The organism is Microbulbifer sp. ABE4_465, assembly GCF_056160765.1.
In genome coordinates this window covers 230,560-288,230 of record NZ_JBSWXV010000004.1, presented here as the reverse complement: position 1 = coordinate 288,230, position 57,671 = coordinate 230,560, and the positions used below count along the sequence as shown (strand labels likewise).

Below are 57,671 nucleotides of genomic sequence, written 5' to 3'. Positions count from 1 at the left end.
CACCAATCATGGTGTGGGCTTCGTCAATAAACAGAATAATCGGCGTGGCGGAGGCGCGCACTTCTTCGATCACGGACTTCAGGCGGTTCTCAAATTCGCCTTTGACACTGGCGCCGGCCTGTAGCAAACCCAAATCGAGGGTTCGCACCGCAACGTCGCGCAGCGGACCTGGCACGTCACCGGTGGCGATTCGCAATGCGAACCCCTCCACCACGGCGGTCTTGCCCACTCCCGCTTCGCCAGTCAGAATCGGATTGTTCTGTCGGCGCCGGGTGAGAATATCCACACACTGGCGGATTTCCTCATCGCGCCCCAGTACCGGATCTATCTCGCCGTTGCGCGCGCGCTCGGTCAGGTTAACGGTGTATTTGTCCAGAGCGGGCGCCTTGCTGGCTACCACCGCGGCTGTAGCAGAATCCCCGCTCTCAGCGGCACCGCTCAGGTGGTGAGACTCACCGGTACGGGAAAACATCGCCCGCGCAGTCTCGCGAATCGACTCGGGTGCAATACTTTTCAGCGCAGGGCAACTTTCCAGTATCTGACGACGGGAAGTCTCTTCCAACAGTAACGCCGCCAGCAAATGTCCCGAGCTCACCACACGGTGGCCGAAATCGATGGAGGCGAGCATCCAGCTGTTTTTTGCCGCCTCCACGATCGCCGGTGACAAGGCGGCCGGGCGGCTGCTTCCGGATTTGAAACCGGCGATGGCAGTGGCGAGTTGCTTGGCGAACTGCGAGGGATTGACGTCATGCTTTTCCAGCAGATGAAACAGATCCGTATCGGACTGATCCAGTAGTTTCAGCAGCCAGTGCTCAATTTCCACGTTGTACTGGTTTTGCGCTAGGCACAGGCCGGCGGCGCCTTCCAGAGATTCCCGCATATGCGGGGTCATGGTTTCCACAAGGCGTTTGAGATCGATATTGATCATACATTTTCCCTATTGGTAATCCGCCGTATCTGCCGAATCGAATTCTAGCAATATGAAGCGGTGGTTCCTTTAAATAGCGACTGAACTATATGACGAGGCGCAGTCAATGGAATGAACTTCGACTTTGAATCCGGGTTCAGATTCACTCGCGATGTTACGCGACCGGTAAGGCTTCTTCCGGCGACATCTGGTCAGCACTTAAACTGATATATACCGGTTCATCCGTTTCCAGCTCGGTAGACATATGGGTATTCCACCCGAGCAGAGGTTGGGTTGCGGCCTGATTTGATAACTGTACCGGTGCAACATCGTCGGTAAACAGGGTTGCCGAAATCTCGAAATCCATCTCGATACCGGCACTCAACTGGATAAACGATTTTAACGCTTCCAATTTTCCACCACCCGGAGCCATGGCCATGTGATCTTCATACGCCATGGGCTCGATCACCACGCGGAATTTATTCTGTGCCTGAAAACAGTGAGTACCCATTATCGTGTCTACGCCCAATCGGTTGTTTACACCAAGAGGTTGCTCTGGACCGGGGAGCCGGGTCAGCACGTCTTCTGGCAATGCGTCCCACTGCCCCTGAAACTGTTCAATGGATACATTCAGGCCAAAAAACTGGCGAATCATTTGCGCCAGCCCAGTGGCGGAGCACTGCTGTCTCCCCAGGTGACCGGCCAGCCCCAACAGGGCATCATCAGCTACCGGGAGGCGGTAGCGCATCTCCGAGGTGCCGAGCCCCGCGACCGAGGCTATTGCCTGAGTAAACAGATCCGGCTCGTTATCCCGGCGCAAGCGCGACTGCTCGTAGTTCACCGGTAGCTGATATTTTTGCCACGCCCTGTACAGCAGCGACACGTGGCGGTGATTAAAGATATCCAGAAAATCTTTCAACGCCGCGTTTTTTTCTTTCAGTTCCTGCTGTACCACTTCCGTCATGAAGTACGGCAGGACACCCTGGCTCCCCACAAGGCCGCCAAAGCCCACTTCCATTTCCCACTTTTCCACACGGCCTTCGCCTGTGGTTGTATTCCCCTTCTGCGGGCTCAACTTCAGTACGTCTGCACTGACAAACGACAGCGAGGTCTGTGACTTGAAGCGCAGAAACTCGCGAGATGGTGGCGTAGCAATTCCCAATCGTCTGCGCCCATAGGGCGAGTCGTCGCCCGGAGCGAGTACCGCGGACTCCAGCAGCCGTACCGCCTGAAAAAATTCAAACTGGTAGGGTGCGGTCCGCAGCTGTTCGATTACACCAGTGCTTTGTCGCCCGCGCGCGGTGGCCATCGCTTCAGCTCTCCGTCCCGACCGCTCAATTTTGCGATTAGCCGGGTAAATGAATTTATTGAACAGTAAAGACCGAGAAAACGTTCGATAACACTGGCAAACAGCAGTGCGCTGGTACCCTTGAGCATCATTGAATCCAGTTCGATGGTAACTTCCGTTCCGCGACACAGAACTACACTACCGTCGATCTGAATCGGTGCGGTGATCGGTCGGGTATCCAGTTTAAGCAATGCCTCGATCAGATTGCGGGTGCTGCCGGAATTTCGGAAGTCGTAAAGCCGCAGGATCTCTTTGAAGGCGTCATTACCACCTTCGCCGCTCAGGGAAAGATGGTTCAGATTCAGGTGAGATACCAATCGCCAGTATCCGCGCTCACGGCGCGGTGGTCGCAATGTCTCCGTGGGTGGCACAACGCAGCTGATACGCTGTGTCGGCGCGTCGCCGTCTACGATAGAAAGATACGGCTGGGCGTTGCCGGTGGGTAACTTCTTTGGCAGGTTGCGGTTACTGCAGGTCAGCTTCAGGTCGAGGGTCTGCCCACCGGCTTCCAACGGGCGAAACTCCAGATCTACCAGACTGACATCCAGCTCTGAAGCTTGCTCATTGCCGTGCTCGCCCTCAATCACATCCCGGCGCCGGGAGAACCAGAATGCACTTTGTGCATTGCCCGATTGACTGTGCTGTAAACCGTAAAACGGTCGGTAACGGGTGGTATTACCGGAAGAATCGGTGCCATTGACTTCGTCGATGGAGTACACCTCCAGTCCTTCGCTGCGGCGCACGTCCGGCACCACGTGATACAGATACTGGCGGTGATCGACCGGAATCGGATCAGCACTTTGGCTAAACAGGTTGATAACCGGCGTGCATCCGAGGGCAAACATATCCTGCGTCATCTGCTTTTCCAGCTCGTCGTGGGTTTCCGACAAATAGAAATACAGGTTCAGGGTGTCTCCGTAACGGGAGTCAATCGCATCGGCGAGTCCAGTGATATCTATGAACTGGAACTTTTCCGGGAAGGAAAAATATTCAGTCAACAGCCGGTATCCGACGAATGCGGTTTCCGGATAGGGTAAAAGCCCCTCATCGCTATTGAGCCCCACTTGCTGAATAGAGTTCGCTTCGAGCATAACCGGCGATGGGTCGCCCTCACCATTCGCCACCACCAGTTTGACGCACTTGGTCAACAGCAGGTCGTAGAGCTCACAAATATGGCTTGGCAAACCGCGCAGGTAAAAGCGAAGTATTTCAAGGGATAGCTCAGAGAAGGCCACTTCGCTGCTGAGGGTTTTCAGGGACAGCTTGAGTACGCCATTGGCCCCCTGGACATCGTTGCAGCCGGGCGCAATAAATGGACGCGCCATCAGGCTCGCTGATTCTACACGGAACGGTGAAATATCCACCGGATACCGACTGCTGAATCGGCAGGTCTGCCCGTGGAAGCTTTCTGACTCCAGCACCAGATCCTTTTCAAGATGCACAATAGCGTCCAGGTCCGGCTCAGGCTCAAACTGCACGATAGCACAGGAGGGAATCGGCCGCAGGTAATGTGGATATAAGGTTTCCAGGATCGCATCGGTGAGCTCGGGGAAGTCGTCGTTCAGCTTTTGCTGCACCCGCGCGTTCATATATGCGAAGCCGGAGAGCAATCGACCCACCAACGGATCATCTACGGTTTCGGCATCCAGCTGCAGACGCGATGCTGCTGCCGGATGTAAACGTGCAAATTCCCCCGCACTCTGCTGTACGAAGGCCAGTTCCCGCTCGTATAAATCAATCAGTTTTTCGCTCACTACAGAATCTCCGAGACATCTACGAGCTGGGTAACCGGGTTGAGTGTGGAATCAAACACGATTACCTCTGAGGCTGGGTTCACATGTAGTACCGCTTCCACTCGGAAGCGGATACTCGGATCTTCTACATCCACCTTGTCCTGAGTGGACACCTTGACCGAGCGAATACGAGGCTCGAAATCGAGAATAGTGCGTTCGATATCCCGGCAGAAGCGTTTGCGGCTATCTGCAGATGTCAGATTTATGGTGGATAGATCTGGCAATCCGAAATTGATATTGGAGCTCTCGAGGTGTTCGTGCTCTTCCGGCGCGGACATGCACCGGTAACGGGTATTGAACAGATATTCCAGATCCCGTCGCACCCCTTCGCGTAACTGTCGCAACACCTGATGCGGGCGATGAAGATCCACTTGTCCGGAAGACTCCAGCAGGCGATCCAGCAAGGGAGCAATCAGTCGCTTTTCCAGCGCCATCAGTTCACTGCTCCCACACCAATCTGCGACAGCGCGGTAGTCAGCTTCAATTCCGAGACCAGGTGGTCCACGGTATAGTGGCTCTTCAGGTGAATCACACTCTGGTAGCTACCGATCTTACCCGGCTCGTCCAGCACCCGTACTCGCGCTTCCCGAAGTGGATAGCGCGCAAGCATCTCCCAGGACAGGTCTTCGCGGCCGGTGGTGTAGCGATCCATCCACTGCTGCAACTGGCGCTCACAATCTGCGGCATTCATATAGGCACCGACTTTGTCGCGAATCATGACTTTGATGTAATGGGCGAAGCGCGATGCACAGAGAATCTGCTGCAACATACCACTTATACGCGCATTAGCTTGTGCAGCTTTAGAGCTGTACTGTTTGGTTTTCTGTAAAGATGGCACACTGTTGAATGCGCTATAAGGCGTGTCATAGCAGTGGCACAGACAGATAAAGCCGAGGTCACTCAGTTCGCGCTCGACAAAATCAGTCACCAGTATAGAGGTCGACATCTTCAGAAACTGTGGGCTGCTATCTACCCCGTACCCGAGTGCTGGCAACTGGGTAACCAGGCCACCGCCAAGATGATCACGCGCGACGCCACGAATATGTGAGAACCAGCCCACCTCATCGAATTCCCGCACCAACACGGCACCAATGGCAAAAACGCTGTTGCCCCACAGATAATTCTTACTGGTGGTTCCCGCAACTTCCTCGCGATAGCGCAGTCCGCGGTAGGCAGAAAAGCCTTCGGTGTGCGGCTCGCGCATCAATACCTGCGGCAGTGTGATACCGATAAATCGGCTGTCTTCCAGGTCCCGCAGGCTATTCCAACGGATGTACTGTTTCTCGCGAAAAATTTCACTGTAGTCCATGGGCTTGGCGAGGTCGTCGTAGCTGTCGACACCAAACAGTTGTGGCGTGGCACTGCAGATAAATGGTGCAAAGGCTGCCGCCGCAGTGTGCGCTATACCCTGCAGGGTAAATACGTCGTCAAAGGGGTGCCCCTCGAATGGACGATGCGATATGTAATAGTCACCGAGCAGCAGACCATAGGGCTCACCACCTGGCGTTCCAAACTCTTCGTTGTAAATCAGATGGAAGAAGCCTGACTGATCGAAGTCCGGTGCGCGCTCGATATCCCGGGACAGATCTTTCCAGCTCAAGTCGAGCAGCTTGATCTTGATATTGTCGGCGCTCGGTGTCTGCTGGATCAGCAGAGACAGGCCTCGCCAACTCGCTTCCAGACGCTGAAATTCTGGCGCGTGAATAATGTGATTAAGCTGTTCACTGATGAGTGTATCCAGCTCGCTGATCACGCCACTGATCCACTGACGCACACTGCTACTACGGGACGCGTCTCCGGTACCCCGCGCACTTACCCACAGCTCGAATGCAAACAGGTCATCGGGCTCGTCGAGAAATTCCTGTAGCCAGCTGGCCTCGGACACAGGTTCGCCGCCGCCATCCGCAGAAACACTGCCGGAATGTGTACTGTAAGAAACGGCAGACAAGACGAAAACTCCCCGGGATCCTTGGGACAGAATTTATAAAGAAGAAAACACCGAAGTAGCAAATTGGGGCCGGCGGGAAACGCCGGCCCCCATCATTAACCCGCAGACGGGATATTGGCGACCATACGCATGGATGTGGTGAGCTCTTCCATTTGCAGCCACGGCTTCAGATAGGCCACAGCGCTGTAACAACCGGGCTGACCGGGAATTTCCTTCACTTCAACACGGGCTTCCGCCAGCGGATACTTAGCCTTCATCTCGGCACTCGCATCCGGGTTGGAGTTGGTGTATTGGGAAATCCACTTGTTCAACCAGCGCTCGCAGTCACCGGCTTCCATAAAGGAGCCCACTTTGTCCCGCGCCATCACCTTCAGGTAGTGTGCGATGCGTGACGTGGCCATCAGGTATGGCAGACGAGCGGAAATGGAGGCATTGGCGGTGGCATCCGGATTGTCAAAAACCTTGGGCTTCTGCGCGCTCTGGGAACCAAAGAATACGGAATAATCGGTATTTTTGTAGTGGCACAGCGGCAGGAAACCCTGGGCGCTGAGCTCCGCTTCACGGCGGTCGGTGATGCCGATTTCCGTGGGGCACTTCTGGTCAAGATCGCCGTCGTCGCTTTTGAATACGTGGGTCGGCAGGCCCTGTACCTTACCGCCACCTTCCGCGCCGCGGATAGCGGTACACCAGGAGTTTTCGGCAAATGCCTGAGTCATGGTGGTACCCATCACGTAGGAGGCATTCATCCAGCAGTACTGGTCGTGATCGGCGGGCTTGGACACACCGGACTCGTCGACTTCAAACTCTTCGAAGTTGAAAGATTCCACTGGCTTGGTGTTGGCACCGTAGGGAGTGCGCGCCAGAGTACGCGGCATGACCAGGGTAACGAAGCGGGAATCGTCACTGTCGCGGAAGCTGCGCCACTTGATGTATTCGCCGGATTCGAAAATACCGCCCAGGTCGCGGGGCTTGGACAACTCGGTGAAATCATTGAAACCGAACATGCCGGCGCCGGCGGCGGAGATAAACGGACAGAAGCCCGCTGCCGCCACGTTGGACATTTTGCTCAGCAACTCGATATCTTCCGGGTGACTGGTGAATTCGAAGTCGCCGATCATGCAGCCGAACGGCTCACCACCGGCAGTGCCAAACTCTTCTTCGTAGATTTTCTTGAAGGTCTGACTCTGGTCGAACTCGACCGCCTTGTCCAGGTCGCGGAACAGTTCGCGCTTGGACAGGTTCATCATGCGGATTTTCAGGGTTGCACCAGTCTCTGAATTCATCACCAGGTGGTTGAGACCGCGCCAGGAGCCTTCCAGCTTCTGAAATTTCTCGTCGTGCAGGATTGCAGACAACTGACGGGACATAGCCTGATCAATCGCCTGTACCGCTTTGTTGATGGTCTGAGTCAGGTTGCGATCCCAGGTCAGGGTACCCTGCATGGCCTGCTTGGTGAGGTTGGCAATCAGGTCCTGCGCTTCGTCGGGCTGGGTCTGTTTGGTGGCGGTGATCGCCTGTTCCAGCAGACTGACCGACTGCTCTTCAACTTCCTGTTCTGCTACGTTTTCAACTTCGGTACTCATTACGCATCCTCTCCCTTATCTTCGCCCTTTTCTTCACCGAGGCCCAGTTGTTCGGAGATGGCACTGACGTTGTCGGTACTTTTGAGAATATCCTCGAGCACTTTTTCCAGCTCTTCGGAGCGGTCGGCCTTGCTCAGAAGGTCGCGCAGTTTGCTGCGTGCTTCGAGCAGTTGTTTCAGGGGCTCAACCTGATCGACGATCTGCTCAGGAGAGAAATCGTCCATATGATTGAAGTCCAGGTCCACCGCCATTTTGCTTCCATCACCGGACAGGGTGTTTTCCACCTGCAGGTTCAGTTTGGGATTTACCTTGGCCATTACATCGTTGAAATTGTCGCGATCAACCTGTACGAACTTGCGCTCTTTCAACGGGCGACGATTTTCGGTGTTGTCACCGGAATAATCACCCATAACGCCGGTCACGAAGGGAAGCTCTTTTTTGACTTCCGCGCCATTGGTTTCCACATCGTAGGTGATGTGTACACGCGGCTTGCGCACGCGCTTCAGTTTGTTGTGAATACTCTCTGACATCGGGGTCTCCTTTCCTCAATTCGGGAATCGTAGTGATGAGTGGGTTTACCAGCTTGGGGCACCGGTTTCAGCTGGTGCAGTTTCGGTTTGTTCGGACCAGTTGCCGTCGCCCTGCTCTGGAGCGGCCGATGCAGTGGCAGATTCCGTCGGAGCTGCCGCCGGCTGTTTCGGGCTCGCCACTGCGACCGGGGGTGCCACATAACGCTGGCTGTCACTACCATCGAGCATGACACCGGTCAGTTGGGAGTAGATTGCTCGGGACTGGTCATCGGGCAACAGCTCTGTCATCAGTTCGGCAACGGTCATACGACCCCAGCTGATCAGACGTTCCAGCCCGGGTGCCAGTGGCGTGTGGGGCTCATAGGTACGGAAATAGCGCGCCGCCTTTTCAAGAAGCACCAGTGCGTCCTCACGTGTGGTAATGGCACCGGTGGGCACTGCCATCTGCTGCACCATGGCTGCGACTTGCTGCATTCCCGGCTCGGATGTCTCCTCATCACTGTTGCTCTCTGCAACTTCCGGTACGGCCGCCAGCGACTCCAGCTGCTCCTTGTAGATAAAGCGCGTGGTGCGCAGGACTTCGTCCAGCAGGCCGCTGATGTTGGAAAAGGGTGGTGCGTCGTGGGCGCAGTGAGAACGGAGGGTTTCGTTAATTTTTTTGTACGTGGTCAGCGCTTCTTCCAGGGTCTCCACCAACCCCTGGGCCCACTGGGGGGCAGCACCTTTTGAGCACTGTTCAAATTCGCCAATGCCGTACCCGAGGGTTTCTACCCGTGCGGCCTTGGCATCCGGGTCGGCAATCTTGTCCGCGTCTCTCGCCTGCTGGTACTGAAAGAAGGAAAAACCACCGAAGTCTCCTTCCGGGGTAATGTCAGCGCTGCGAATCGGTAGCAGCAAAGTGCCGTCGGCCCCATCACCATTCAGTCCGGTGAGCGGCGCCACCTTGGTTTCCAGTCCATCTTCGTCCGGCTCGGGATAGAGGCCATCCCAGAAGTTATCCACTAACCCTTGCAGCAACACAATACCGTCGCGCAAGCCGGCAAAACCATGCAGACGAATCAATGCCTCCGTGTACCAGCTGGCAACTTCAAGGTCTTTACTTTTCTCCCGCAGAATTTTCTCCGCGGTAGCCGCGACGTCGCGCCAGGGAGCAAGCAGATCGCTATCACTGTCATCGAACATCGCCGAACGCTCAGCCGCGCGGGCGCTGTTGCGCGCATCCTTGATGGTGTAGTAATCGGAGGTGGGAGAACGATCTTCGCGAATATCCTCTCCCTGAGGATTGTCCCCGGCTATCGCCTGCAGCAGGGCATCAATCTCGATTACATTGGCGAATGCCATAAGAAATCCTTTTCTCTCAAGTCTTGTGAATGACGTTACTGGGCGCCAAATCGCTGTTTAAATACGGGCAAACGCGCACTTGCGGGTTATCAGGCCCGCATACGCCGCTTTCTGCGTGACATACGCCCCATAGGTTCAACCAGCCTGGATCGTGACTCTTCGGGTATAAAGCTGGAGAGTACGTTCACTAACTGCGCCCGCTTCTGATCAAATTCCCGCGCCTCACACCACAAAAACTGTGTAAACACCCGCCCACGACTATTGCAGCAGGCCACCAGGTAGCGCACCGGGACCCCGTCAATTTCCGCGGCGATTTCCCCGGCGAATCCACTGAAGTACCCCACTGCGAGCTCGCTTGCTGGACGAACAACCAAACCGCCATTGACCTGCCCGGCGCACTGATGAAGCTGCGCGCCGCAGTAACCTCTCATGTCGGATGCGCTTTGCGTCTGTTGCAGTGCTTGCCACAGCACGACACAAAACTCATTTTCATCCAGATTTCCGGCCTGGATCACTGCACTCTTGTTTAATCCCACCAGTGTCTGCCAGTGTGCCGGCACTTGCAGGGTGCAACTACTATCACTGGCGGACATGTTTTGCAGCAATGTTGAGGCACCTACTGCGATATCGCTCGCTTGTTTTGAACCCACACCTGTCATTGCGGCTACTTGCGTATCAGGCGCACGCGGTGACGGCTTCTGCCGTGGTAGGCGGATCTCTGTATGCCAGCCTGCCATTGCAAATGCCTTTACGAGACGCTCTGCGTCCGACTTTTGCTCAAATCGTTTCACCACGGATGGGCCGCTAGAAAGCAATCGTTTGATCTGCTTGAAGTCGAGCCCAAACTGACTGGATAGCTGCGCGATCCCCTGCCGCCGAGTAACGCCTTCACACAGGCTACCGATAAACACAACTTGATAGTTGCTCACTGACATTTCCATTCCCTGAAATTTTGGCCACATCGACCTGGCCTCATCATCCTGAAGAGCTCTCGCAGAGACGCCCACAGAGGCCATATTCACGCTACCAACCGCAATCATTACAGCGCTGCTATCAAACAGTAATCAGTACACCTGTACCGATTACGTCAAAACCAAACCATTATTTTATCGAAAATGAATGCGCAAAGAAGTGCAGGGATAAAGCAATTCCAGAGAAAACTGAATTTTTATTGGTACGCCTATACCAAGTACGTCAAAATCAATCTGCCATTAATTAATAAGCGAGAAAAAACCTTAAATTACACGGCATTTCATCCCACCATTTCCTCCGCAAATCTTCGCGATCATTCGATGAGTTTTTAACTGGTAGCGCTTTCACATCCGCGGAAGATGTACGTTCGTACCAGTTCGTCACCAATGATATTCGGGGGCACCCAGCATTGAGCAATAGGACGATGGGTCCGGCAGACCGGGACACAGCATGGTCGTCGAAGCCAACTGCTGCGAGCCAGCACACCACCATAGGCTATAGCTGCTGGCAGACTGCTTGAGCAATTTCTCCATGATTAACGGGTAGCTATCGTCAATACTATTTGTACCGTTTACTGTCATCAGTCCCTGCTCACCGATGCTTATACCCGGTATCGGAAAATCACCGTCCGTTGCGGATCCCATTTCCGGAAATCGGTCCTGCAACTGGTCCACCAGCAAAGCATTCTGCAGCGCCTCAATGGATAAATCCGACAGCGCCTGAAACCATTCATTGCCTTTCTTCATCAAGGCAAACAGGTTGCTCGAAGACGGTTGTGGTGCTGCAAGTGTAAGCGGGAAGTAACGGCCGACACTGTCGACACTTGGAACAAGTACACCTGCCCAACACTGGCCATCGACAACGCCAGGGGAGAACGCAAACCGCCAGATAGGGCTTGTCAGGTAGTAATCCAGCCAGGTTTCCCCCATTAGCTCCCTGGCACCGTGCACTGCGCGCTGCAGCCATTCGTCCCAGGGGGTGACAAAGCTGCCGGGTAAATCCCGCTGCACGAAATCCCCGTGAGCGGGCAACTTTCCGAATATACCTCTACTTGCCATGTGACTTTATCCGTCGTTACAAAACTTGCGGGCAGCGATAGGCTGCCAACAGGTTTTTGTCGAAGGGGTTATAGGCACTGGAGGAGCGCACCCGGAACTGAGCGGAGCGGCCCTCTTCGCTGAATGTCAGAAGGTATTCGTTACTGCTGCGCCCGCGGGTCATTTCCGAGTTACCCAGCAAGCGATACCAGGCCCAATCGCCTTCGAAATGCTGACGGTGCACTGTCTGATTCAGATCTTCGAAAATAATACGCGCGCGATTGGATTCACCACCACGCCAGTCGAGATTACTGCTGGTGCGCGGCCCATGCGAATATGGTACGCGCTGATCGCCTAGCTCAAGTGCAAACAGACGTACCCCGGAATCCAGCTTGGTGGGCTCAATGCGAAAGCCGTATCCGGCCTGCTCGCCTTGAGCAAACAGGGTTTTGCGGATGATCTCTGCGCGCTGTAACTGAGTGAGCGAGCTTGAAGAAATCCCGAGACTACGCCCCTCGAGTGCGCGCGCTTTCCAATTGCGTGTATCGATAAATGGCTTCAGGTATTGCTGCACGAACTGCTGCTCAACACCACCAGGCTTGAAGTATTCGTTAAACAGCAACACCGGCACTTCCTGCTCACTGCGACTTTGCAGAGGAAAACGATTGGCCAGACTTCTGTTGTACACACTGTAAACCTGCTCACGCCATACACGATCCACATGCCCCTTCGCCTTGGCCATCACCAGTGACCAGGTGCTGTCTGCCACCTCCTCCAGCCAGCCATCAAAAGGCGCCGGGGCATTGGCAGCCTTGATGCGTAACTGTTTAATGGCATCGCTGGCGCCGGAAAAGCGCGCCTTGGCCTTATTGAAGGCCGCCTCATCGGCATCGACCCCGCCATCAATTTCTGCGAGATATTCCTGCACCTGGGCAATCGCCGACAGGTATTCCTGCACCCGTGCCGGGCGCCCTTTCTCGCTGCGGGTCAACCGGTGCAATTCCTCAAAGCGCACATCCACTACCGTGGGTTGATACTTCTCAGCCAGTGCGCTGGCCGCACCACTGACCGCCGCACCGCCCAGCCTGCGGGTAGTACTGGAAACCGGCAGCGGCACACCATTGGCATCAACAGGCAATTCCGGGCGAAGCGTCAGGCGAGTGTTGTCGGCGGTGATTTCTGACACCGCGAGCAGCGGCGAATACACCGGGTCCGAAAGTTTGGACAGCACCTCAAATGCCTGGGAGGTGGAAGTGAATCCGGTAAGGGAAAAACCGGTAAGGAACTGTCGCCAGCGTTGCTCGTATTCGGAAAGGTAAATACGTTTCACCTCTTCGCCAAGCTTCTCGCGATCTTCCTCACTAAAATCTTCACCGTCGAGATCGTCACCGTAAATCCAGCGCTCCTCGGCCAACTTCTGCAACAGCGGGGCGTCAGCACCAAAATCAACCTCTTTGTAGCCGGCCTTGGTATACAGATACGGAATCTGGAAGCGGCTATCGGACGGGTCCACTCCAAACAGTTGCTGGGTATCGCCACCCACTTCACCGTAAAGATCAACACTGGTCTGCCCCAAGGGGCTGCGTTGCAATTGTCCATAAAGACGTTGCGGCACGGGAATACGCCGCAACTGCTGGCGTGCACTGGCGACGACCCGCTCATCGGGTGTACGCCCCTGGGGCAGCGGACGGGAGAATAGACGCTGTAAATGCGCGAGCAACTGCTCCTGTTTCGCCGCCTCGCCGCTCAGGCGTTGCGACCAGTCTTCGGCAAAATAGGCCTGCAGTACTTCCAGATCCCGCTTGTCCTCTTCGAAGAACATCAGATACGTTTTAAGCGTGGAGACCAATGCGGGGTCCGCACTGTCCATACGCGACAGATCGCGCTCGATGGTGGTTTGCAGTGCAGGCAGAAACAACTTTTCCAGCTGCTCCCGATACAGGGTATCCGCCGCCTGATCGACACGATCGTCGTAGAGACCGAGGTTATTCAGCCAGGGATGCTCTTCCTTCTGGTAAACCCGGGAAGCGGCGTGCAGGTGCTCCAGCTGAGTCAGCGCTTCTGTGGGCGACAAGCGTCGCCCGCGGTTCTCTGCCTGCAATTTTTCAAAGCTGCGGATATTATCCTGTACTTCATTCATATACAGCTTGTTCTGGGCGAGGCTGCCGGTCCACAGAAACAGAGCACCGACAAATATCGCCGCCGAACCCGCGTATACCGCACCGCGCAACCAGCGCGTCGCACGCTCGAACTTTCGGTTTACCCCAACCAGCTCCGCTTCCGGGAAGACCACATCCTTGAGCAAGCGATGCAGAAAGTAGCTTTTGCCATTGCCCTGGAATTTCTGCCCAACTTCCCGCTCCAAACCAAAGTCTGCGCTCACTGACGCCATCATGCGATCGATGGGGCTGCCTTCCTGGGTTCCGCTGGTGAAGTAGACTCCGCGTACCAGCGGTACGGTATCGTAGCGATTCGGACTGAATGCCTGGCGCACAAACTCGGCAAGCACACTCTGCAGACTTTCCATTCGCGCAGGAAAACCCTGTAACAGCGCGCGCTTCTCTACATTGCGCTCCTGATTCACCCGCCACAGTACCCGCTGATTGAGGCGTCCGATCAATGCACGGAATTCGCCGGTAAACTCGTCCAGCGGCGCACCGTCACCGACTCGCGCCTCCTCCGGAAAGCTGATCCCCCAGACCTGCTCACGCTCTGCCTGGGACAGGTTGTCGAAAAACTCGCTGAACCCGGCCACCAGATCGCACTTGGTAAAGGTGAGATAAATGGGGAAGCGTACACCCAGCTGCTGTTGCAGCTCATTAACCCGCGCGCGAATGGTTTTTGCCTGATGCACGCGCTGTTCTGCAGTCTGAACCATCAGATCCTGCAGGCTGATCGCCACCAGTACACCGTTGATGGGGCGGCGACGGCGATGTTTTTGCAGCAGGTTCAGGAAGGCCTGCCAGGCACTATTGTCGTATACCCTGTGACTATCCTGAGTGGTATAGCGGCCGGCGGTATCGATCAGAACTGCGTCGTTGGTAAACCACCAGTCGCAATTACGCGTGCCGCCGACACCGCCGAGAGCTTCTTTACCATGACTTTGCGCCAGGGGAAATTCGAGACCCGAATTCACAAGCGCAGTGGTTTTACCAGACCCGGGCGGGCCAATAATGATGTACCAGGGCAGTTGATACAGGGAAACCTGCCCCTGTGCAGAACGGAAGCGCGCCTTACGCAGTACCTGCATGGCATCACGGAATCGCTCTGAGAGTGCCTGCAATTCCTCCTGACTTCGCTCCTGGTCCGGGTCCGCAGCGGCTTCTTCTTTCGAGGATTCGATACCTTCGATCAGCGCCTGATTCTGACGTCGCTCCACCAGCAACTGGGCCAGGTTCCAAACCAGCCAGATGGCAAAGATGAATACAAAAATCGCGATACGCACGCCCTTGGACAGGGTGGCGTTATCACTGCCAAACTTGATGTAGTCAGCACCGAACCAGATCAGCAGTGACAAAGCGCTGACCCCGATCAGACCCAGCACCCATTTATTGGCAAAAAAATTGGCCAGACGTTTCATGTTGATTTCCAGCTTCCCTTACTTTTGCTCAGCGCTCTGCTCGACCAATGGTTTAATCGTTGCGTTTTTCACTTCGGTCAGCGCCTGAATTTCCGAAGCCACTGGTGTGGCACTCTGATAGAGCCACCAGCGGTAACCACTGAAAGTAGCGGCGAGGACACCAAACACCACGCTGGCAATCACCCATAGCGGGATGTATTGAATCAGCCGCGTTTTGCGTTCTACACAACCCTGCCAGCGGGGTGACAGGTCCCGGTCCATGGGCGGACGATGACTTTCGATGGTGCGGTACAGGTTGTCGCGGATCTGTTCCAGCTGTTCAAAGCCCCGCGGCGCCAAACGATACTTCCCCTGGAATCCGAGGCTCAGGCACAAATAGAACAGCTCCAACAATTCGATGTGTGAGCCCGGTGTTTCCAGGGTGCGCTGCAGAATCAGAAAGCATTTTTCGCCGCCGAAGGTTTCCTTATGGAACAGGCTCAGCAGCGAATGCTGACTCCAGCCACTGGCGGTACCCCAGGGAGTGGTCAACACCACTTCATCCACCACGGTACACAACAGATAGCGTGCGGTGAGTACCGTTTCCTGCGGCAGCGACAGTTGCTTTGCCTCGCGCTCGAAGGATTGAATCTCCCGTGTCAGGCGCTTGTGCAGGTCCGGGACATTGTTGTGACTCATGGTGGTACGCAGTTTGATGATCGCGCCCAGCAGTTTTGATGCTGCAGAAATCAGCGGGTTCAGGCTGTTGCGAATACGCAGGTCCGCGGCAACTTCGCCGGCGGAGAAATCCTGCACACGCGGGCGGGAACTCACGGGTGCTGCGGCGCCGGGTGTGGGAACCATCACAGTGCGATCTGCGGCACCCGGGGTTGAGTAGGCGTCGTTGCTCATGTCAGTTATTCCTGATGGCCCAGAGTTCCATGGTCATACCCGGGAACTCTGCCCCCAGGTGCACCGCAAATCCGCCAGAGCGCTGCATCGTCTGCCAGAGCTCACCGGCGCGTTCCAGTTCGAAGTAAGTGAAACCGGCGTGGTAGGGAATCTGCCGCGGAGCTACAGGCAATGCACGCACGGTGAGACCGGGCAGCTGCGCCGAGATCAATTCGCGAATGGCCTCCACCGGCGCCACTTTGGCCTGCCCGGGGAAGCGACTGCGCAGAAGATCGCCGGGCATATCCGCCTTGGCCGCGAGAATAAAGCTCGCGGTTTTGACCAGGGAGGGGTCGGTAATTGGCGCCACATAAATGCCGAACTTGCGTTGAACCAGATCCATCGGGATTGCGGTCTGTTCCAGCACCGTGGAAAGGGACTGGCGCAGTGCCGAGAATAGTCCGGTGTAGCTCTGCTGCAGGTTGTCGTGCATATAGCGTGGAATTTCCGGCGGGCGCTTGTTGCCAGAGGTAAATGTGGACAGCTCACCGGCAAGCTGTAGTAACTCCACAAACAGCGAAAGCGGATGCAGGCGTGGCTGGCCAGTGATCTGTTTCAACAGCGGTTCAAAGCGGTTGATCACCTGCAGCAACAGGTAATCAGCAATTTCTGCAGAACCGCTGCGACCACTGTCACTCAACCGATGTCCCAGGGCACTACCGCGATGATCCAGCAGACCTTTGACTTCTTCGATATACGCCTTGATCACCGGCGATGCATCGGCGTTCAGCAGTGGCGGTATATATTCTGCATCCAACTCTACCGGTTTTTCCGGCTGCCGTTCGCGAATACGCGCAATCCCGATTGCCGCATAACCGCTCAGGTCTTCGCTGCCAAGTTTTAAACAAGTGCGCAGCTTGCCAACCTGAATACGCGCCGCCTCACCCGAAGTAGACGCACTGTTTCGTGCGTCGAAATTGAAAGCCTGATACCGCGCCTGGGGAAAATCTTCCTGATCGCGTACAGATTCCTGGCTGCCCGGACGCTTCATCGGTATACACAGGTACACCACTTCATCCCGGGTATTCACCGGCACATCCAGTACATCCGGAAGATGCTCGTTTTCCGGAGCCAGCATCGGCGTGCCGTCGGGGAAAATGGCACTCACCCGAGACAGGGAAAGCTTACCCATGGCCATGGGCTCACTGTCGATGGCCAGTTCGATCAGCCCCCAGGTGTATGGCCCCAGCGCACCGGTGCGTGCCTCAAGCAACTGTTCCAGATAGCGATCCTGTTGCTGGAAATGCTGCGGGCGCAGGAACATACCCTCGCTCCAGATCACCTTGTTATTCGCCGACATACGTTTTCCCTGTTGCGGCGCGAAGCACTGGCTTCGCGAAATTAACGAACGATGAATGACTCAGAATCAGCGCTTGCCGGACTGCTGCAGTTTTTGTAGGCGCTCGTACTCGGCACTGGAGATGGTCACACTTTTGCCTTTTTCGGCGGAACCTTCACCACGCTCGTCAGAACGACTGGCCGCCGCGCGCGAGCGCATATTCAGCGCTTCCGTGGATGCCATGCGGGTTCCGGCAAGGGTGATCGCGTAATCGTTTTTGCGATGATCGGTAATCGGCAGCAGCATCAATGCATCCGCACGCTGGTACTGAACAAATTCCGCCAGCAGACCGATATACTTCACTTCCGGTGTCAGCGGCAATTTTTCAAGACGCTGCTCGCCGGGGGCAAACTCTTTGAGAATTACGGTATTAATCAGATCCTTGCCCAGACGGGACTCGGCGTTCTCGTAGAGATTTAAAAACTCTTCCCGGGAGAACTGGCGGTCGTCGGCGAGCATAAACACGCGCACTACCACCGGCGATGCACGGCCATCACTGTCCGGATTGACGTCCTGCTCAATATCCAGATTCAGCGCAACACTGGTATCAAAATTCAGGGTGCGACGGGTGGTCTGACAGGACGCGACACTGACCGCTACAAGCAGGATCACTAGCAGCTGTACAATTTTTTGAGTTTTCACGGTTTGCTCCGGTATTTTTTACCGTAGAAGTTTCGTGGTGACAGATGCCGAGCCACTTCCCTTCGACGATGGATACATCGGTTGATATAAAATTCTATTTCTTAAAGCTGTTTTCTAAAAAATATTAAAACTAGTTATCGAGACTATTTATTAAAAGAGCGTGAATTTTTCAGCTCAGACAGCTGACTCTCATAGGTGGTTGCGAACTCCTCACCAAACAGGCGGCGATAGCAGTTATCCGGGTCGCTCACCAGTTGCCGATAGGCATCTACATAGTTCTCCCAATTACGGGAACTCTTGCTGCTGAACACGCCGTTTTGCGATCCACCGCGACGCTCAATATTCTCCGGGCTGAAGAAACGCAACATGGCTTCGTAACCGGCGCGCATACCGGACAGAACAGCCACCTGATGATCGGAGAGATCATCAAAACTATCGCGTACCGCATCCACCGGCGTCATAAATGCACCGGTACCGGCGAACATCGCACCCAGGGCATCTTTTGCGGTGGCACTGAATTTCAACGGGTTGTTGGCCTCCGTCTGAATCATGGTGCGCTGTACACGCAACTCATTTTTGATACTGGTGCGCGCGCGCAGCAGATCAATCAGTCGCGCAACCGACTCCTCAACAATCGCCGCAGCCTGGTTGTCCAGCTGCGTCAGTTGTTCGCCCTGTAACTGCAGCCCAAGACGCTGCGCCAGCGCAACCTGAGGCTGGGATGGTTGTGACGGTGCGCCTGACAGATTTTCCGCAGGAGGCACCGAAACGGCTGCGGCTGATTCCACCGGCGCTTCGGTAGAGGGTGTGATTGCAGGTGGCGTAAACTGCTGGGAACCCTGCGCGAATCCGTGGTCCTGCACTGGAGCCGGGGTTGCGCCCGCCACTTCCAGGCCGGGAAAACTGGCCGGCGAACTCTGTGGCGCCGCAGGCATATTGGGCGAAGCGAATTCATCACCACCGCCGAAACCGGGTGCACCGGAAACCTGGTCACCGGCCACTTCAGAAAATGATTCGGCGAAGGGGTTGTGCGCAGCGGGCTGGTTGCCCGGAGGTGGTGCAACCGGCTGTGATGGCTGTTGCGCTACAGCCTGCGATTGCCCGAACTCAGATTGCGGCGCCCGGGGAGCAGACTGAGGCGGAAGCGACGGACTCGAACTGGTCGCAGATGGCACTGCCGGTACGTCCTGCTGCGTGCGGAATTGCATGGCGTGGTTGTGCGCCGGCGCGTGATCCTGCTCGCTGCCGTCCTTCCACCAGGCATCGTCTTCTCCCCACTGACTGGCTGGAGCCGGAGATGGCGCCGCCGAAAAACTGCTTAGCGGATCGAAGCCGCTGTTGCTGATGCCGCTCCCCCCAAAACTACCGCCGTCAATACCGGTGCCGAACGGGTTCTGGTCAGCCGCACTGCCTCGATTCAATACCTGCAGTGGGTCGGTTGGCGATTCCTGGCCGAGTAAGTTGTCAAAGCTGTTGCTGCCAAAATTATCTGACGCGGCATCGGTACCGCCCCCGGCCAGATAGCCCCATTCGCCACTCTGGTTTTTCGCTGCACTGGCGCCGGGTTCCAGCCAGCTATCGAGCTCCTGGGCTTCTTTATTACTTTGCATTTTTGCCGCGGCCGCAGGACTGAACGTGGTGCGGTCTGAACTGTCCAGAAAGTCGGCTTCTCCCAGGCCTTTGGGGAGGTCGCTATCTACCTTTGGCTGGCGAATCGAGACCTTGAGCTGGTAATCCCCGAGACCGATCACATCGCCATCACCGAGGGGAATGCGGTTGCCCTTTCCCAGGGGATCCGCGGAATGATTGTGGTAGGTGCCATTGGTGCTCTGATCCACCAGAAAGTAGCGATTGTCCGCAAACAGAATTTCGCCGTGGCGGGAAGAGACCACCCGCTGCGGATCCGGTAGAACCCAATCGTTGCTATCCGCGCGACCGAAGCTGCCGCCCTCACGGGTGAACAACTTGGTGTGCTTCAGCATATTGGCCCCATCGGGGTCAGCGACGACGGAAAGCAATAGATCCATGACGTTCAGACTCGCACTCTGGTTGTCCGCGGTATATCACCACACCGCAATACAGGATGGATGGGAAAGTCACTCACCAGGCACCTCGCAGCGCCGTACCGGCCAGTGACTGCAGCCGCGGCAGAAGGATTTCGTCGCGGCCCTGCACTGAGCGAAGCGCGCTGAGACCCGCGTCGCTAAAACGCGCTGCCGCTCGATCAGTCATCCAGGCTTCCGCGCAGGGGGTGAGCCATTCACCGTGGGGAAGCTTGCGCAGATGCAGGGGCAGATCGGTGTACTGATCCGCGGCCACCGCGGCGGGAACTCCTGCGGCAGAAAATGCAGAGCAGATGGAGAGCGCCAGCAGGTAGGCGCTATTGCCCCACAGGTAATACCGATGGCCAAGCTCCGGACTCAGCTCTTCGAAGGCAAAAGTCTCGGTGCGCGATGCGTCGGCCCCAAACGGCATCCGCAGCAGAAAACGGGGAGCGGCAAGGGCCACATGCTCGCACGCAGAATACTCCCGTAGCGCCTGCCAGCCTTCGGCAAACGAATCTGCCAACGGGTAACACCAGTCATCCGGATCCATGGAACCTGCCATATTTGGACAACCCGCGAGCCGGCAGTCGCCGCCCAGTACCAGTGTGCTGCCCGCCGCCTCGGCGATGGTGGCAAGGTCGATCAACATATGCAGATCGCGTTCATCGTCGTTAACGAAAAAGTCCCCGAGGATCAGATCGTACGGCTTGCTGCCGGCAACGGTATGGCGCTCTACCAGACACTTGAAAACCCCTGCGGCCTCGAGGTCATCCCCTGCCTGGGCGAGGTCTGCGAGAATCTCTTCCTTACTGATATCCAGCAGATGAATTTCCAGCCCCGGGTGATCTTCCAGGCGACGCAGCAACATGTGCAGACTGCGCCAGCTGGCTTCCAGCTGGCGAAAATCGCTGTGATGCATAATTTTGCGCATGGCTTCCGAGGCCGCCTCGGCGACTGCTTCGAGATACGCCGCCTGATTGACGTCTGCTTTTTTCTGCACATAGGGTGCAACGATATCTTTGATCAACAGATCGACCTGCCCTTCGGCAGAGCTGCGCACATGCTCCTGATACAGTGACTGGTAGTGTTCACCGGAAAGAATACGGTCCAACATGGATTGCGCACCCTCAGCAGAGCGGGACAAGTCCTGAGCCGGCGCACTGAAGTTTGACGGCAACAAATCCGATCGCCACTGACGGATTTCTTCCGCTGCGAGGGAAAAAGCCGCAGGCGTGAGCAGTTGCTTCTCCAGCTCGATAAATTTCTTGAATAGAGGAATACGCTGATACAGGTAATCTGGATGCAGGTCGTCAAACTCCAGCAACTGTAACGTTTCGTCCATACCGGGAATTTTTATCCCCACCTGTAATCGCTCGAACAGCTGTTCAAAGCTGTCCTTTCCCAGGCGATAGGCTTGCCGGTGCGCCAGAGACTGCGGTTCACAAATCGTCCGACTGGCACGACCACTGAAATCGCCGACGATTGCCACCCGGTAACTGGCACCATGGTTCCGTTTATGGCCATTTTCAGAATTTTCCCCGGAAGAGAAAATGGCCGCGCCGGTGTGCATACTCGCTCTACTCACAGTCCAGTCTCCAGGGTAATGGTGTTTTCCTTTTTGGCCGCCTCTGCGGTTGCATCGGTGCCACTTTTTGCCGGCGGGCCAGCAAGATCATCCATTTTGCTTTTTCCGCTGGGTGCAGCAGTGGACTGCCCTTCTGATTTCTTTGCGGCGGATTTACGTGGGCGACCGCGCTTTAACGGACGCACCCGTTGATTGGAGATCTGCTCAATCTTGTCTTTGAATACGTCCCCGCCGAGGATCTGTCCAAGCTTGATGGTCTCGGCAATGTAATCCAGCAGGCGACGGTCGAAGCGATAGCGAAACAGTTCGCGGTAAGCATCCGCTCTGGCCGTAGCAGTTTCGCCCAGTGCCATATACAGACGGTGATCTTTTATTACAGTGCTCGATGCAATATTGGCGTGATGCTGAAAGCTGGACCAGGGGTACTCGCTCATGGAGTCCGCCAGGCCCAGATAAATGGGGCGGGACTCTACATAGCGGTAACAGGTGAGCAGGTAGGCGTCAGAATCGATCAGGCTGGATTTGTAGCGGCCGGCCCACAGAGTACCGGAGCGGCGGTAGCGATGATTCACATACTGCACATAACGACGCCCCAGTGACTGCATCATGGAGGGAATACCATCCGGCACCTTCGGCGTCGCGATAATCTGGATCATATTGGGCAACAACACATAGGCGTGTATATCTACCCGATACTGGTCCGCCGCGTTACGCAGGCTATCCAGATAAAACTGATAGTCCTCCCCATCAAAAAAGCACGGCAGGTTATTGTGGCCTACCTGCACAATATGCTGTGGGATATCGATCAGATTGAGTCTCGGAAGACGGGGCATCGTGCCAAAAAATCCTTTTTAATTTGCACAGCCGTACCAACTGCGCCCCCGCTAATCGGAAGGGGTTGGCATTATTGCAAATGATTGAAAAAAAATTCAAACCTGATGCACAAGCAAGTTAACATTGCGGCGTTAAATCGGATGAAAGTCATGGAGATGGAACCACTGCATGGGTTTTGGTTCCGGTACTTTCAGGAATTAGTCATGGAGCTGTGACTGACATGGAGCCCATCAGGTTGGCAGTCAATGGACGCACTGATATCGGACAGGTGCGGGAAGAAAATGAAGACAGCATTCGCTGTCACAGCAATCCCGACCACCCTTTCGCCTATGTAGTGGTGGCCGACGGTATGGGCGGTTACAGCGGTGGTGCTACCGCCAGCCGCATTGCTGCAGATACATTGCACACCCAGTTCGAAACGCTATTAAGTTCTAGCTTCCTCACCTGCCCCCCGGAACAGCAACAGTTGATGTTGCGCGCCACACTGGTCGAAGGTATCGGTACGGCCAATCGGGAAATACTGCAGACCAAGCAGAGCCGTCCGCAGTTTTCCCAAATGGGGACGACACTGGTGGTGGCGGCCATCTGGCAGGATTTTTTGGTCGTCGCGCATATCGGCGATTCCCGTGCGTACCTTTGGAACAATTACGGCCTGCAACGTTTGACCAAAGATCACAGCGTGGTTCAGGAAATGATTGATTCCGGTCAATTAACGCCCGAACAGGCACAGACGTCCCAAGTAAAAAATCACATTACCCGTGCACTGGGCATTGCCGAGCCCGTGGAAGCCACGGTCAACAGCTGGACACTGAAGGAAAGTGCACTGTTATTACTGTGCAGCGACGGACTTACAGAATATCTCGACGACCATACCATCGAGCGTGTGCTTGCCACCTACCGGCCGGCACTGGAATGTGTGTACCACTTTATCGATGATGCCAATCAATGCGGCGGACGCGACAATATCAGCGCGGGCATTATCGAGTTCTGCCACCGCACCGATGCAGTGGTCGAATTTTCCGGCGACCCGATTACCCTCAAGCCGAAAGTTGATGAGGATATTACCGTACGCAAAACCCAGCGCTGAGTTTACGCCGGCGTAACACCTGATGAACGCCAAAACCGGTTACCAATACCGGTTTAAATCGCAATCTACTCGTACAAATTTACTCCTGAGCAAGCGACATGACACCGGATCGTCTGGTCGAATTTATTCCCTCCACTCTCGCAGCATTGCACCCCCACAAAATGCCATCATCGGCGGGGGATGCCATTGCGATGTGCCAATGGTTTGAATCCTGTGCTCGCGAGCCCGACAGCTTGTCTTTCACACTGCCGTCTGGACCGGGCGACAACCGCTTCCCCGAAACGTTCTGGCCGGCACCGCCCAGCGTGCCCGCCACCCGCTACGCTCTTGCCAGCGCAACACGAGTGGCACAACTGATTCTCTCCCCATCGGCACCGGTCCAATTCTGTAATTACCCCGGGTACAACCCAGCAGGGGATTTGTTGCCTGCGCTCAAGCACTCGCTGCGAGTCGCCGACCACGTGATAGCAAGTAATGGTGAGCTCGCTTTTTCCCGCACGGACTTTGAACTGCCCGGGCCATTCACATTCCAGTGGCAGCGGTTTTACCGACAATCCCTCATTGACGGCAGCGAGGCTGGCGGTGACAGCGACAACCGCTCACTCGACACTAGCGGTCTAGGACCCGGCTGGCGCCACAGCCTGAATGAATCACTGCAACTCCCCGACCCCCAGGGCGGCACTGATAAAAAAGTATTACTGCACTCAGCGGAAGGCCGTGTCATTGCCTTTGACCTTCCCGCTATTGGGCACGGATGTTTCAATCGCTGCGAGCGCCTGTATCTACTGCGGCAGAGCCTGCACAGCTTTCGTCTTTCGTCGTTTGATCAGCCGGACAAAATATTCCGTGCCGATGGCACCGGAATTCAGGTCCCATTGAGTGAAATCCGCGATGCCAGTGGCAACACTCTGAGCGTCGATTATCGCAACGGAAAGCCGGTCAAGATCGTGACATCCTGGGGACGCACACTCGAGTTTGTGTATCAGGACGGGCAACTGGTTCGCATCGTCAACGGGCAGGACACGGAGCCCAGCCTTTGTGAATACACATTTGATGAAGCAGGCCATTTGCGGGACTGCCGTACTCCACGCGGACAGGAAAACTACGGTGTACACCACGGCGTGATGATCAGCCTGACCAGCCTGACCCTCGGTCATCTGGTGCTGGCCTATGACCGCCTGCAGCGGGTACACCAGATTCAGATATTTGAAGATCCCGCACCCGCATCGAGATACATCCAAGGGCAGGGTTCAGAACAGGATTCAAATCCAGACTCGCGATCCGGAATAGCGGAGGAATGCGAACCACCCGCACCAATGCACTATCGACTGCGCTGGCGGGCGGGGAAGCACAACGGCAAACTCAACTGCATCCTGTCTACGCCAGATCAAATAGATATACATTGGCAATTTGATGCTCGCGGCGACCTGATTGAAACCCGCCAGGGCAGTCGTATTTCTACCAGACTGTACGATCACTACCGCAACCTGTGCCGCAGTGTCGATCCGCGGGGAGTCGACACCCTATTTCGCCACGACAAGTTCGGCCGCCTGCTGCGAAGCACCTGCCAGCAACTGAATCACCGCTATGTATATGACGACAGCGGGCGATTGATTGCCGCCGGCGCCATCAAAGACAGCGACCAGGTGCACAGCTGGCGCTACCACTACCAGGAAAGTAGTGCGCACCCATCGGCGATGGTCGATCCCGCCGGCAATCGATGGCAGTGCGAACACGATGAACGGGGGCAATTGCGCCGGCTTATTGACCCGGAGGGCGGCGGGCTCGTTCTGGACTGGGATGCCCACTGCCAGCTGGCCCGCCTAAGCCACGGTGATCAGTTGTATACCTGGGAGTACGATGCTCAGGGCCGCATCACCGCGCAGTACAGCTCCGAAGCACCCTCAAGACACTGGCAATACCAGGCTGATGGTACTCTCAATCAGGTCACCATCGGCGATCGGACTTTCGACCTCAGCAGTGACGAATACGGTCGCCTCTGTGCGGTGCACGCCGACGGGGAGCCGCAGCTACAGTGGCAGTACGATGGCTACAGTAAGGTGCGCTGCATTCAGGACAGCAGCGGCCAGCGCACGAATCTCCGCTATACACCACGCGGGCAACTGTCTGCTTTGCAGTCCGGAATTACACCGTCTTCCGGCGACACTTGTCACTGGTATTACAACGAATTCGGTCAACTGGCACGCGCTGGCGACGGCAAAGGGTTTCAGCGCGAATGGCAATACGACAACTGCGGACGTCTCGCCGAATTTCACGACAGCGACAGCCACTGGTATCTGCACTACAACAGTCAGGGTGAGCTGGCGCAGATCCGCAACAACAGCGGTCAGCTGTGCAGTTTCCATTTCGACGTGTTCGGAAGACTGGTACAGGCCGCCAACGAGCACTGCTCACTGCGTTACCGCTACGACAAACGCAACCGGCTTGTGGCCGAACATCAGGATCTCAATAGCGATGCCGGCGACGACGGCACTAAAGACAGCCTGAGTATTAACCACAGCTACGACAAACGGGGGTGGCTTAAACGTTCCGCGTCCGCCCAGCTGAATATCGCCTACACCTTTTCCGCCGCCGGCGCCCTCTACGGGATTGATGCCAACGGCAATATGGCGGTGCGTATCGAATCGCAGCGAAAAGACCACGCACTCACCGGCAAACAAATATCTCTGGGCAATCACCAGCTGCGCCACGAGTATCGCGAGGGCGCCCTCGTCAGTATCCACAAGGGCGACCGGTTGCTGTGGAAAAACCGTGAAGCCGGACCGCCCTCGCCAGATACACTCGCCACAAATTCTCTCACCGTCGATGGTCGGTGGGACGCCCGCGGCAACCTTGTATCCGAGCGGCGCCCAGCAGACACCGGACTCGCCCGCTACCAGTATCAATACGATGGCTGGGGCCTGCTGCACTGTGTGGAGTGCGGAGACTTCAAAACCTGGCTGCGCTACGACCCCTTCGGGCGACGCCTGAGCAAGTCCAGCACCCATCGCCGCTCGCGGCGACAAAGACGCATTGCCAGTCACTGGTGTGGCACCGGGCTGTGGAACGAGAGCCACCAGCTGGACGGCAATCTCCTCGCCACCCATTTTCTACAGCACCCCGCCAGTGGCATTGCTCTGGCTCGCCTTTCACTGGATCCGGAGCCCACCCAGCAAACGCGGGGCAGCAACAGCCCGTTCCCGGGGCAGCGGGAGTTTTTTGTTGCCGACGGTAGTGGTCGAATCGTCGCGCTGCTCGGAGATGGTACTTTTGATAGCCATTCTGATAGCTCTTCTGATAGACCTTCGGATGGCACCGCGAATGACACTGGCGCGGCTCCGCGCTGGCAGTTCGATGGCAGTTCGCCCTCACTTTGCCCGGGCAGCTACCAGGGAATTCTGGGGATTTTCGACGTGGAGACTCGCCTGCTCTACCACAAGGGTCACTACATGCTCGCGACAGCTTGTAGCCAGCATGACGTAACAACAGCGGCCACCCTGGACGCCGGTTTCCAGAGTTTTCGTCGCTTTGGCACCCAAACGACACTGCCGGCAAACCCGAGTGCCGTGGAAAAAGCCACGGCTCTCGGCGACACAAGTGCCATCGACAGCGCGCCCGCCGACTAACTCCTCCACCCGTGAGCGGTACGAAATATTTTTCTACCGGTTCACACTTTAATGAAACAAAGTACCGACCAGCTAACGATTGACGTCCATTTCGCTTCGTAATCGCGCCACTTGCTTTAGCATGGACCGAGCAAGACAACGCTGTCATTTCTGTAGTTACGAAAGCTAATCGGTGATTCACCACGGCAGCACCGCGCTTGCGCCCGAGACTTCCGCCTGAAACAAGCAACAATAAATCAAGGAAATGGCAATGAATCACACCCACCGCAAGGGCCTCGCGAGGTCGACAAGCCTGGCACTGGCCATCTGTGCTCTTCCCGCAGCCGACGTATACGGTCACGGCACCATGGAGGTACCGGAGAGCCGCATTTACAACTGCTTTCTGAACAATCCGGAAAATCCCGCCGACCCGGCCTGCGCCGCAGCCAAAGCCGTCGGCGGCACCCAGCCGTTTTACGACTGGAATGAAATCAATCAGGCCAACGCCGCAGGTGATCACCGCGCACTGGTACCAGACGGCGAGCTCTGTTCCGGTGGCCGCAGTAAATATGCGGGCATGAACCTGGCCCGCAGCGATTGGCAGGCAACGCCGATTACGCCAAAGGCCGACGGCACTTTCGACTTTATTTTCTGGGGCACCGCACCCCACGCCACCGATGACTGGGTTTTCTATATTACCCGCTCCGGTTACACCGGCTCCGAGCCTCTGAAATGGGGCGACCTGTTTGAGTTCTGCCGGCTGGGCAATGTGCCGGTGGGGGCTGACAAACGCTACACCCTAAATTGCCCCCTGCCGCAGCTGACCGGCAAGCACGTCATTTACACCACCTGGCAGCGTTCAGACAGCCCGGAGGCCTTCTATACCTGCACCGACGTGATCCTCGGGGATGGTGGCATACCGAGCCAGTGGGCAGATGAGGGCGCGCTGCAAGCCTATTCGGATCTCGCAGCCGGCAGTCAGATTACCCTGCGCCTATTCAACAGTAGCGGTAATGATCTGGAAACGGTCGGCTACACCCTGGGCCAGGATGCCAGTGCCGCTGACTGGGCCTTTGACTTTGCCAATGCCATCAACAGTCAGTCCCAGTATGCCCGTATCGGCGTGCTTGATCCGGCAAACGACACCGTCACTCCGGTAGTGAGCGCCTCGGAAAACCGCGTCTACACCCAGGCGGATCTCAACCTGAGCCACGAGGTGGATATCCAGCCTGCGGATACTGGCGGCGATCCTGGCAATGGAGATGGCGGCGGTGATACAGGTGGAAACGGTTACGACTACACCTACCCCGATGGCATCGGCAATTATGTGCCCGGAGAAACAATAGTGCTCGGCAGCGACAACAACCGCTATCTGTGCCGCCCTTTCCCTGAGGGGCAATGGTGCAATATCAACAGTGCCTACCACTATGCACCCGGTAGCGGCTCGAACTGGTCCGACGCCTGGACACAGCTCTGAACACCCCGAACTTTTCACCCAAAAAAAGAAGCCCGGCAATGCCGGGCTTCTTAATTTCTGGCTCAGGTTGCGACAGAATGGGGCGACTGACGCAGCGTAAACATAAACAACAGCGCCGCTATTCCTCCACAGGTAGCAATGGCGGCGACCAGGGTGAGCGGAGAACCATCGAACACAGCACTGACAATAGCGATTGCTGCAGCGCCCAGCATCATCTGCAGAGTGCCGCCGAGGGCCGCAGCCGTTCCCGCAATGGGACCGTGATCATCCAGCGACAGCACCATGGTGGTGGGTACCACCAGACCGAGGAATGCGTTGGCAATTAACAGCAGAGCCACCAGCACCACAAAGTCATCCATACCCGCCAGGTTCAGCATCAGGTTAAATCCCGCAACCAGGGCAAAGCCGCTCACCGCCCACTTCACCACCGCGACGCCGCCAAACCGCTCACACAGGTTCGCGGCAAACTGGCTGGCCACAAAAAAACCCAGCGCATTCAGCGCAAAGGCAAGGCTGAACTGAGTGGGCGTCAGCCCGTAGTAGTCCGTATACAAAAACGCGGCGATAGAAAGGAAAGAGAAGAAGCTCGCCATACCCATACCGCCAATCAGGGTCATTCCCATGAATGTTGGATCCCGGAACAGCACCCTGAACGCATCGAACATGGCACCGACTTTTAGCGGCACTCGACTCTCCTCGCTCAGAGTCTCCGGAAGTGCGAAACGGATCAACAGCAGACTGACCACCGTTGCCGCCGCCACCGCATAAAACACCGATGGCCAGCCGAACGGCGCCATCAGCAGACTGCCCGCCAGCGGTGCCAGCATCGGCGAAATGGAAATCACCAGCATCACGGTGGTCATCAAGCGGGTTGCCTCGGTGCCGGTGTAACGATCGCGAATGATCGCCCGCGGAATCGACATCACCGATGCCGCGCCCACCCCCTGCACAAAACGCAGCCCGATCAGCCACTCAATGGTCGGTGCCAGGGCGCAACCGATCGAGGCGAACAGAAACAGTACCAGGCCGAAATACAGTGGCGGCTTGCGCCCGAACATATCCGCCGCCGGCCCGTAAAACAGCTGGCAGACACCGAAGGCGATAAAAAAAGAAATCAGTGTGTACTGGGACATGGCCGTCGGCACACCATAATCCTCAGCCATCGCCGGCATGGCGGGCAGGTACATATCAATGGCAAACGGCCCCACGCAACTGAGCAAGCCCAGGATCAGTGCCATCTTCAATAAATCGGGTTTCATAAATATCGATATCCGGATAAATCGCCGGACGAATGAATGCCCGAACCTGCGCTGATTCTAACAGCCGTTTGTGTCAGTCCAAGCCCAAATAGTCACCGACAAGAACTGACTTCCACCAATCGCAGGGTCACAACTACAATAACCGACAAGTCATTTTTTTACCGAACCGGATTCCATGCCACACAACACCCAAGAGCCCTTCGTCATCGCCGGTGTCACCGTCGCCCGCGGCGAGACCAAAAAAATCGAACTGCCCATCGTCCGCCTGTACACCGACACCGAAATGGCCATCCCGGTTTACGTACACCGCGGCAAAAAACCCGGCCCCACCATGTTCGTCAGCGCCGCCATCCACGGCGACGAACTGAACGGCATCGAAATCATCAGCCGCCTGATCAACAGCAAAGCCCTCAAATCCCTGCGCGGCACCCTCATCGCCGTACCCGTCGTCAACGTCTACGGCGTACTCCACCAGTCCCGTTACCTACCCGACCGCCGCGACCTCAACCGCTCCTTCCCCGGCTCCGCCCGCGGCTCCCTCGCCGCGCGCATGGCACACATCTTCCTCGAAGAAATCGTCGCCAAATGCGACTACGGCATCGACCTCCACACCGGCGCCATCCACCGCAGCAACCTCCCGCAAATCCGCGCCAACCTCGACGACCAACAAACCCGAGAAATGGCCGCCGCCTTCGGCGTCCCGGTACTGCTAAATGCCACCCTGCGAGACGGCTCCCTGCGCCAGGCCGCCGCCGACCTCGGCGTACGCATACTCTTATACGAAGCCGGCGAAGCCCTCCGCTTCGACGAACTCTGCATCCGCGCCGGCGTGCGCGGCGTCCTCAACGTCATGCGCAAACTGGAAATGATCCCCGTCAAACGCGGCCGTCAGGGCATCGAACCTTTTGTCGCCCGCCGCAGTGGCTGGCTGCGCGCCGGCGACAGCGGCATCGTCAACCACAAGAAACAGCTTGGGGATCACGTAAAAAAAGGAGAAATCCTCGCCACCATTGCCGACCTGTACGGCAACGAACTGGACAAAGTTCTGGCGGATGCCGATGGCATCATTATTGGAAAACAGAATATTCCGCTGGTGCAGGAAGGTGAGGCGATGTACCACGTGGCTTATTTTCAGGAACCAAATGAGGTACTGGAAAATTTGGAGTTATTGCAGGATACGCTGCTACCGGAAGAAAATTTCTAGAAATCTTACCCAACGAAGTAACACTGCAAAAATCGAAGGGCGGGTGTCGGGTGCAGGTTTTCAGGAGCGTCGCAAACAGGACGTTTGCGCCGCAACGCCCAGGGATGGGTTTACAGTGGTCCTGAAAACCTGCACCCGGTGCCTGCCCGCCACTGAAGGTCGAGCAAAGCACCAAAGGCTACGAGGCAAAATACTTATTGCTTACGCACCAGCTCCAAAACCTCTTTGCTCGGGAAGCCCTGCAACTCAACGCCAGCCTCTTCCTCAAACTTCAGAATCGCCTTGCGGGTTCCACCACCGGCCTTGCCGTCGATCTCCCCATCGTAGAAGCCCTTCTCCTTCAGCTTGGTCTGCAGCTCCATTACCTCATCGGCCTCCAGCTTGGTAAACGGACGCTTCCAGTCTTTACTCAGCGGTGCCGCACCACCAATCTGATCCGCCAGAATACCCACCGCCGCCGCATAGCGATCCGAATTGTTGTAGCGCTTGATTACAAAGAAATTCTTCAGCATCAGGAACGCCGGACCCTTGCGACCTGCCGGAACCTTCAACTCCGCCATATCATCCGGACGCGGGAACGACTTACCGCCCACGCGCTTGACACCCAACTTCTCCCACTCCGAAATTTTCAGCTTTCCTCCCGGCAACTTGCTCTCCGGAATCGTCACCTCATAACCCCAAGTCTGCCCGGTAACCCAACCGTTTTTCTTCAGCAGATTCGCCGCCGTCGCCAACGCATCCGGCACCGAATTCCAAATATCGCGCTTACCGTCGCCATCCATATCCACCGCGTACGCCTGGTAACTGGTCGGGATAAACTGCGTATGGCCCATGGCACCGGCCCATGAACCGGTCAGGTGGCTCTCATCGATATCACCACTCTGTAAAATTTTCAGCGCAGCCAGCAACTGACTGGTGCCAAACTTCTTACGCTTTGGATCCGCATAGGCCAGAGTCGCCAGTGAACGCACCACACTGCGCATCACCGTCTTGTTATCCAGAATCGCCCCGAAGCTCGACTCCATCGACCAGATCGCCAGCAGGATATTCGGATTCACCCCGGACTGCTTCTCGATCTTATCCAGCCACGATTTCAACTCTTGCTTCTTCGCACGCCCGCGTTTGACCGCAAACTTGGTAATGCGATTATCGAAGTACTGCCACGCCGGTGCCTTGAACTCCGGCTGGAAGCTCGCCTTGTCCAGCACCCACTGGTCCGGCGAATCAACACCCTTGAAGGCGCGATCAAAAGTCTCTGCGGTAATACCCTCTTTCTCCGCTTTCGCGCGAAATTCTTTTTTCCACTTCTCAAAGCCCGGGTCGGCCGCAGCCCCCGCGAGCATGGGAAGTGCACAGAAAAAAGCAAACAGGATGGAAACAAGACCGGTACGACGCACCGGGGAAAAGGCAACCTGGCCCATAACAGCTCCTTGGCAAGTAACAGCTCGCTCAAGGGTAGAACGGAAGACAGGCAACGGAAAGGGAGGATTGGCGCCAGTCACGAAAGCTGTGACTGGCCCGACACTATATTCCACGCGCTGAGAGCTCAGCGCGATACGCTGAAGGCTCCAATCAACCAAAGGAAACGGCTAGCTCGCCGGAGGAATCACGTAAAACAGCACCGCAAAGAAATGCAGTACACCGCCCGCCAGCACAAACAGATGCCAGATGGCGTGGTGGAAGCGCAGGCTGCGCCACAGGTAAAAAGCGATACCGCCGGTGTAGCAGAGACCGCCGAGTACCAGCAGCATCAGGCCACCGGGTGCCAGGCTTTCCATCAGCGGCTTAATGGCCGCGATCACCACCCAGCCCATCAGGGCGCTCAGGGTGATCGATAGCGCACGGATTTTTTTCAGCGGCGTGAACTGGATAATCAGGCCCAGCAGTGCCAACCCCCAGATCACCCCGAACAGGGACCATCCCCAGGGCCCGCGCAGGGTAACCAGGGTAAAAGGTGTGTAAGTGCCCGCTATCAACAGAAAAATTGCCGAGTGGTCCAGGGTGCGCAGCACCTGCTTGGCGGCGGGATGGGTCACGCTGTGGTACAGGGTGGACGCAGAGAAACACAGAATCAGCGTAGCGGCATAGATACTGCTGCTGACGATATGCCAGGCATCCCCGCGCAACGCAGCAAAGGCGCACAACACTCCCAGGCCGGCAATGGCCAGAATGGCACCCACCCCATGGGTGATGCTGTTGGCGATCTCTTCGGCAAAGCTGTAGCGAGTGGCGACCTTTGCGGTCAGGCTGTTGGACATGGCGCTTACCCGTGGTGCAGTTTCCGTGGATCAGGTGTGCCTGCCAGTATGGCAGAAAATTGTGACTGCAAATTGAAATACAGTCTCATGATCAGGAAATGTACGCCGGGAGGCAAGCGCTGTTTGAGACCGGCGGGTACCGCCGGTCTCGGCAGGGTTTCGGCAGTGGCGGATTACACGCTGGCGTTGTGAATCCCCATGTCACACAGGGCAGAGGTCTCGCGCACGATGGTCTGCACGCGGTCCGGGCCTGTGGAGATAATATCGATGGGCGCACCAACCAGCTCTTCGATGCGGGCAATGTAGTTACGCGCCGCCTGGGGCAGCTCGGCTTCACGGGCCACGCCAAAGGTGGTTTCGCTCCAGCCGGGCATGGATTCGTACACCGGCTCAACACCTTCCCAGCCCGCGGCATCAAACGGTACCGGCACGTCTTCACCGGCACTGTTGCGGTAGCCCACGCAGATTTTTACTTCTTCCAGACCATCCAGCACATCCAGCTTGGTCAGGCACAGGCCGGAGATGCTGTTGATGCGGATCGCATGGCGCACGGCGACGGCATCGAACCAGCCGGTGCGGCGCTGACGGCCGGTGGTAGCGCCGAACTCGTGGCCTTTTTCACCCAGGTGACGGCCCACATCGCAGCCCAGCTCGGTGGGGAAAGGACCGCCGCCCACGCGAGTGGTGTAGGCCTTGGTGATACCCAGCACGTAGTCGAGATACAGGGGGCCGAAACCGGAACCGGTGGCGGTACCGCCAGCGGTGGTGTTGGAGGAAGTGACATACGGGTAGGTACCGTGGTCGATATCCAGCAGGGAGCCCTGGGCGCCCTCAAACAGGATGTGTTCGCCGTTTTCACGGGCGTTGTGCAGGATGTCCGCCACGTCGGCGATCATCGGCACCAGGTCCTTGCGCCAGGTTTCCGCGAGCTTGAGGGTTTCCTCGTAGCTTACCGGATCCGCCTTGTAGTACTGGGTCAGGGCGAAGTTGTGGTATTCCAGCAACTCTTTCAATTGCGCACAGAAGTTGTCCCAGTTACACAGGTCGCCAAGGCGCAGGCCGCGGCGCGCCACCTTGTCTTCGTAGGCCGGGCCGATGCCGCGGCCGGTGGTACCGATGGCCTTGGCGCCACGGGCTTTCTCACGGGCCTGATCCAGGGCCACGTGTACCGGCAGAATCAGCGGGCACGCCGGAGACAGACGCAGGCGCTTGCGCACAGGGACGCCGGCGGCCTCCAGTTCACCCATCTCTTTTTCCAGGGCTTCCGGAGACAGCACCACACCGTTGCCGATCAGGCAGGTTACGTCCGGGCGCAGAACGCCGGAGGGGATCAGGTGCAGTACGGTCTTTTCACCATTGATCACCAGGGTGTGGCCGGCGTTGTGACCGCCCTGAAAGCGGACTACCAGTGCGACTTTCTCGGTCAGCAGATCGACAATCTTGCCTTTGCCTTCGTCGCCCCACTGGGTGCCCAGCACCACTACGTTCTTGCCCATGTGCGTAAATCTCGTTTCGTCAGTTCAACGGTCGGTTCAACAATAGACGGGCGGAAAGAAAACGTTGGCCGCGCCCGTCCAGCGGCCAACCTGTGTAATACCTGGACTGAAAAGTCCGATTCAATCGAATAGCTTAGGGTTCAGCCCCGCGCTTTCACCACCCAATGGTCGCCTTCGCGCACCAGTTCGCGGTCGCAGCGGGCCAGGGTCTCGGTATCATCGCTGCCCTCACCGGGCATGGCGTTAATCACAATCTCGCCATCGGCGCGCAGGCTGCCCACCAGTTGCCACAACTGCTCGCAGTCGCTGGCCGGAGCCAGAATCGCAGCGGCTTCAGAGCCACCGTTCTGACCGAGGGTATTGATCGCTACCAGGTCGGTACTGAAGCCGGTGGCCGCGCGGTCGCGGCCGAATACGGCGCCGATGCCGTTGTAGCGGCCACCGTTGGCCAGTGCCTGGCCGTGGCCCGGCGAGTAGGCGGCGAAAACCAGCCCGGTTTCGTAGTCGTAACCGCGCATTTCGCCGAGATCAAAAAACAGTTCTACCTGCGGATAGCGGCGCGCGATGGCATCCGCCACCTGCTGCAACTCTTCCAGCGCATTGACCAGCGCTTTGGGCCCGTCCGCAAACAGCTCACTGGCGCGGGCCAGGCACTCGCTGCCGCCGGCGAGGCGCGGCAGGCTGCGCAGCCATTTGGCCGCCTGCGCGTCTTCAATATTCGCTTCTACCCAGCGCTCGATATCCGCTACCGCCTTGCTCTGCAGCAGCGCCGTAAGTGCGCCCTGCTGATTCGCATCGAGTTGTGCGGCCTCGGCGAGGCTGCGGAAAATGGCTACATGGCCAAGATCCAGGTGAATCTCGCGGATACCCGCGGTGCGCAAGGTCTCCACCATCAGGCTGATGACTTCGATATCCCCCTGCAGGCTCTCCACACCGTAGAGCTCGGCACCGATCTGAATGGGCGCACGCGGGCCCATGGGCGCACGCGGGCGGGTATAGAGCACCTGGCCGGCGTAACACAGGCGGTTGGCACCGCTTCTGGGGAAACTGTGGGAGTCGATACGTGCGGCCTGTGGAGTGATATCCGCGCGGATACCCAGGCTGCGGCCGGACAACTGGTCGGTCACCCGGAAGGTGCTCAGGTCCACATCGCGACCCATGCCGATCAGCAGGGAATCGGTAAATTCCACCATCGGCGGAATGATCATCTCGTAGCCCCAGCGGTGGTACAGGTCCAGCAGGTCTCTGCGCAGGGTTTCCACCCGCTTGGCGTCCGCGGGCAAAATCTCGGCGATGCCATCCGGTAGCATCCAGCGTTCGGCTTGGGTCATGATGTGGGCGTTCGACAGTTAACAGTGCGGCCACAGTGGCCGGAAGAATTCTCAGTCCTGGAGATCAACCAAAGAGCATCAGCAGGGCTGTGCCGGCGAGCATGGATAGCAGCCCCGCCGTGCGCAGGCTGCGATTATCCACAGATGCCAGCTGCTGCACCAGTGCACGCCAGCGCTTGGGGTAGAGAAAAGGCAGTATGCCTTCGATGATCAGCACCAGGCCAATGGCCCGGACCAGCTCGTCCCACACGGCAGCGACTCCTACAGCGATTCAGCACGGAGGCTCAACAGAGATTCAGTAAACAGGCCGGCACAAAAAAACCGGGCGCCGGCCCGGTTTCGAGGATTTTACCACTAATTTGGCAAGGTGTGGCCACTAGAGCTGGCTGATCGGACTACTTCGGCCGAGGCAAAGGTGTCGATGACGGGGGCAAGCTTGCGAAACCTTCACCGCCATGGATGGCGGTGCAGAGCCCCCAGGGATGGGTTCACGGCGTGTTTCGCAAGCTTGTACCCGTCAGCGGCACCGCCACTGTGGTCACAACAAAGTCCACTACTTGCCAGAAGGATCCTTCAGATAACGGAAGAACTCGCTGTCCGGCTCCACCAGCAGCATGTCGCTCTTGTCCTTGAAGGACTCTCTGTACGCGGTCAGGCTGCGGGAGAAACGGTAGAACTCCGGGTTCCTGCTGTAGGCCTCAGCGTAGATCTTGGCGGCCTCGGCATCACCGGTACCGCGCACCTCTTCCGCTTTGCGGTAGGCTTCGGATTCGATCACCACCTTCTGACGATCCGCATTGGCGCGGATGCGCTCACTGGCTTCCTGACCTTTGGCGCGGTGGTCCCGTGCTTCCAGTTCACGACCGGCGCGCATACGCTGGAACACCGATTCCGACACCTCGGGCGGCAGGTCGATACGCTTCACCCGCACATCCACAATCTCGACACCGAGGTCTGTCTGTGCGGTCTTGTTCAGGTTCTTGGTGATTTCCCCCATCAGCTCATCGCGCTGACCACTCACCACCTCGTGCAGGTCGCGCACACCGAACTGGTTACGCAGGCGGTTGTTGATCTGCTCGGCCAGCAGTCGCACCGCGTTGCGCTCGTCACCACGGGTGGCGACGTAGAAACGGCCCACGTCAAAGATGCGGAACTTCGCGTAGGAATCCACCATCATGAACTTGTTTTCGCTGTTCAGCATCCGCACCGGCTGGGAGTCGACGGTCTGGATACGGGCGTCGAACTTGCGCAGCTCGTGCACCAGCGGGATTTTGAAATACAGGCCCGGCTTGTAGTCAGTGCGCACCACTTCACCAAAGCGCAGCAGCACGGCTTTTTCGGTTTCCTTGACGACGAAAGCGCTGCTGGAAACCGCGAGTACGGCCAGCAAAACCAGAGCGATGACAAAAAGAGACTTGTTGCTATTCATGGTTTCTCTCCTTATCGCACTTCACGGCTGCGGCGGCTGTTGGACACTTCGGTACGCAGCTGGTTGATCACCCGCTGGGAGATCTCGTCGATTACCTGCGGAGAAATCTGCGGGCGCTGGCTGGCGCTGGAAGCGCTGCCTTCGGCCAGTTTATCCAGTGGCAGATACATCATGTTGTTGCCGCCCTCGACATCCACCATCACCTTGGAGGTGTTGCTCATCACGTCCTGCACCGCGTCGAGGTACATACGCTCGCGTGTTACTTCCGGCGCACGCTCGAACTCGGTCAGCAGTGCGGTAAAGCGCGAGGCCTCACCGCGGGCGCTTTCCACAACACGAGATTTGTAGGCTTCCGCCTCTTCAATCATGCGCTGAGCCTGACCGCGGGCTACCGGAATCACCTGGTTGGAATAGGCCTGGGCTTCGTTCTGCAGACGCACTTCGTCTTCACGGGCGCGCACTACGTCATCAAAGGCGTCCTGCACTTCCCGCGGCGCCTTGGCGTCGGTGAGGTTGACCACGTCGACGCGAATGCCGGTCAGATACAGATCGAGATATTCCTGCAGGCGCTCCTGGGTGTCGGCAGCCACCTGGGTACGATTCTGCGAGATAACGCCGTTCAGGGTTTGCGAACCGACCACGTGACGCAGAGCGCTGTCGGTGGCTTCCTGAAGGCTTTTCAGCGGATCCGCCACGCGCAGTACGAAGGACTCGGCATCGTCGATGTGCCACTGCACCTGCAGCACCACGTCCACGATACTGGCGTCTTCGGTCAGCATCTGGCCGGTGGTACGCTCGGTACGCACCTCGGTCATATTCACCTTGGTGACATTATCCATCAGCGGCGGGTTCCAGTGCAGACCGGCGGTCTCGGTGCTGTGGTATTTACCCAGACGCAGTACCACCGCGGATTCGTTCGCGTCTACCTGGTAAAAGCCCCACAGGCCGTAGACCACGGCGAGTACGATCAATACCAGCGACCAGGGGAAGCTGGCGCCGCCGCCGGGACGGCCGTCGTCTTCGGAAGGTTTGCCACCGAACAGGCCGTTCAGCTTCTGCTGCATCTTGCGCAGCACTTCATCCAGATCCGGCGGGCCATCGTTGTTGCGATTGCCGCCACCCCAAGGGTCCTTGTTATTACCACCCGGTTCGTTCCAGGCCATTTATCAACTCCAACTCTGCAATTTATTAATCATTAGCTGACGCAAATTCTAGCATTGATTGCCTAGGTCGCGCCGAGCAGTGGGATCCGTTCAGTCCACTTCCCAGTCTTCGGGCTTGGGTTCGTCTTCCGGTTTTTCCGGCAGCCACTGGGGCGGGTTCGACACCTCGCGGAAGGGGGCCATCAAACGCTGCAGCTCCGCGCGGGGCAGCAACACCTGCAATTCTACGTCGCCGTTGTCGCGGTAGTTTTCTCCCTGCACCGCATTTCCCTCAAATAACTGCGCGCGCAGGCGCGCGTGCTGCGGGGGAATGACAATGGCGCCACTTACCATCTGTTCGCCGAGGCGCTCGGCAATGGCCTCTACCAGTAAATCGCAACCGGCACCGGTGACTGCCGATAGCCAAACCGCACGAGGCACACCCTGATCGTCGCGATCGATACGCGGTTCCGCGTCAGCCAGTAGATCCAGTTTGTTGTACACCAGCAGATGGGGCAAATCCGCCGCGCCAATTTCCTCGAGTACCGTCTGAACCTCTTCAATCAAATGCAGGCGATTCTCCGCGGCAGCGTCCACCACGTGGAGCAACAGAGTGGCATTGGCCGCCTCTTCCAGGGTGGCGCGGAAGGCTTCGACCAGCCTGTGCGGCAAGTGCGACACGAACCCCACGGTGTCGGCAAGAATCATTGCGCCGACATTTGGCAGATCCACCCGGCGCATGGTCGGGTCCAGGGTCGCGAATAGCTGATCCTGCACGTAGACATCTGCATCGGTGATGCGATTGAACAGGGTGGATTTTCCGGCGTTGGTGTAGCCCACCAGTGAGACCGTAGCCACTTCCGCGCGGGAGCGCGCGCGACGGCCCTGGTCGCGCTGGCGGCGCACCTTGTCCAGGCGCTTTTCGATGGAGTCAATGCGTGCGCGCAGTAATCGACGGTCGGTTTCCAGCTGAGTTTCACCGGGGCCGCGCAGACCGATACCGCCCTTCTGCCGTTCGAGGTGGGTCCAGCCGCGCACCAGGCGAGTGGACATATGACGCAACTGCGCCAGTTCCACCTGCAGCTTACCTTCGTGAGTTCGCGCGCGCTGGGCGAAGATATCCAGAATCAGGCCGGTGCGGTCGAGCACGCGGCATTTGAGCTCGCGCTCGATATTGCGCTCCTGACTGGGCGACAGGGTGTGATCGAAGATCACCAGCGCAGCGTCGTGCTTGGTGACGGTCTCACGGATCTCTTCGAGTTTGCCGCGGCCGACAAAGGTTTTGGGGTCGGGAGTGGCGCGCTGGCCAAAAATAAACGCCACCGGGTCGGCACCGGCAGATAATGCCAGCTCTTCAAACTCCCGTGGGTCGTCGGGGCTGTCGATGGCAGAAAGCTCCAGATGTACCAGCACAGCCAGCTCTCCGGATTCCGGGCGATCAAAAAACAAGGATTATTCTCTTGGGATCAATAGTTGGGCCCGCACAAACTGATGAATGTACCGGCGCCGAACAACAGACGCCCCGGGCGAGCCGGGGCGCTGAATACAACGTTACGCAATTTTGCGGGATGACAGGCACTGTAGCCGACGCCGCGGACAGCGGCGCTCTGCAGAACATTGCATCACAGCAGACGACGATTTAGCCGCCGAAGCTGTCGCGCTCACCGCCCTCAGGGGCACCACCTTCACCGCCCGGGCCTGCCGGATTCATCAGCGGCACACGCACGGCGCGGGAGGGAACAACGGTGGAAATTGCATGTTTGTAAACCATCTGGCTTACGGTATTTTTCAACAGTACGACAAACTGGTCGAAAGATTCGATCTGGCCCTGCAGCTTGATGCCGTTCACCAGATAGATAGAAACCGGGATACGCTCTTTACGCAAAACGTTCAGGTAAGGGTCTTGTAAGCTGTGCCCTTTTGACATCTTTGTTCTCCTTGCCAAAAGATAAGTCGCCAGATGACGCACGATCGCGCCCGCGAATCCCGCGGACTGAAGAAACGGCCATGGTAATGAGGCGTATAAAAAAGAGCCAAAAGTTATCGAGGCTCTGTGAGTAACTGACTGAATTGGGACGGATACACCGGCCCACTCACGTTATGGCTGCTCAACCAAGAAATTTCAAGGCCTCAGGCAACATTTCATCGATTTTGCGGACTTTCCCGCCAGGGGCCTGAACGCCAATCCGGTTCAACTCGGGCCAACGTCGCAGCCAGGTGAGCTGACGCTTGGCCAGCTGGCGAGTGGCGGCGATACCCGCCGCCACCATTTCATCGTAATTTGTGTCGCCGTCCAGGTACTCCCATACCTGACGGTAGCCCACCGCGCGAATCGCCGGCAGATCCTTGTGCAGATCGCCGCGGGTCCGCAGCGCTTTCACCTCGTCGAGAAATCCGTTTTCCAGCATCCGCTCGAAGCGCTCCGCGATGCGCCGATGCAGGATACTGCGATCCTCCGGCACGATGGCTAGCTGCTGCACATCAAAGTGCGCCACCGGCGAGGTCTGTGCCTGTTCCGCGCGCAGCTGGGTCATGGTCTTGCCGCTGAGGTGATACACCTCAAGGGCGCGTTCGATGCGCACCGAGTGATTCGGGTGTAACTCGGCTGCCAGAGCGGGGTCCACCTTGCGCAGCTCCTCGTGCAGCGCTGGCCAGCCCTCGCGCTGCGCGCGCGCTTCGATCTCCGCGCGAAACGCCGGATCCGCCTCCGGCATCTCCGCCATGCCCTGCAATAGAGCCTTGAAATACAACATGGTTCCCCCCACCAGCAGCGGAATCTTTCCGCGCCCGCTGATTTCCTCCATCGCCGCCAGCGCGTCGCTGCGAAAGCGACCCGCAGAGTAGCGCTCGGCGGGATCGCAGATATCGATCAGCCGATGAGGGTATCGGGCCAACTCTTCCGGCGTGGGCTTGGCGGAACCGATATCCAGCCCCCGGTACACAAGCGCAGAGTCCACACTGATCAGCTCCACCGGCATCTGATCACTGATCGCCATGGCCAGATCGGTCTTGCCGGAGGCGGTGGGGCCCATCAGAAAAATGGCGCGGGGGCGGCCTTCAGCCGAAGCGTTCAACTTACTGACCTCGCAGAAACCACTTGTCCATATCTCCCAACTTGATTTGAGTCCAGGTCGGGCGGCCGTGATTACATTGGCCGCTGCGCTCGGTGCGCTCCATATCCCGCAACAGGCCGTTCATTTCCGGAATGGTGAGTTTACGATTGGCGCGCACGGAGCCATGACAGGCCATGGTAGAGAGAATCTCGTTGATCTGGTTGCCGATGCGGTCGCTGCTGCCTTCCGCCAGCAGATCGCTGAGTACATCCCGCACCAGCTGTTCCACCGGCGCACCGTGCAGCATGGTGGGCACCTGACGCACCATCAGGGTTTCCGGGCCCGCGCGCTGCAGCACAAAACCCAGCGCAGTGAACACTTCCTCACGTTCTTCAAAGCAGTCCGCCTCGCGCTCGCTCACCGCCAGACTCACCGGCACCAGCAGTGGTTGCGCCTGAATACCGCCGGCGGCGTGGGCGGTTTTCATCTGCTCGTAGACAATGCGCTCGTGGGCCGCATGCATGTCCACCACCACCATACCGTGCTCGTTCTGGGACAGAATATAGATGCCATGGAGCTGGGCGATGGCGAAACCGAGTGGTGGCGCTTCGCTTTCAGACTCTGCAGGCAGCTGTTGCGACCAGCTGCCCGCGGTTGGCGCGGCTACCGGTGCTTCCTGCACGCCGCCCTCAAACGGCTTGTGCAGTTCACCGTAACCCTGCATCTGTTGCTGGATACGCTGGGGTGACGATTGCGGACTGTACCCCTGACCAGTAAACCCACCAGCTTGCGGAGCGGGCTGGGATGGCGCCGACGACAGCGGCATCCGCTCCTGCCCGGAAAATTCTCCCGCGGCCACGCCGGAAACCTGTGGCGACGCAATCTGCTCCTCGCCCTCTTCACGAGCGCCCGGGCGCACATCCGCCAGCGCCCGGTGCAGGGAGCCGAACAGGAAGTCGTGCACCAGGCGGCTATCGCGGAAGCGCACCTCGTGCTTGGTGGGGTGGACGTTCACGTCCACCGAGGCAGGGTCCAGTTCCAGGTACAACACAAACGCCGGATGGCGACCGTGATACAGCACGTCGGCAAACGCCCGGCGCACCGCATGGCTCACCACCCGGTCGCGAATCGCGCGTCCGTTCACATAGAAAAACTGCAGGTCGGCCTGGGAACGCGAAAACGCCGGTTCCGCCACCCACCCCCACAGGCGCAGGCCGCTGCGCTCCATTTCGATATGCAGCGCATTCTGCATAAACGCCGGGCCACACAACTGCGCAACGCGCCGCTCCATTTCTGCACGGCTGGTCCCGCCGCGCAGGTTGTGCACGCCCTTTCCGTTGTGGCGCAGGCTGATGGAGACATCGAAGCGGGAGAGTGCGAGGCGTTTGATGGTCTCGTCGACGCGATTGAATTCGGTTTTTTCGGTACGCAAAAATTTGCGGCGTGCGGGGGTGTTAAAAAACAGATCCCGTACTTCCACGGTGGTGCCGCGGGGGTGGGCTGCTGGCGCCAGCTGGGTTTCCATCTCGCGCCCCTCTGCGGACACAACCCAGCCTTTGCCGGTTTCGTCGCGGCTGCTGGTCATGGTGAGCCGGGCGACGGAGGAGATACTGGCGAGCGCTTCGCCACGGAACCCCAGTGTGGCGACGGCTTCGAGGTCTTCCAGTGCGTGGATTTTCGAGGTGGCGTGGCGGGCCAGGGCCAGATGCAGGTCGTCTTTCTCAATCCCCTTGCCGTTGTCCCGCACCATGATGCGCTTGGTGCCTCCCGCATCCAGATCCACTTCCAGGCGGGTGGCACCGGCGTCGAGGCTGTTTTCCAGCAGCTCTTTAATCACCGATGCGGGGCGCTCCACCACCTCACCGGCGGCGATCTGGTTGGCAAGTCGAGGGGAGAGTAATTGGATATTTTCTGGCATTGGATCTTGGTGTTTTGTCTAACCCCGCTGCCACTCAGGTCGGAGTTCTAAAATAGGCCGTGGCGCCAGAGCACCGGGTATAAGTTTTTGGAACCGAGCTAGGCGCCCCCCTGTGAATCCATCCCTGGGCGCTGCGGCGCAAACATCCTGTTTGCGACGTTTCCAAAAACAACACCCCAGCACTCCCGCTTAAATTCGAATCTCACTACTTCGTTAGCGGAAGGATGAAGCTACCTGCGGGGCATATACGAAGCCAAAATGCTGGGGATGGGTTTTCAAAAGCGTCGGCGACAAGGACGTCGCCGACGCAGCGTACATGGACGTATTCACAGCGGTTTTGAAAACCCATCCCCAGTGTTTTGGCGCCTCCGGAGGACCTTTAAAGCCAAGCTACTGCAGGCCGGGACCACGGTGCTCAACCCGAAGGAATAGTCAATGTCTGCCCCACCCGAATCATGGAAGTCCGCATCCCATTGGCCTTTTTCAGGTCCGCAACAGAAATGTTGTAGCGAGCCGCAATGCCCGACAGGGTATCACCTCGGGAAATCGTATGCTTGCGGTCTATGCGGTCAGCATTGGCCGCAAGCCAGCTGCCCGCCGGAGGGCGGGAAGTAAAATGGGCGACGATGCCCTCGCTGAGCTTTTCCGCCATGCGCCGCTGGAACATCGGGTCGCGCAAACGGCGAGCCTCCTGAGGGTTGGTGATAAAACCGGTCTCCACCAGAATCGACGGCACATCCGGATTGCGCAGCACCGAGAAGTTCGCCTGCTCCACCTTCTTCTTGTGCAGATGGGTAAAACTGCCCAGGGAGCTCAACACACTGGTGCCGATATCCAGGCTCGCATTCATGGTCGCCGTCATCGCCAGATCCAGCAGCACCCCCGCCAGGGTATCGTCCTTATCACTCAGGCTCAGATCCCCCGCACCACCAATCAGATCCGACTCGTTCTCCCGCTGAGCGAGAAAACGTGCGGTTTCACTGGTGGCACCGCGGGAAGAAACCGCGTACACACCCGCACCGCGGGCATCTTTACGGGTGAAGGCATCCGCGTGAATCGAAACAAACAGGTCTGCTCGCAGTTGGCGGCCCTTCTTCACCCGTTCGCGCAGAGGAATGTAGTAGTCGCCGGTACGCACGAGCTTGGCAGAAAAGCCCGGCTTGCCGTCGATGGATTTCTGCAGGTATTTGGAGATTGCCAGTACCACGTCTTTTTCCCGCAGCCCACCTGGACCGAGGGCACCGGGGTCTTCGCCGCCGTGACCGGCATCGATAGCGATAACAATGTCTTTCTTGCCGCTGACCTGTACCTGCTCAATGGTTTTTTCTTCCACCTTGTCGCGGTCGTGCAGGTCGATTACCAGGCGGTCCGGCAGGGTCTCGTGGCGGCGCAGGGCAAAGCTGCGGGGATTGACCGGCTGTTTGAGATCCAGCACCACGCGCAGGTCGCGCTTGTTTTTGGTGGCGTGGCGCACGCCGGCAATGGGGGTATCCGCCAGAGGCAGGTTATCCACGGCGGCGGAGAGCTTGGCACCGCTCACGTCGATTACGACCCGATCCGGGTTCTGCAGGGTGAACAGCTTGTGTTCCGCCGGCCCATCCAGGTCAAACACCAGACGGGTGTGATCCGGAGCGCGCCACAGACGCACGCCTTCGACTTCCGCACTGGATACCGGCAGTGCGACCAGCATTGCCAACAACGAGAGGAAAAATAAATACGTTTTCTGTCCCACCGGCAACCCTGCTCCGATCATTATTATTGCCCTGAAAATCGTCTGCGCGCTTTCGGTTTTTCTTTATTACGGCTTTAAAGCTTTCAGCTCTCGGGAAAAGTGACCCCGGCCAGTAACGCAGCGCCAGCTTCGCTGACTGCTATCAATTTTAGCGCGCGGCCCGTGTCCTGCAGCTGAATTTCAATCTGCAGATCAGGCGCCGGCAATATACCCGCGCCCCGCTCCGACCACTCCACCAGGCTCAAGCTACCGGGGCCGAAGTAATCCCGCACCCCCATGTACTCCAGCTCTTCCGCATCGCCCAGGCGATACAGGTCAAAGTGGTAAACCCGCTCTGTGGAAAACTCGTAGGGCTCCACCAATGTGTAGGTCGGGCTCTTTACCGCACCGCGGTGGCCGAATGCGCGCAATACGCCGCGGCTGAAGGTGGTTTTACCAGCGCCCAGCTGGCCACCAAGAAAAAACACCAGGCCATCGGCCATACCGGTATCCAGGCACGCCTGTCCCAGCGCCTCACCGGCGGCGACGGTAGCCGCCTCGCCGGCAAGGTACAGCATTTTCTCCACAGGCTGCTCGCTCACTGCTTCGACCTCTATCTACCCGACTTAATCCACAAGCCCACGAATATGTGGCAAAAGGTCTGTGGCCAGCAATCCGCGCTGGCCATCGGCGGCGGCGCGGTTGCCGGCTTCGCCGTGCAACCAGACACCCAGGCGCGCGGCTGCGGGCAGATCCATACCCTGACCAATCAAAGAGGCGATCACTCCGGTGAGCAGGTCTCCCATACCCCCGGACGCCATACCCGGGTTGCCGGTATTGATCACATCCACCCCATCGGCGTGGGCGATTACGGTGCCTGCGCCTTTTAATATCACCACACCGCTGAATTTCTCCTGAATATTGCGCGCGGCGGCTACCGGGTATGCGCGGACCTCGGCATTGGAGATACCCAACAAGCGCGCGGCCTCGCCGATATGCGGGGTCAGCACCCAGTCATCGCGTTTGATACCGGCGAGCACGCGGCCACCGGCAAGGATATTCAGCGCATCGGCATCCAGCACCAGTGAGGCTTTGGCGCGACCGGCGCGGGCCAGCAGCTGTTCACTCCACGGAGACTGGCCGAGGCCCGGGCCCACGGCGATCACGTCCGGGGTTTCCAGCAGCGGCTCCAGTTCCTGGCCGGACACCACCGGGTGTGCCATCACTTCCGGGCGGCGGGTAAGCGATGCCATCACGTGTTCCGGGCGCGTCGCCAGAGAGATCAGGCCGCTGCCACAGCGCGCCGCTGCCTCTGCGGCCATCATCGCCGCGCCGCCAAAGCCGTGGTCGCCGCCGACGATCATCACATGACCGAACTGGTTCTTGTAACTGTCTACCGCGCGGGCGGGCAGTCGCTCGAGGCTCTCACCGGTATGGCGGGTCAGCAGCGCCGGTACCTGTGGATAAATCTCCGCAGCTGCGCCCAGATCTTCAAAAATCACCTCGCCGGTGAGCGCCGGGCCGCGCCCGAGGAACAATCCTGCCTTGCGGGCGATAAAGGTGACGGTGGCATCGGCGCGCACCGCGCTTCCACTCTCCTCGACAAATCCGCTGTCCGCATTCAGCCCGGATGGCAGGTCTACGGCCAGCACCGGCGCGTCGGCGTTGTTGATATGTGCAATCGCCACATCCATGGGCGCGCGCAGCGCACCACTGAAACCGGTACCCAGCAAGGCATCCACCAGCACGGTGTTCTTTTCCACTGCGGGCATTGCACCCAGGCTTGTTACCAGCGCGGCTCCCTCGCGCTCGGCAAATCCGTAGGCTTCCAGTGCCTCGCCCTTGAGCTTGTCCGCGGGCACACCCACAAACACCGTCACCGGGATCTGACGCTGGGCGGCCAGCCCCGCGATCACATAGCCGTCGCCACCATTGTTGCCACCGCCGCAGAACACCTGGATCCCACTCACCTCAGGCCAGCGGCCGCGCAGGCAGTCGAAAGCCGCGCGACCGGCGCGTTTCATCAACGCGATGGCGGGGATCTGCTGCTGGCTGATGACCAGCTGATCCAGCTGGCGCACGGCCTCGGCGCTGTAGAGTTTCTGCGCTAACTTCTGCGAGGGCTTCTGCGCGCGAGCACCTTCCGCGGTCATTGGGTTTTGGCTATCCATAAAATCCGTACTGCTTCCGACTGTGGTCAATTTTTAAACTGTGGCAAAATACCGGCAATTATACCGCCTCAACCCCGGAACCGCCGCACGCGGCCACCGCCAATTTCAGGATCACTCCGGCACAAGCAGCACTGAATGACCAATTCCGCCTTTCCCTACATCCCAGAGCCCTCCCCGGAGACCATGGCCGATCTCGCCGCGCAGATTCGCCAGTGGGGGCAGGAGCTGGGTTTTCAGCAGGTGGGGATCACCGACTGCGAACTGACCCGGCACGGCGAGCGCCTGCAGGCGTGGCTGGATGCGGGTTACCAGGGGGATATGGAATGGATGGGCGCCCACGGGGAAAAGCGCTGGCGACCGGAACTGCTGGAAGAAGGCACCATTCGGGTAATCAGCGTGCGCCTGGACTACTTACCACCGGATACCCAGCCAGTACGGATTCTGAAAGACGCCAGCAAGGCGTACGTCTCCCGCTACGCCAACGGCCGCGATTACCACAAACTGATCCGCAAGCGGCTCGCGCAACTGGCGCAGCAGATTGACCGCTACTGCGAGGAGCGCGGCATCGCCTCCCGCGGCCGGGCATTTACCGACAGTGCTCCGGTGATGGAGCGGGCCCTGGCGGAAAAGGCGGGACTGGGCTGGATCGGCAAGAACTGCATGGTGATCAACAGCCAGGCAGGCAGCTGGTTTTTCCTCGGCGAGATCTACACCAACCTGCCGCTGCCGGTGGATGTAAGCGAAGAGCCCAATCAATGCGGCGAGTGCACCGCCTGTCTGAAGGTCTGCCCCACCGATGCCTTTGTCGATGCCTACACCCTGGATGCCCGCCGCTGCATTTCCTACCTGACCATCGAAAACAAGGGCGCCATCCCGGAAGAATTCCGCGAGGCCATGGGCAACCGGGTATTCGGCTGCGACGACTGTCAGATCATCTGCCCCTGGAACAAGTTCGCCACCCCCACCAGTGAAAAAGATTTCCACCCCCGACACGGGTTGGACAGTGGTGCTTTGACGGATCTATTCCGCTGGTCCGAGGAAGAATTCCTGAAGAAAACCGAGGGCTCTGCGATTCGACGGATCGGGTTTGAGCGCTGGCAACGGAACCTTGCGGTTGCCCTTGGCAATGCCGATCCTGCGCCGGAGATTTTCGAAGTTTTAGAGAACGCGTTAAATTCCACAACACCGCTGGTTGCAGAGCATATTGAGTGGGCTTTGGAGCGGCTGCGCAGCGGGCGACGGCGGAAACGGAAGATTAAACGGGCTTGTTAGTATCTTCTTGGCTCGGTGGCTCAGGGTGCTCTGTTGCCAGTTTTGTGGCGCTGAAGCGCCGGGTATCTGTTTCCAAAACCGCTGTGAATACATCCCTGTACGCTGCGTCGGCGACGTCCCTGTCGCCGACGCTTTTGGAAACAGATCCCCGTCACTCCATCTTCGATTTTAAGTGTGGTACTTCGTTAGCAACCAGCCACCTGCCGCTTACGAAGTAAAAAATTTCAATGCGAAGGACGGGTGGCGGGGGCGGGTTTTCGGGAGCGTCGCAAACAGGATGTTTGCGCCGCAGCGCCCAGGGATGGGTTCACAGCGGTCCCGAAAACCCGCACCCGGTGCCCGGCCGCCACCCAAGTAAAAACAGAGCGCCAAGAAACCACCAAACCTCAACTCATACGAAAAAAGTGCTCACGATAGTGCTTCAACTCGTTGATAGAATCGTGAATATCATCCAAAGCCAGATGTGATGAAGTCTTCTTCACCCCATCCAACACATCGGGCCGCCAACGACGAGCCAGCTCCTTGACCGAGCTGACATCCAGATTGCGGTAGTGAAAATAGCGCTCCAACAGCGGCATATATTTCACCAGGAAACGGCGATCCTGACCGATAGAATTGCCGCACATGGGCGAGGCACCCTCAGGCACCCACTGGCCGAGAAACTCGATCGTCTCCCGCTCCGCCTCATGCTCACTGATCTGAGACTCCTTCACCCGGGCGACCAGGCCAGAACCACCGTGCTGTTCGGTGTTCCAGTCATCCATCGCATTCAGCAGCGCATCACTCTGGTGGATCGCCATCACCGGCCCCTCCGCCAGCACATTCAGGCGGGAATCCGTCACCACCGTCGCAATCTCAATGATGCGCTCCTTCTCGGGATCGAGGCCGGTCATTTCCAGATCGATCCAGATCAGATTATTCTGATCCACAATAGTCTCCTTAACAGCCGCAGACGGCAGTGACCCACTGGTTAACATGAGGATAGCGGGCAAGTTACCGCAACCATCCACCGATGCAAGTTATAATCCGCCGCTTTCCACAACCCGAATCCTCATGAGCAAGCGCAAACTCAACCGCCGCCAGCAGTGGCGTATCGCCAAAATCCAGCAGGAGCGGGAAGCCCGCGCGCGCAAGCGGGAGGAAAATCTCGACCAGGCCGCGGAAGAGGGCGACCTGGGGCCGGAGCAGACCGGGCTGGTCATTGCCAACTACGGCAGCCAGGTGCTGGTAGAGAGCGATGCCGACAGTACACTGCGACAGCGCTGCCATATACGCGCCAATATCGAAACCCTGGTCACCGGTGACAAGGTCGCGTGGAACCCCGCCACCGGCGAATCCACCGGTGGCCTCGGTGTTGTCGGCGCGCGCATGCCGCGCCATTCCGAGCTGCAGCGCCCGGACCGCTATGGCGACATGAAAACCGTCGCCGCCAATATCGACCGCATCCTGATCGTCATCGCTCCCTATCCCGAACCCTTCGCCAACGCCATCGACCGCTATCTGGTGGCCGCAGAAACCACCGGTATCCAGCCGCTGCTGCTGCTAAACAAGATCGACCTGATCGACGACAGCAACCGCGCAGCGCTCGAAGAGCTGCTCGCACCCTACCCCGATCTAGGCTACCCAGTACTCAAGTTATCCACAAAGACCGGTGAAGGCCTCGATGGATTACTGGAAACCCTCGCCCAGGGCACCAGCGTCTTTGTCGGCCAGTCGGGCGTCGGCAAGTCGTCCCTGATCAACGGCCTGTTACCGGGCACCGACGCCCGCACCGGCGCGCTGTCGGAAGCCACCGGCAAAGGGACCCACACCACCACCGCCGCGGAACTGTTTCATCTGCCCAGTGGCGGTGATCTGATAGACTCCCCCGGCATCCGCGAGTTCGGCATCTGGCACATGAGCGAACAGGAATTGCTGGAAGGCTACGTGGAATTCCGCCCGTTTATCGGCCATTGCCGCTTCCGCGACTGCAACCACCAAGGCGAACCCGGCTGCGCCATTCAGGAAGCATTGGAACGCGGCGACATCAGCCAGCGCCGTATGGACAGCTACCTGCACCTGCGCAACAGCCTGGAAAACGACTGAGCCAACACAATTAAGCCCAAACGACAGGCCGAACAAAGAAGCTACATTAACAAGGAATCTTCCGTGAGCGATGTACCCCTGATCCTCGAACCGGAACAACTGGCACCCCTGCTGGAACACGAAGAAATCCGTGTCATCGATCTAAGCGCGCCCGCCAACTATCTCAACGGCCACATCCCCGGCGCCATCGGCCTCCCCTTCCAGGCCCTCATGGCCGGCACCCCACCCGCGCCGGGCAAACTGCCCTCGGTAGAGCGCCTCACCGAAGTCATGCGCGCCATCGGCCTCACTCCTGAAACCCATGTGGTCGCCTGCGACGACGAAGGCGGCGGCTGGGCCGGGCGATTGCTGTGGACCCTGGAAGTGATTGGCCACAAGAAATACAGCTACCTCAACGGCGGCATGATTGCCTGGAAAAATGCGGGCCTGCCGCTTACCAATGAAGACGTATCTGTTACCCCCAGCAGCATCGATGTTCAAATAGCCAGCGATGCCCCAATGATCGACGCGCAACAAATCCAGCAGCGCCTAGAGCAAAACGACCTGCAGATCTGGGACGCCCGCTCCCCCCCCGAATATACTGGCGAGCGTGCTGTCGCCATGCGCGCGGGGCATATTCCCGGCGCGATCAACTGCGAATGGACGCAGCTAATGGATCCGCAACGAGACATGCGTATCCGCACCGACGCGAAAGCATTTCTCGCGGCGCTTGGTATCGACGGTGAAAAAGAAATCGCCACCCACTGCCAGAGTCACCACCGTTCGGCGTTTACCTGGCTGGTTGGGAAATCCCTCGGGTACCCGATCAAGGCGTATCCTGGCTCCTGGAGTGAATGGGGAAATTTACCGGATACGCCGATTGAAATTTGATTCAGTGCCATTGTTCACTGGATTCCCGCCTACGCGGGAATGACGGATTCATACTTTCTAACGAAGTAGAGAAATACCAACCGAAGACAAGGTGCCGGGTATGGCTTTGTGAGGCCTTCAAAAACAGGATGTTTTTGCAGAGCCCCCAGGGATGGGTTCACGGCGTGTCTCACAAAGCCATACCCGGTGCCTTGTCGCCACAAAACGACAAGCAGAGCTCCTGTTGAGCCTGCCACCAAACCCAAATAAACGGGACCACAGAAATTACATGCACCCGAAACTATTTATCTTCCTGCAATACATCACTCCCCAGCACCTGCTCTCGCGCGCAGCAGGATGGCTCGCGGAAACCCGCATCGGCGGCATCAAAAATCCATTCACCAAATGGTTCGTGGAAAAATACAAAGTCGACATGAGTGAAGCACTCGAAGAGGACTACACCGCCTACACCTGCTTCAACGACTTCTTCACCCGCGCCCTAAAAGAAGGCGCCCGCCCCATCGTCGAAGGTGAAAGCACCATTGCCGGCTGCGCCGATGGCGCCATTAGCCAGCTTGGCGAAATCCACAACGGCAGAATTTTCCAGGCCAAAGGCCAGGATTACAGCCTGCTCGAACTGGTCGGTGGCGACCCCGAAGTAGCCGCACAATTTACCGGCGGTAAATTCGCAACCGTTTATCTGTCACCAAAAGACTACCACCGCGTGCACATGCCGTTAGACGGCGTTCTTCAGCGCATGATCTACGTCCCCGGCGAACTCTTCTCGGTAAACACCACCACTGCAGAAAATGTCCCGCGCCTGTTCGCCCGCAACGAACGCCTCGTGTGCATCTTCGACACCGCGGCTGGCCCCATGGCGATGATTCTTGTGGGCGCCATGATTGTTGCCGCTATCGAAACCGTATGGGCCGGACAGGTTGCACCCATCAAGCGTCAGATTCGCACCACCCGCTACGACGAGCAAAAACCCATCGCGCTGAAAAAAGGCGAGGAAATGGGTCGCTTCAAGCTCGGCTCTACCGTGGTACTGCTGTTTGGTGCCGACAAGGTAAATTGGCTGGAAGAACTGGCTGCGGAAACACCGGTGAAAATGGGCGAACATTTTGGGGATCTGATTTAGATCCTTTTTTCGAATTTCTCGAAAGCCATTACGAAGCCCGTCATTTCGGGCGAAGGTGGCGATACCGGGTACTTGTTGGCGAGACCTTCCGCGAGAGGGACCTCGCGGAAGAGCCCCCAGGGATGGGTTCACGGCGTGTCTCGCCAACAAGTACCCGGTAGCGGCGCCGCCACCAAGTCCTGATCGAGCGACCCACTCAACCTGCCAAATAAACTATGCCCGCAGTACCAGCCTTCATTCGCACCAACCCAAAACTCGCCTTTTTCGCACTGCTTGCCGTCGCCGCTTCCGGCTTTGGCCAGACATTTTTCATCGCGATTTTCGGCGGTGCACTGCGGGAAGAATTTAATCTGAGCAACAGCTGGTACGGCGCAAGCTACAGCGGCGCCACTCTGTTATCTGCCTTCGTATTATTGGGAGCGGGCACACTGGTGGATCGCTGGCCCCTCAAGCGAGTGGCTGCGCTCGGTGTTTTACTATTGTGTGGAGGCTGCCTGGTACTAGCATTCGCGCAATCCGCATGGATGCTGCTACCGGGATTTTTCCTGCTGCGCTTCGCCGGCCAGGGCTTTATGACCCATATGGGAATGACAACCGCGGGACGCTACTTCACCGCCAATCGCGGCAAGGTGATTGCACTAGCCGCACTGGGGTTCCCCATCGCCGAGGCACTACTGCCCACCAGTGGCTCGCTGATTATCCAGCACAGTGGCTGGCGCAGTGTATGGCTGTTGTCTGCAGGACTGTTACTGCTCGCGATCCTGCCTTTGCTGCTCTGGCTTGCCGGCAATGCCGGAGAGGATAGCCCGCAATCATCCCAGGCAACTTCGGAAAATGAAGGCGACTACACCCGTGCGCAGGTACTTCGCGATCGCGGATTTTATTGCTTGCTTCCCGCCGCGCTGATGACGCCTTTTGTGGTGACCGCGGTGCTGTTTCACCAGGGTGCCATTGCCGATGAGCGGGGCTGGTCACTTTCGGTTTTGGCTGGCGCCTTTGGGGGCTATGCGGCTGGGCACCTACTTGCGCTGTTTTTCGCAGGCAGTCTGGTTGACCGCATTGGCGCACAGCGCAGCTTGCCCATTGCGCTGACACCAATGATTGCCGCGCTGGTGCTGCTCGCATTTAGTGACGCGCCGTGGGTGCCATATGTTTACCTGGCAATGATTGGTGTTGCCCAGGCGGGTACAGGTACCGCGGGCAGTGCACTGTGGCCGGAGCGCTATGGCAGCACGCATCTGGGGGCAATTCGATCGATTTCTCAGGCGAGCATGGTGTTTTCAACGGCAGCTTCGCCGCTGCTGATCGGAATGATGCTGGATCGGGGAGTAGATGTGATGGGTGTGGCGCTATCGCTTGCGCTTATCGTGCTGCTGGCAAGCCTGCTGACACTTGCCGCTGCGCCGACAGCAAAGCAACAAACAGATTAGCTGGCTCAGCTCGACAGGCGTGCCGGCAGGAAGCGGGCAACGAATGCCGGCAGGCGCTGTTCGTACAGATACTGGTCGCGCACCTTGGCCACATCAATTCCTGGGTAGCGGCACGGATCCATATCCTGGGTGATGGTGATGAGACCGACTTCGGCGAGTGACTTTTTGCCTTTCTTCACCAATGCCTGCTTGCGATCGTCATCCGCAGCCATATCGAACAGGCGAGGCTTGGCGAGCAATTTTTTTTGCGCGTCGGTGACCAGCATCACCTTGGGTTTCAGACGGCGCTGGTGGCTCTGCTCCACCACCACAGCGATTTCTCCCGTGGAAAGCTCGACCTGAGTGCCCGTCGGATACAGGCCAATAGACTGGATAAATTCCACCACCAGCTGCTCCTGGAACGCAGAATTGCGCAGGTCGTAGAGTTGCGCCACCGCCTTGGAGGGGGGCACGGGGAATTCGGCACCACGGGGATTGGTGGCCTCATCGTAAAAGGTCACGATTCCACACATGCGCGCCAGCACCGGAATCTGGCCACCGCGCAAGCCTTTGGGATAGCCGCTACCGTCATACTGCTCCTTGTGACACTGCACAATGGTCAGCACGTTACGATCGATATTCGGGTCAGCCGAGAGCAACTTTACGCTGTAATCGACAAATTTTCGGTATTCCAGCTCTGCACGCGGGTCGCGTTTTTCGGCTTTTAACACAGGATCGGACAGGTAAAGCTTGCCTACGTCTTTCAGCAACGTGGCAACACCCAATTGCACCAGCTCTTGCCGCCGCAAACCAATATGTCGGCCAAATACCACCGCCCATACACTGGCGCGAACCGAGTGGCTGTAGGTGTGCTCATCTTTTTCCCGCACCCGTGCCAGCCAGGAGAAAGCATCCGGGCTGCGCAGCACGCTATCGACCATCTGCGAAACGGTGTGATTGACCTGAGCGGTCGGTAGTGGCTGATTCGACTTCAGCTGCACCATTACCTGATGCATGCCCTGGATAATACGCGCGTGCAGCTGTCGTGCCTTTGGCGCCTCTTTGCGCACTGACTCCGGGGCAGCATAGCTGTTGTGCCGAACATGCACGGGCTTGCAGTTGATGGCGACGGGAATGCGGCGCGGGGAGCCCTTTGCGGGAGATTCTTTTGCCGTCGATTCAGCGGCGGCGCGGGTGATTTTGCGCAGTTTTACGCCAACATCACCCACGGTTTTGACCACATCCACATACACGTAGCGGCAGTACTTCTGCAGCTGTCGGATTTCTTCCAGGTCCCGAATATAGAAGCCTTGCAGGGCAAATGGAGTCCGCGTCCACGGGCGATCCAGGCGAGACACAAACATGCCTCGCTGCAGGTCTTCAACGAATACCTTCGCTTGTTGGATTGCCACTAGATGAGTGCCGAGTTAACCGTTTGAGTTTTGTTTTAAATATTCTTCACAGCCGGGCCTGTGCGTGCTGAATAGCGCGACAAATTAAATTTGTCTGACACAGACAGTACCCCGCCGTGGGAGAGCCAATGCGGAGTGAATTGTCACACAAGTCTACTTTCTAGTAGACACTTTAATTGTGATGAATATCACGGATTAGCACCCAAACACCAGCCCGCGGGGAACCTTTCGCCAGACAAGCTTCCAGATTGACGCGCAAATCAACACCCGGGATCCAGAAGCGGTCCGATTGCCCCTCCTAGCACCGTATTTATTCGCCGTGGTATTGCCCGGAGTACTCTACCACCGCATCAAACATGGCACCGGCATGGGCCGGGTCGACCTTAGGGGTAACGCCATGCCCAAGGTTGAAAATATGCCCGCTGCCTTTGCCATAAGCGGAAAGAATCGCCTTTACCTCTTCGCGAATCCGCTCAGGGCTCGCCAGCAGAATGGAAGGGTCCATATTGCCCTGCAGCGCAACCTTGTCACCCACCCGGGCGCGGGCCTTGTTGATGTCGGTGGTCCAGTCCAGCCCCAGTGCCGTCGCACCGGTATCCGCCATCGCCTCCAGCCACTGCCCTCCGCCTTTGGTAAACATAATCACCGGCACCTGACGGCCATCCTGCTCCTTGATCAGTCCCTGCACGATGCGGGCCATGTAATCCAGCGAGAATTCTTTGTAAGCACTATGGCTCAACGCCCCTCCCCAGGTATCGAAGATCTGCACCGCCTGAGCACCGGCACGGATCTGCGCGTTCAGGTAATTAATCACCGAGTCCGCCAGCACGCTCAACAGCTGGTGCATATCCTGCGGGCGGTTGTAGAGCATCTCTTTGGCGCGGGCGAAATCCCGGCTGGAACCGCCTTCGATCATGTAGGTGGCCAGCGTCCAGGGGCTGCCGGAGAAGCCGATCAGCGGCACGCGGCCGTTCAGTTCACGGCGGATGGTGGTGACTGCGTCGGTAACGTAACTGAGGTCCTTGGCTGTGTTCACCACTTCCAGCGTGGCGATATCGGCACTGGTGCGCACGGGCTTCTTGAATTTGGGGCCTTCGCCCTCCTCAAAATACAGTCCGAGGCCCATGGCGTCGGGGATGGTGAGGATGTCGGAGAACAGGATCGCGGCATCCAGGGGATAGCGCTCCAGCGGCTGCAGGGTCACTTCACAGGCCAGTTCTGTGTTGCGGCACAGGTCCATAAAGGTGCCGGCCTTGGCACGGGTAGCGCGGTATTCGGGCAGGTAGCGGCCGGCCTGACGCATCATCCACATGGGTGTGCGGTCGACGGGCTGGCGCAGCAGGGCGCGGAGGAAACGGTCGTTTTGGAGGGGGGCGAACTGGGTATCAGACATGATCACAAGGGCTGGGTAAATGGCCGGCCATTGTACTCTTGAGGCCTCTTTTAGGACAGAGACTCGCCTGACTCCAGATTTATGTGGGTGATTGGGCTGCCCTATTAGAGCTTGGTGGTTCCTATTCGGGTGGCCCAGTGGCGGCTTTGCTACCGGGTGCACCTACGCGGGACACGCCGTAAACCCATCCCTGGGGGCTCGGCTGCGGCCGTCCTGGCCGCAGACGGTCCCGCGTAGGTGCACCCGGTATCAAAACCTTCGCATCAGACTATTGAGACGTTTGGAGCCACGGAGAAACCCGTCCGTGGCTCGGGTTAAACATTGCAGCCAGAATCGAAGGTGCTGATACCGAGAAAGGTTTGCCAGACCTTCCGCGAGAGGGACCTCGCGGAAGAGCCCCCATGGATGGGTTCACGGCGTGTCTGGCAAACCTTTCTCGGTAGCAGCACCGCCACAAAACCCAACTATCGGGACCACAAATCCAGTATTAAACCTCGAGGAAATCGAGGATTCCCTCGGCAGCCTGACGCCCTTCCCAGATAGCAGTAACAACGA

At 57.9% G+C, this 57,671-nt stretch carries 45 protein-coding genes (2 of these 45 only partly in view); 9 read left to right on the top strand and 36 right to left on the bottom strand.

Features of this window, described 5'->3' with window-relative positions:
* From tssH to ACXAG1_RS09780, 17 genes are all read right to left on the bottom strand, one after another.
* Positions 1-928, bottom strand: partial view of a type VI secretion system ATPase TssH gene (gene tssH, locus ACXAG1_RS09860; RefSeq protein WP_475119620.1) — the start only. It extends 1,724 nt beyond the left edge of the window; the window shows 928 of its 2,652 coding nt (coding positions 1-928); it begins with the start codon at positions 926-928; its stop codon lies off the left edge, out of view.
* 154 nt (positions 929-1,082) lie between these two features.
* On the bottom strand, positions 1,083-2,216 hold the full coding sequence (gene tssG / locus ACXAG1_RS09855) for a type VI secretion system baseplate subunit TssG (RefSeq protein ID WP_475119619.1): 1,134 nt from the start codon (positions 2,214-2,216) through the stop codon (positions 1,083-1,085).
* Positions 2,180-4,009, bottom strand: a complete 1,830-nt coding sequence (tssF, locus tag ACXAG1_RS09850) for a type VI secretion system baseplate subunit TssF (RefSeq protein WP_475119618.1) — start codon at positions 4,007-4,009, stop codon at positions 2,180-2,182. Before tssF ends, tssG begins: the two co-directional genes overlap by 37 nt.
* The gene (gene tssE, locus ACXAG1_RS09845; RefSeq protein WP_475119617.1) at positions 4,009-4,482 is read right to left on the bottom strand and encodes a type VI secretion system baseplate subunit TssE; all 474 of its coding nucleotides are present in this window, start codon (positions 4,480-4,482) and stop codon (positions 4,009-4,011) included. The genes tssF and tssE overlap by 1 nt, the downstream gene beginning before the upstream one ends.
* Positions 4,482-5,996: a type VI secretion system contractile sheath large subunit gene (tssC, locus tag ACXAG1_RS09840; RefSeq protein WP_475119616.1), complete on the bottom strand. Its 1,515-nt coding sequence runs from the start codon at positions 5,994-5,996 to the stop codon at positions 4,482-4,484. The genes tssE and tssC (ACXAG1_RS09840) overlap by 1 nt, the downstream gene beginning before the upstream one ends.
* A 95-nt stretch (positions 5,997-6,091) precedes the next feature.
* Complete coding sequence (gene tssC / locus ACXAG1_RS09835) at positions 6,092-7,579, bottom strand: type VI secretion system contractile sheath large subunit (RefSeq protein ID WP_475091515.1); 1,488 nt, start codon at positions 7,577-7,579, stop codon at positions 6,092-6,094.
* Positions 7,579-8,109, bottom strand: a complete 531-nt coding sequence (gene tssB / locus ACXAG1_RS09830) for a type VI secretion system contractile sheath small subunit (RefSeq protein ID WP_475091514.1) — start codon at positions 8,107-8,109, stop codon at positions 7,579-7,581. The genes tssC (ACXAG1_RS09835) and tssB overlap by 1 nt, the downstream gene beginning before the upstream one ends.
* Before the next feature lie 45 nt (positions 8,110-8,154).
* Positions 8,155-9,450, bottom strand: a complete 1,296-nt coding sequence (tssA, locus tag ACXAG1_RS09825) for a type VI secretion system protein TssA (RefSeq protein ID WP_475119615.1) — start codon at positions 9,448-9,450, stop codon at positions 8,155-8,157.
* An 89-nt stretch (positions 9,451-9,539) separates the two neighbouring features.
* Positions 9,540-10,385, bottom strand: a complete 846-nt coding sequence (locus tag ACXAG1_RS09820; RefSeq protein WP_475119614.1) for a hypothetical protein — start codon at positions 10,383-10,385, stop codon at positions 9,540-9,542.
* 417 nt (positions 10,386-10,802) lie between these two features.
* The gene (tagF, locus tag ACXAG1_RS09815) at positions 10,803-11,480 is read right to left on the bottom strand and encodes a type VI secretion system-associated protein TagF (RefSeq protein WP_475119613.1); all 678 of its coding nucleotides are present in this window, start codon (positions 11,478-11,480) and stop codon (positions 10,803-10,805) included.
* Between the two features lie 16 nt (positions 11,481-11,496).
* Complete coding sequence (gene tssM / locus ACXAG1_RS09810; RefSeq protein ID WP_475119612.1) at positions 11,497-15,039, bottom strand: type VI secretion system membrane subunit TssM; 3,543 nt, start codon at positions 15,037-15,039, stop codon at positions 11,497-11,499.
* An 18-nt stretch (positions 15,040-15,057) separates the two neighbouring features.
* Positions 15,058-15,930, bottom strand: a complete 873-nt coding sequence (gene icmH, locus ACXAG1_RS09805) for a type IVB secretion system protein IcmH/DotU (protein WP_475091509.1) — start codon at positions 15,928-15,930, stop codon at positions 15,058-15,060.
* 1 nt (position 15,931) lies between these two features.
* Entirely contained in the window at positions 15,932-17,269 is a 1,338-nt protein-coding gene (gene tssK, locus ACXAG1_RS09800) for a type VI secretion system baseplate subunit TssK (RefSeq protein ID WP_475119611.1), read from the bottom strand.
* A 66-nt stretch (positions 17,270-17,335) separates the two neighbouring features.
* Positions 17,336-17,950, bottom strand: a complete 615-nt coding sequence (tssJ, locus tag ACXAG1_RS09795) for a type VI secretion system lipoprotein TssJ (RefSeq protein ID WP_475091507.1) — start codon at positions 17,948-17,950, stop codon at positions 17,336-17,338.
* 143 nt (positions 17,951-18,093) lie between these two features.
* Entirely contained in the window at positions 18,094-19,977 is a 1,884-nt protein-coding gene (gene tagH, locus ACXAG1_RS09790; RefSeq protein WP_475119610.1) for a type VI secretion system-associated FHA domain protein TagH, read from the bottom strand.
* 73 nt (positions 19,978-20,050) lie between these two features.
* Positions 20,051-21,580 (bottom strand): type VI secretion system contractile sheath domain-containing protein, encoded by a 1,530-nt coding sequence (locus tag ACXAG1_RS09785; RefSeq protein WP_475119609.1) that lies wholly within the window; start codon positions 21,578-21,580, stop codon positions 20,051-20,053.
* Positions 21,577-22,413, bottom strand: coding sequence for a transposase (locus ACXAG1_RS09780; RefSeq protein WP_475119608.1), 837 nt, complete (start codon positions 22,411-22,413; stop codon positions 21,577-21,579). Before ACXAG1_RS09780 ends, ACXAG1_RS09785 begins: the two co-directional genes overlap by 4 nt.
* A 221-nt stretch (positions 22,414-22,634) precedes the next feature.
* Here ACXAG1_RS09780 and ACXAG1_RS09775 point away from each other — a divergent pair, with 221 nt between their 5' ends.
* The 3 genes from ACXAG1_RS09775 (at position 22,635) to ACXAG1_RS09765 (ending at position 28,583) form a co-directional block, all read left to right on the top strand.
* Positions 22,635-23,501, top strand: a complete 867-nt coding sequence (locus tag ACXAG1_RS09775) for a Stp1/IreP family PP2C-type Ser/Thr phosphatase (protein WP_475119607.1) — start codon at positions 22,635-22,637, stop codon at positions 23,499-23,501.
* Positions 23,502-23,599: 98 nt separating this feature from the next.
* The gene (locus ACXAG1_RS09770) at positions 23,600-27,127 is read left to right on the top strand and encodes a DUF6531 domain-containing protein (RefSeq protein WP_475119606.1); all 3,528 of its coding nucleotides are present in this window, start codon (positions 23,600-23,602) and stop codon (positions 27,125-27,127) included.
* A 250-nt stretch (positions 27,128-27,377) separates the two neighbouring features.
* The gene (locus ACXAG1_RS09765; RefSeq protein ID WP_475119605.1) at positions 27,378-28,583 is read left to right on the top strand and encodes a lytic polysaccharide monooxygenase; all 1,206 of its coding nucleotides are present in this window, start codon (positions 27,378-27,380) and stop codon (positions 28,581-28,583) included.
* A gap of 62 nt (positions 28,584-28,645) precedes the next feature.
* Here ACXAG1_RS09765 and ACXAG1_RS09760 read toward each other — a convergent pair whose 3' ends face one another.
* Entirely contained in the window at positions 28,646-29,842 is a 1,197-nt protein-coding gene (locus ACXAG1_RS09760) for a multidrug effflux MFS transporter (RefSeq protein ID WP_475119604.1), read from the bottom strand.
* Positions 29,843-30,017: 175 nt separating this feature from the next.
* Between ACXAG1_RS09760 and ACXAG1_RS09755 the strand changes: the two genes are divergently transcribed.
* Positions 30,018-31,046: a succinylglutamate desuccinylase/aspartoacylase family protein gene (locus ACXAG1_RS09755; RefSeq protein ID WP_475091499.1), complete on the top strand. Its 1,029-nt coding sequence runs from the start codon at positions 30,018-30,020 to the stop codon at positions 31,044-31,046.
* A gap of 194 nt (positions 31,047-31,240) precedes the next feature.
* On the opposite strand, the gene ACXAG1_RS09750 is transcribed toward ACXAG1_RS09755, so the two are convergent.
* The 14 genes from ACXAG1_RS09750 to ACXAG1_RS09685 all read right to left on the bottom strand — a co-directional run bounded on the left by ACXAG1_RS09750 (position 31,241) and on the right by ACXAG1_RS09685 (position 47,555).
* Complete coding sequence (locus ACXAG1_RS09750; RefSeq protein WP_475091498.1) at positions 31,241-32,467, bottom strand: lytic murein transglycosylase; 1,227 nt, start codon at positions 32,465-32,467, stop codon at positions 31,241-31,243.
* Positions 32,468-32,635: 168 nt separating this feature from the next.
* Positions 32,636-33,304: a PAQR family membrane homeostasis protein TrhA gene (gene trhA, locus ACXAG1_RS09745; RefSeq protein ID WP_475091497.1), complete on the bottom strand. Its 669-nt coding sequence runs from the start codon at positions 33,302-33,304 to the stop codon at positions 32,636-32,638.
* 173 nt (positions 33,305-33,477) lie between these two features.
* The gene (locus ACXAG1_RS09740) at positions 33,478-34,800 is read right to left on the bottom strand and encodes an adenylosuccinate synthase (protein WP_475091496.1); all 1,323 of its coding nucleotides are present in this window, start codon (positions 34,798-34,800) and stop codon (positions 33,478-33,480) included.
* A 140-nt stretch (positions 34,801-34,940) separates the two neighbouring features.
* Positions 34,941-36,131, bottom strand: a complete 1,191-nt coding sequence (locus ACXAG1_RS09735; RefSeq protein ID WP_475091495.1) for an ATP phosphoribosyltransferase regulatory subunit — start codon at positions 36,129-36,131, stop codon at positions 34,941-34,943.
* Positions 36,132-36,195: 64 nt separating this feature from the next.
* Positions 36,196-36,381, bottom strand: a complete 186-nt coding sequence (locus tag ACXAG1_RS09730) for a DUF2065 domain-containing protein (RefSeq protein WP_475091494.1) — start codon at positions 36,379-36,381, stop codon at positions 36,196-36,198.
* A gap of 303 nt (positions 36,382-36,684) precedes the next feature.
* Positions 36,685-37,560 (bottom strand): protease modulator HflC, encoded by an 876-nt coding sequence (hflC, locus tag ACXAG1_RS09725; protein ID WP_475091493.1) that lies wholly within the window; start codon positions 37,558-37,560, stop codon positions 36,685-36,687.
* Between the two features lie 11 nt (positions 37,561-37,571).
* Positions 37,572-38,723: an FtsH protease activity modulator HflK gene (gene hflK / locus ACXAG1_RS09720; protein ID WP_475091492.1), complete on the bottom strand. Its 1,152-nt coding sequence runs from the start codon at positions 38,721-38,723 to the stop codon at positions 37,572-37,574.
* 90 nt (positions 38,724-38,813) lie between these two features.
* On the bottom strand, positions 38,814-40,151 hold the full coding sequence (gene hflX / locus ACXAG1_RS09715; protein ID WP_475091491.1) for a ribosome rescue GTPase HflX: 1,338 nt from the start codon (positions 40,149-40,151) through the stop codon (positions 38,814-38,816).
* A gap of 190 nt (positions 40,152-40,341) precedes the next feature.
* On the bottom strand, positions 40,342-40,629 hold the full coding sequence (gene hfq / locus ACXAG1_RS09710) for an RNA chaperone Hfq (RefSeq protein WP_010132407.1): 288 nt from the start codon (positions 40,627-40,629) through the stop codon (positions 40,342-40,344).
* Between the two features lie 181 nt (positions 40,630-40,810).
* The gene (gene miaA, locus ACXAG1_RS09705) at positions 40,811-41,734 is read right to left on the bottom strand and encodes a tRNA (adenosine(37)-N6)-dimethylallyltransferase MiaA (RefSeq protein ID WP_475093913.1); all 924 of its coding nucleotides are present in this window, start codon (positions 41,732-41,734) and stop codon (positions 40,811-40,813) included.
* A gap of 43 nt (positions 41,735-41,777) precedes the next feature.
* Positions 41,778-43,673, bottom strand: a complete 1,896-nt coding sequence (mutL, locus tag ACXAG1_RS09700) for a DNA mismatch repair endonuclease MutL (protein ID WP_475119603.1) — start codon at positions 43,671-43,673, stop codon at positions 41,778-41,780.
* A gap of 415 nt (positions 43,674-44,088) precedes the next feature.
* A complete protein-coding gene (locus ACXAG1_RS09695; RefSeq protein WP_475091489.1) occupies positions 44,089-45,426 on the bottom strand; it encodes an N-acetylmuramoyl-L-alanine amidase in 1,338 nt (445 codons plus the stop codon).
* Positions 45,427-45,488: 62 nt separating this feature from the next.
* Positions 45,489-45,962, bottom strand: a complete 474-nt coding sequence (tsaE, locus tag ACXAG1_RS09690) for a tRNA (adenosine(37)-N6)-threonylcarbamoyltransferase complex ATPase subunit type 1 TsaE (protein WP_475093912.1) — start codon at positions 45,960-45,962, stop codon at positions 45,489-45,491.
* A 48-nt stretch (positions 45,963-46,010) separates the two neighbouring features.
* Positions 46,011-47,555, bottom strand: a complete 1,545-nt coding sequence (locus tag ACXAG1_RS09685) for an NAD(P)H-hydrate dehydratase (protein ID WP_475119602.1) — start codon at positions 47,553-47,555, stop codon at positions 46,011-46,013.
* 135 nt (positions 47,556-47,690) lie between these two features.
* Here ACXAG1_RS09685 and queG point away from each other — a divergent pair, with 135 nt between their 5' ends.
* Positions 47,691-48,827 (top strand): tRNA epoxyqueuosine(34) reductase QueG, encoded by a 1,137-nt coding sequence (gene queG, locus ACXAG1_RS09680; RefSeq protein WP_475119601.1) that lies wholly within the window; start codon positions 47,691-47,693, stop codon positions 48,825-48,827.
* 386 nt (positions 48,828-49,213) lie between these two features.
* Here the strand turns inward: queG and orn are convergent, their stop codons facing one another.
* Positions 49,214-49,756, bottom strand: a complete 543-nt coding sequence (gene orn / locus ACXAG1_RS09675) for an oligoribonuclease (protein ID WP_475119600.1) — start codon at positions 49,754-49,756, stop codon at positions 49,214-49,216.
* 124 nt (positions 49,757-49,880) lie between these two features.
* Here orn and rsgA point away from each other — a divergent pair, with 124 nt between their 5' ends.
* The 4 genes from rsgA (at position 49,881) to ACXAG1_RS09655 (ending at position 54,332) form a co-directional block, all read left to right on the top strand.
* Positions 49,881-50,912 (top strand): small ribosomal subunit biogenesis GTPase RsgA, encoded by a 1,032-nt coding sequence (rsgA, locus tag ACXAG1_RS09670; RefSeq protein ID WP_475119599.1) that lies wholly within the window; start codon positions 49,881-49,883, stop codon positions 50,910-50,912.
* Between the two features lie 63 nt (positions 50,913-50,975).
* Entirely contained in the window at positions 50,976-51,782 is an 807-nt protein-coding gene (locus ACXAG1_RS09665) for a sulfurtransferase (RefSeq protein WP_475119598.1), read from the top strand.
* Positions 51,783-52,050: 268 nt separating this feature from the next.
* Positions 52,051-52,902 (top strand): archaetidylserine decarboxylase, encoded by an 852-nt coding sequence (gene asd, locus ACXAG1_RS09660; RefSeq protein WP_475119597.1) that lies wholly within the window; start codon positions 52,051-52,053, stop codon positions 52,900-52,902.
* Between the two features lie 215 nt (positions 52,903-53,117).
* Positions 53,118-54,332 (top strand): MFS transporter, encoded by a 1,215-nt coding sequence (locus tag ACXAG1_RS09655; RefSeq protein ID WP_475119596.1) that lies wholly within the window; start codon positions 53,118-53,120, stop codon positions 54,330-54,332.
* Positions 54,333-54,337: 5 nt separating this feature from the next.
* Here the strand turns inward: ACXAG1_RS09655 and ACXAG1_RS09650 are convergent, their stop codons facing one another.
* The 3 genes from ACXAG1_RS09650 to ACXAG1_RS09640 form a co-directional block, all read right to left on the bottom strand.
* Positions 54,338-55,723 (bottom strand): HD-GYP domain-containing protein, encoded by a 1,386-nt coding sequence (locus ACXAG1_RS09650; RefSeq protein WP_475119595.1) that lies wholly within the window; start codon positions 55,721-55,723, stop codon positions 54,338-54,340.
* A gap of 310 nt (positions 55,724-56,033) precedes the next feature.
* Positions 56,034-57,116, bottom strand: a complete 1,083-nt coding sequence (gene hemE / locus ACXAG1_RS09645; protein WP_475119594.1) for a uroporphyrinogen decarboxylase — start codon at positions 57,114-57,116, stop codon at positions 56,034-56,036.
* A 487-nt stretch (positions 57,117-57,603) separates the two neighbouring features.
* Positions 57,604-57,671, bottom strand: the final stretch of a protein-coding gene (locus ACXAG1_RS09640) for an FAD-dependent oxidoreductase (protein ID WP_475091479.1). The gene runs 1,351 nt beyond the window's last position; only the last 68 of its 1,419 coding nucleotides appear in the window; the start codon falls outside the window, past its right edge; it ends in the stop codon at positions 57,604-57,606.

Bases quoted from the DNA above. Each gene is read 5' to 3' on its own strand.
- tssG (WP_475119619.1), bottom strand. From the start codon at position 2,216: ATGGCCACCGCGCGCGGGCGACAAAGCACTGGTGTAATCGAACAGCTG.
- tssE (WP_475119617.1), bottom strand. From the start codon at position 4,482: ATGGCGCTGGAAAAGCGACTGATTGCTCCCTTGCTGGATCGCCTGCTG.
- tssC (WP_475091515.1), bottom strand. From the start codon at position 7,579: ATGAGTACCGAAGTTGAAAACGTAGCAGAACAGGAAGTTGAAGAGCAG.
- tssB (WP_475091514.1), bottom strand. From the start codon at position 8,109: ATGTCAGAGAGTATTCACAACAAACTGAAGCGCGTGCGCAAGCCGCGT.
- tssA (WP_475119615.1), bottom strand. From the start codon at position 9,450: ATGGCATTCGCCAATGTAATCGAGATTGATGCCCTGCTGCAGGCGATA.
- ACXAG1_RS09820 (WP_475119614.1), bottom strand. From the start codon at position 10,385: ATGTCAGTGAGCAACTATCAAGTTGTGTTTATCGGTAGCCTGTGTGAA.
- tagF (WP_475119613.1), bottom strand. From the start codon at position 11,480: ATGGCAAGTAGAGGTATATTCGGAAAGTTGCCCGCTCACGGGGATTTC.
- tssM (WP_475119612.1), bottom strand. From the start codon at position 15,039: ATGAAACGTCTGGCCAATTTTTTTGCCAATAAATGGGTGCTGGGTCTG.
- icmH (WP_475091509.1), bottom strand. From the start codon at position 15,930: ATGAGCAACGACGCCTACTCAACCCCGGGTGCCGCAGATCGCACTGTG.
- tssK (WP_475119611.1), bottom strand. From the start codon at position 17,269: ATGTCGGCGAATAACAAGGTGATCTGGAGCGAGGGTATGTTCCTGCGC.
- tagH (WP_475119610.1), bottom strand. From the start codon at position 19,977: ATGGATCTATTGCTTTCCGTCGTCGCTGACCCCGATGGGGCCAATATG.
- ACXAG1_RS09780 (WP_475119608.1), bottom strand. From the start codon at position 22,413: ATGCCCCGTCTTCCGAGACTCAATCTGATCGATATCCCACAGCATATT.
- ACXAG1_RS09775 (WP_475119607.1), top strand. From the start codon at position 22,635: ATGGAGCCCATCAGGTTGGCAGTCAATGGACGCACTGATATCGGACAG.
- ACXAG1_RS09770 (WP_475119606.1), top strand. From the start codon at position 23,600: ATGACACCGGATCGTCTGGTCGAATTTATTCCCTCCACTCTCGCAGCA.
- ACXAG1_RS09765 (WP_475119605.1), top strand. From the start codon at position 27,378: ATGAATCACACCCACCGCAAGGGCCTCGCGAGGTCGACAAGCCTGGCA.
- ACXAG1_RS09760 (WP_475119604.1), bottom strand. From the start codon at position 29,842: ATGAAACCCGATTTATTGAAGATGGCACTGATCCTGGGCTTGCTCAGT.
- ACXAG1_RS09755 (WP_475091499.1), top strand. From the start codon at position 30,018: ATGCCACACAACACCCAAGAGCCCTTCGTCATCGCCGGTGTCACCGTC.
- ACXAG1_RS09750 (WP_475091498.1), bottom strand. From the start codon at position 32,467: ATGGGCCAGGTTGCCTTTTCCCCGGTGCGTCGTACCGGTCTTGTTTCC.
- trhA (WP_475091497.1), bottom strand. From the start codon at position 33,304: ATGTCCAACAGCCTGACCGCAAAGGTCGCCACTCGCTACAGCTTTGCC.
- ACXAG1_RS09740 (WP_475091496.1), bottom strand. From the start codon at position 34,800: ATGGGCAAGAACGTAGTGGTGCTGGGCACCCAGTGGGGCGACGAAGGC.
- ACXAG1_RS09735 (WP_475091495.1), bottom strand. From the start codon at position 36,131: ATGACCCAAGCCGAACGCTGGATGCTACCGGATGGCATCGCCGAGATT.
- hflC (WP_475091493.1), bottom strand. From the start codon at position 37,560: ATGAATAGCAACAAGTCTCTTTTTGTCATCGCTCTGGTTTTGCTGGCC.
- hflK (WP_475091492.1), bottom strand. From the start codon at position 38,723: ATGGCCTGGAACGAACCGGGTGGTAATAACAAGGACCCTTGGGGTGGC.
- hfq (WP_010132407.1), bottom strand. From the start codon at position 40,629: ATGTCAAAAGGGCACAGCTTACAAGACCCTTACCTGAACGTTTTGCGT.
- miaA (WP_475093913.1), bottom strand. From the start codon at position 41,734: ATGGGCCCCACCGCCTCCGGCAAGACCGATCTGGCCATGGCGATCAGT.
- mutL (WP_475119603.1), bottom strand. From the start codon at position 43,673: ATGCCAGAAAATATCCAATTACTCTCCCCTCGACTTGCCAACCAGATC.
- ACXAG1_RS09695 (WP_475091489.1), bottom strand. From the start codon at position 45,426: ATGATCGGAGCAGGGTTGCCGGTGGGACAGAAAACGTATTTATTTTTC.
- tsaE (WP_475093912.1), bottom strand. From the start codon at position 45,962: ATGCTGTACCTTGCCGGCGAGGCGGCTACCGTCGCCGCCGGTGAGGCG.
- ACXAG1_RS09685 (WP_475119602.1), bottom strand. From the start codon at position 47,555: ATGGATAGCCAAAACCCAATGACCGCGGAAGGTGCTCGCGCGCAGAAG.
- queG (WP_475119601.1), top strand. From the start codon at position 47,691: ATGACCAATTCCGCCTTTCCCTACATCCCAGAGCCCTCCCCGGAGACC.
- rsgA (WP_475119599.1), top strand. From the start codon at position 49,881: ATGAGCAAGCGCAAACTCAACCGCCGCCAGCAGTGGCGTATCGCCAAA.
- asd (WP_475119597.1), top strand. From the start codon at position 52,051: ATGCACCCGAAACTATTTATCTTCCTGCAATACATCACTCCCCAGCAC.
- ACXAG1_RS09655 (WP_475119596.1), top strand. From the start codon at position 53,118: ATGCCCGCAGTACCAGCCTTCATTCGCACCAACCCAAAACTCGCCTTT.
- hemE (WP_475119594.1), bottom strand. From the start codon at position 57,116: ATGTCTGATACCCAGTTCGCCCCCCTCCAAAACGACCGTTTCCTCCGC.